The sequence below is a fragment of the Vagococcus silagei genome (assembly GCF_004795745.1).
In the GTDB taxonomy this organism is placed as follows: Bacteria; Bacillota; Bacilli; order Lactobacillales; family Vagococcaceae; genus Vagococcus; species Vagococcus silagei.
This window is the reverse complement of record NZ_SDGV01000010.1, coordinates 1-57,671: the sequence shown is the minus strand read 5'-3', so window position 1 is coordinate 57,671 and position 57,671 is coordinate 1. Positions and strand designations below refer to the sequence as shown.

Annotated in this window: 40 protein-coding genes, 3 pseudogenes and 1 riboswitch; of the genes and pseudogenes, 8 read left to right on the top strand and 35 right to left on the bottom strand. The window is 34.7% G+C overall.

Annotated features, from left to right (window positions below):
- Positions 1-328: 328 nt before the first annotated feature.
- The 5 genes from rpmG to ESZ54_RS03925 all read right to left on the bottom strand — a co-directional run bounded on the left by rpmG (position 329) and on the right by ESZ54_RS03925 (position 7,558).
- Entirely contained in the window at positions 329-478 is a 150-nt protein-coding gene (gene rpmG, locus ESZ54_RS03945; RefSeq protein WP_077275288.1) for a 50S ribosomal protein L33, read from the bottom strand.
- Between the two features lie 130 nt (positions 479-608).
- Positions 609-2,729 carry a peptidoglycan D,D-transpeptidase FtsI family protein gene (locus ESZ54_RS03940; RefSeq protein ID WP_136136383.1) on the bottom strand — a complete coding sequence of 707 codons (2,121 nt, stop codon included), beginning with the start codon at positions 2,727-2,729 and terminating at the stop codon, positions 609-611.
- Between the two features lie 239 nt (positions 2,730-2,968).
- On the bottom strand, positions 2,969-4,906 hold the full coding sequence (thrS, locus tag ESZ54_RS03935) for a threonine--tRNA ligase (RefSeq protein WP_136136476.1): 1,938 nt from the start codon (positions 4,904-4,906) through the stop codon (positions 2,969-2,971).
- Positions 4,907-5,232: 326 nt separating this feature from the next.
- Positions 5,233-6,846 (bottom strand): hypothetical protein, encoded by a 1,614-nt coding sequence (locus ESZ54_RS03930; protein ID WP_136136382.1) that lies wholly within the window; start codon positions 6,844-6,846, stop codon positions 5,233-5,235.
- Complete coding sequence (locus ESZ54_RS03925; protein WP_136136381.1) at positions 6,836-7,558, bottom strand: ABC transporter ATP-binding protein; 723 nt, start codon at positions 7,556-7,558, stop codon at positions 6,836-6,838. The genes ESZ54_RS03930 and ESZ54_RS03925 overlap by 11 nt, the downstream gene beginning before the upstream one ends.
- A 127-nt stretch (positions 7,559-7,685) precedes the next feature.
- Here ESZ54_RS03925 and proC point away from each other — a divergent pair, with 127 nt between their 5' ends.
- The gene (proC, locus tag ESZ54_RS03920) at positions 7,686-8,468 is read left to right on the top strand and encodes a pyrroline-5-carboxylate reductase (RefSeq protein WP_136136380.1); all 783 of its coding nucleotides are present in this window, start codon (positions 7,686-7,688) and stop codon (positions 8,466-8,468) included.
- A 28-nt stretch (positions 8,469-8,496) separates the two neighbouring features.
- Positions 8,497-10,569: a cation:proton antiporter gene (locus tag ESZ54_RS03915; RefSeq protein ID WP_136136379.1), complete on the top strand. Its 2,073-nt coding sequence runs from the start codon at positions 8,497-8,499 to the stop codon at positions 10,567-10,569.
- Between the two features lie 245 nt (positions 10,570-10,814).
- Here ESZ54_RS03915 and ESZ54_RS03910 read toward each other — a convergent pair whose 3' ends face one another.
- From ESZ54_RS03910 to ESZ54_RS03820, 20 genes and pseudogenes are all read right to left on the bottom strand, one after another.
- Positions 10,815-13,157, bottom strand: a complete 2,343-nt coding sequence (locus ESZ54_RS03910; protein ID WP_136136378.1) for a DNA translocase FtsK — start codon at positions 13,155-13,157, stop codon at positions 10,815-10,817.
- A gap of 59 nt (positions 13,158-13,216) precedes the next feature.
- On the bottom strand, positions 13,217-14,620 hold the full coding sequence (locus ESZ54_RS03905) for an aldehyde dehydrogenase family protein (protein ID WP_275426538.1): 1,404 nt from the start codon (positions 14,618-14,620) through the stop codon (positions 13,217-13,219).
- Positions 14,621-14,696: 76 nt separating this feature from the next.
- Positions 14,697-16,778 carry a DNA topoisomerase 3 gene (locus tag ESZ54_RS03900; protein WP_136136376.1) on the bottom strand — a complete coding sequence of 694 codons (2,082 nt, stop codon included), beginning with the start codon at positions 16,776-16,778 and terminating at the stop codon, positions 14,697-14,699.
- Entirely contained in the window at positions 16,699-17,085 is a 387-nt protein-coding gene (locus tag ESZ54_RS03895) for a DUF1033 family protein (protein ID WP_136136375.1), read from the bottom strand. Before ESZ54_RS03895 ends, ESZ54_RS03900 begins: the two co-directional genes overlap by 80 nt.
- 83 nt (positions 17,086-17,168) lie before the next feature.
- Positions 17,169-19,847 (bottom strand): annotated as a pseudogene (mgtA, locus tag ESZ54_RS03890) (magnesium-translocating P-type ATPase); the annotation flags it as partial.
- A gap of 177 nt (positions 19,848-20,024) precedes the next feature.
- A riboswitch (M-box (ykoK) riboswitch) is annotated at positions 20,025-20,196 on the bottom strand.
- 48 nt (positions 20,197-20,244) lie between these two features.
- Positions 20,245-21,375 (bottom strand): tRNA 2-thiouridine(34) synthase MnmA, encoded by a 1,131-nt coding sequence (mnmA, locus tag ESZ54_RS03885; RefSeq protein ID WP_136136373.1) that lies wholly within the window; start codon positions 21,373-21,375, stop codon positions 20,245-20,247.
- 491 nt (positions 21,376-21,866) lie between these two features.
- Positions 21,867-22,211 carry a cysteine desulfurase gene (locus ESZ54_RS03880; RefSeq protein ID WP_136136372.1) on the bottom strand — a complete coding sequence of 115 codons (345 nt, stop codon included), beginning with the start codon at positions 22,209-22,211 and terminating at the stop codon, positions 21,867-21,869.
- Positions 22,212-22,269: 58 nt separating this feature from the next.
- Positions 22,270-23,415, bottom strand: a complete 1,146-nt coding sequence (locus tag ESZ54_RS03875; RefSeq protein ID WP_136136371.1) for a cysteine desulfurase family protein — start codon at positions 23,413-23,415, stop codon at positions 22,270-22,272.
- 74 nt (positions 23,416-23,489) lie between these two features.
- Positions 23,490-24,887 (bottom strand): cardiolipin synthase, encoded by a 1,398-nt coding sequence (cls, locus tag ESZ54_RS03870; protein WP_239433741.1) that lies wholly within the window; start codon positions 24,885-24,887, stop codon positions 23,490-23,492.
- 298 nt (positions 24,888-25,185) lie between these two features.
- On the bottom strand, positions 25,186-26,604 hold the full coding sequence (locus tag ESZ54_RS03865) for a serine hydrolase (RefSeq protein ID WP_136136370.1): 1,419 nt from the start codon (positions 26,602-26,604) through the stop codon (positions 25,186-25,188).
- 88 nt (positions 26,605-26,692) lie between these two features.
- Entirely contained in the window at positions 26,693-27,757 is a 1,065-nt protein-coding gene (locus ESZ54_RS03860; protein ID WP_136136369.1) for a YdcF family protein, read from the bottom strand.
- A 35-nt stretch (positions 27,758-27,792) separates the two neighbouring features.
- Positions 27,793-29,214, bottom strand: coding sequence for an ABC transporter ATP-binding protein (locus ESZ54_RS03855; RefSeq protein ID WP_162615087.1), 1,422 nt, complete (start codon positions 29,212-29,214; stop codon positions 27,793-27,795).
- Positions 29,198-29,911 (bottom strand): energy-coupling factor transporter transmembrane component T family protein, encoded by a 714-nt coding sequence (locus tag ESZ54_RS03850; protein WP_136136367.1) that lies wholly within the window; start codon positions 29,909-29,911, stop codon positions 29,198-29,200. The genes ESZ54_RS03855 and ESZ54_RS03850 overlap by 17 nt, the downstream gene beginning before the upstream one ends.
- Positions 29,912-29,913: 2 nt before the next feature.
- Complete coding sequence (locus ESZ54_RS03845) at positions 29,914-30,516, bottom strand: MptD family putative ECF transporter S component (protein ID WP_136136366.1); 603 nt, start codon at positions 30,514-30,516, stop codon at positions 29,914-29,916.
- Between the two features lie 87 nt (positions 30,517-30,603).
- Positions 30,604-31,122 (bottom strand): GNAT family N-acetyltransferase, encoded by a 519-nt coding sequence (locus tag ESZ54_RS03840; protein WP_136136365.1) that lies wholly within the window; start codon positions 31,120-31,122, stop codon positions 30,604-30,606.
- A 24-nt stretch (positions 31,123-31,146) separates the two neighbouring features.
- The gene (locus ESZ54_RS03835) at positions 31,147-32,331 is read right to left on the bottom strand and encodes a glycoside hydrolase family 3 protein (RefSeq protein ID WP_136136364.1); all 1,185 of its coding nucleotides are present in this window, start codon (positions 32,329-32,331) and stop codon (positions 31,147-31,149) included.
- Positions 32,332-32,513: 182 nt separating this feature from the next.
- Positions 32,514-33,290 (bottom strand): acetoin reductase, encoded by a 777-nt coding sequence (locus ESZ54_RS03830; RefSeq protein ID WP_136136363.1) that lies wholly within the window; start codon positions 33,288-33,290, stop codon positions 32,514-32,516.
- A gap of 161 nt (positions 33,291-33,451) precedes the next feature.
- Entirely contained in the window at positions 33,452-35,041 is a 1,590-nt protein-coding gene (abc-f, locus tag ESZ54_RS03825; RefSeq protein WP_136136362.1) for a ribosomal protection-like ABC-F family protein, read from the bottom strand.
- A gap of 136 nt (positions 35,042-35,177) precedes the next feature.
- Entirely contained in the window at positions 35,178-35,306 is a 129-nt protein-coding gene (locus ESZ54_RS12825) for an RAxF-45 family protein (protein WP_420824351.1), read from the bottom strand.
- Positions 35,307-35,439: 133 nt separating this feature from the next.
- On the bottom strand, positions 35,440-35,976 hold the full coding sequence (locus ESZ54_RS03820) for a dihydrofolate reductase family protein (protein ID WP_136136361.1): 537 nt from the start codon (positions 35,974-35,976) through the stop codon (positions 35,440-35,442).
- Between the two features lie 99 nt (positions 35,977-36,075).
- Between ESZ54_RS03820 and ESZ54_RS03815 the strand changes: the two genes are divergently transcribed.
- The gene (locus ESZ54_RS03815; protein ID WP_136136360.1) at positions 36,076-36,606 is read left to right on the top strand and encodes a TetR/AcrR family transcriptional regulator; all 531 of its coding nucleotides are present in this window, start codon (positions 36,076-36,078) and stop codon (positions 36,604-36,606) included.
- Here the strand turns inward: ESZ54_RS03815 and ESZ54_RS03810 are convergent.
- The 4 genes and pseudogenes from ESZ54_RS03810 to ESZ54_RS12745 all read right to left on the bottom strand — a co-directional run bounded on the left by ESZ54_RS03810 (position 36,583) and on the right by ESZ54_RS12745 (position 45,009).
- Positions 36,583-37,503 (bottom strand): annotated as a pseudogene (locus ESZ54_RS03810) (prenyltransferase). The gene ESZ54_RS03815 and the pseudogene ESZ54_RS03810 overlap by 24 nt on opposite strands.
- A gap of 140 nt (positions 37,504-37,643) precedes the next feature.
- A complete protein-coding gene (gene pulA, locus ESZ54_RS03805; RefSeq protein ID WP_239433745.1) occupies positions 37,644-39,770 on the bottom strand; it encodes a type I pullulanase in 2,127 nt (708 codons plus the stop codon).
- A gap of 319 nt (positions 39,771-40,089) precedes the next feature.
- Complete coding sequence (locus ESZ54_RS03800; protein ID WP_136136358.1) at positions 40,090-44,523, bottom strand: 5'-nucleotidase C-terminal domain-containing protein; 4,434 nt, start codon at positions 44,521-44,523, stop codon at positions 40,090-40,092.
- A 351-nt stretch (positions 44,524-44,874) separates the two neighbouring features.
- On the bottom strand, positions 44,875-45,009 hold the full coding sequence (locus ESZ54_RS12745) for a hypothetical protein (RefSeq protein WP_275426537.1): 135 nt from the start codon (positions 45,007-45,009) through the stop codon (positions 44,875-44,877).
- 463 nt (positions 45,010-45,472) lie between these two features.
- Between ESZ54_RS12745 and ESZ54_RS03795 the strand changes: the two genes are divergently transcribed.
- Positions 45,473-45,790 carry a hypothetical protein gene (locus tag ESZ54_RS03795; protein ID WP_136136357.1) on the top strand — a complete coding sequence of 106 codons (318 nt, stop codon included), beginning with the start codon at positions 45,473-45,475 and terminating at the stop codon, positions 45,788-45,790.
- Positions 45,791-46,117: 327 nt separating this feature from the next.
- Positions 46,118-46,379: pseudogene (locus ESZ54_RS03790) on the top strand (transposase); the annotation flags it as partial.
- 162 nt (positions 46,380-46,541) lie between these two features.
- Here the strand turns inward: ESZ54_RS03790 and ESZ54_RS03785 are convergent.
- The 4 genes from ESZ54_RS03785 to ESZ54_RS12485 form a co-directional block, all read right to left on the bottom strand.
- Positions 46,542-51,743: a DUF1542 domain-containing protein gene (locus tag ESZ54_RS03785; RefSeq protein WP_136136356.1), complete on the bottom strand. Its 5,202-nt coding sequence runs from the start codon at positions 51,741-51,743 to the stop codon at positions 46,542-46,544.
- Between the two features lie 1,065 nt (positions 51,744-52,808).
- Complete coding sequence (locus ESZ54_RS03780; protein WP_275426540.1) at positions 52,809-53,168, bottom strand: transposase; 360 nt, start codon at positions 53,166-53,168, stop codon at positions 52,809-52,811.
- Between the two features lie 7 nt (positions 53,169-53,175).
- Positions 53,176-53,460 (bottom strand): transposase, encoded by a 285-nt coding sequence (locus tag ESZ54_RS03775; RefSeq protein WP_136136354.1) that lies wholly within the window; start codon positions 53,458-53,460, stop codon positions 53,176-53,178.
- Entirely contained in the window at positions 53,391-53,870 is a 480-nt protein-coding gene (locus ESZ54_RS12485) for a hypothetical protein (protein ID WP_162615084.1), read from the bottom strand. Before ESZ54_RS12485 ends, ESZ54_RS03775 begins: the two co-directional genes overlap by 70 nt.
- A gap of 217 nt (positions 53,871-54,087) precedes the next feature.
- On the opposite strand from ESZ54_RS12485, the gene tnpB reads away from it, so the two are divergent.
- Genes tnpB through ESZ54_RS12820 form a run of 3 tightly spaced genes read left to right on the top strand, consistent with a single transcriptional unit; the run spans position 54,088 to position 55,262 of the window.
- Positions 54,088-54,351, top strand: a complete 264-nt coding sequence (gene tnpB / locus ESZ54_RS03770; RefSeq protein WP_136136353.1) for an IS66 family insertion sequence element accessory protein TnpB — start codon at positions 54,088-54,090, stop codon at positions 54,349-54,351.
- On the top strand, positions 54,275-55,087 hold the full coding sequence (tnpC, locus tag ESZ54_RS03765) for an IS66 family transposase (protein ID WP_136136352.1): 813 nt from the start codon (positions 54,275-54,277) through the stop codon (positions 55,085-55,087). Before tnpB ends, tnpC begins: the two co-directional genes overlap by 77 nt.
- A gap of 10 nt (positions 55,088-55,097) precedes the next feature.
- Complete coding sequence (locus ESZ54_RS12820; RefSeq protein WP_162615085.1) at positions 55,098-55,262, top strand: transposase domain-containing protein; 165 nt, start codon at positions 55,098-55,100, stop codon at positions 55,260-55,262.
- Between the two features lie 357 nt (positions 55,263-55,619).
- On the opposite strand, the gene ESZ54_RS03755 is transcribed toward ESZ54_RS12820, so the two are convergent.
- Positions 55,620-55,913 (bottom strand): IS66 family transposase, encoded by a 294-nt coding sequence (locus tag ESZ54_RS03755; protein WP_136136350.1) that lies wholly within the window; start codon positions 55,911-55,913, stop codon positions 55,620-55,622.
- A 174-nt stretch (positions 55,914-56,087) separates the two neighbouring features.
- Positions 56,088-57,401, bottom strand: a complete 1,314-nt coding sequence (locus ESZ54_RS03750; RefSeq protein WP_136136349.1) for a hypothetical protein — start codon at positions 57,399-57,401, stop codon at positions 56,088-56,090.
- Between the last annotated feature and the right edge of the window lie 270 nt (positions 57,402-57,671).

The following is a 57,671-nucleotide window of genomic DNA, read 5'->3' as shown; positions in this document are numbered from 1 at the left end:
AGACCTCCCCCGGTAAGAGATATAACTTTCATTCCATGTAACTGTTAGATTTACTGTATAGGTTTCGAGCAATATTGGACTTTGTTTTGTTTAGCAAACTTATCCAACCTAATTCAGCCTTGTATCTAATTTCTGTTCGTCAGTTCGGAATTTTGCGTCGAGCTTCCTTCAGTCACTGCCTTACGGCAGACATCTTGCTTTTCGCTAACAGTTTCTATTGCCAAGCCTGTAGTGAACTTTCATCACCTAGTTATATCCCCATGCGGGACACACCAAAAAAAGCACTCAAACCCCGTCTGAAAAGGGATTGAGTGCTTAATACTAAAAATTATTTTGTTTCACGGTGTAAAGTAACTTTACGTTCACGTGGACAATATTTTTTAACTTCTAAACGATCCGGGTTGTTACGTTTATTTTTGTTTGAAAGATAGTTTCTTTCTTTACATTCAGTACATTCTAAAGTAATATTTACGCGCATTGTATATACCTCCAATTAAATATTCAAGTATCATCTTGACACTAGAATATCATATCATCTTTTAATCTGAATTTCTACCCTTTTTGGTAAATTTGTTAAGTAGTTTTACTTTACAACAAAATAACCACTCTTATTTTTTCTGTAATTCAGCATAAGCATTGACGATATCTCTTAATATCGCTGCATTGGCTCCTGAATCATCATCTGTAATATGAGGTAAAATGACACTGACCGCAATTTTAGGGTCATCAGCAGGAGCATAACCGACTATTGAACTGTTGATTAAATCAATGGTTCTATTTTTATTTTTCGGATCAGAAATCGGCGTTTCAGCTGTACCTGTTTTGGCTGCTACTTGATAAGCAGTACCTTGTAAAGCATGCCCTGTTCCCATTGGTCCTGTTACAACACGTTCCATACCATTTTTAATGGTTCTAAATTCTGAATCACGGTTTTTTATTTCATTCATTACTTTTGGCTCAAGTTCCTTTTTAACGCCACCTAACTCACCGTCGTCTTTTGTATCATAAATACCTTTCACGATGTGTGGTGCGACACGTTTGCCATCGTTAGCAACTGTTGAAACATATTGATTCAATTGCATAGCACTATATGTATCGTAGTTACCAAAAGATAAGTCAAGTGCGGCCCCCATGATACCTGGGATAAAGTTGCCATTTTTATCTTTATAAGTTTTATTCACGATACCTGTTGTTTCTTGTGGTAAATCTAAGCCTGTCGAAGTTCCAAGTCCGAACAATTCGTATGTGCCACGTAATTGATCAAATAAATCGACACGATATGGCAATGAAAGGTTTGGTGTGTACTCAACACCAATCATCTTCATCGCAATTTTCATCATATAAACGTTTGATGACACTTCTAAGGCTTGTTCTGTGTTCAATGGAATTGAACTGTAATGATTAAACAGTGATGATTTAGTTAAACCACCATCAAAGAGTAATGGCTCATCGGTCATTGTTTGATTGCCTTTGATAACACCTTTTTCATAGCCCGCCATGACAGTTGCTGCTTTTATTGAGGATCCTGGTACAAATGCTTTATTATAAGTTCCTAAAGCATCATCTGATAATTTTCCAGTTTCAGGGTCTTTACCTAAGCCGACCATTGCTAAAATGTTCCCTGTTTTCGGTTCTGTCACCACAACATAGGCACCTTCAGAATAATTAGCTTTGCCTGCACTGATCAGTGAGTTGTAATAAGATTTAGTAATATCTTCAACTTTCTTTTGGAATTCTAAATCAAGCGTTAAAACAAGGTTATCCCCTTTTTCACTTGGTTTGACTTCTTTTTTAGAAACTATTTTTTGGTTTTTATCAATAACAACTTCTGACTCACCTTTTTTACCGCGAAGGCTATCTTCATATGATTCTTCAAGATAGCTTAAACCGACACGGTCATTTAAAGCATAGCCTTTATCAAGATATTGTTCTAATTTATCTTCTGGTAATCCTTGTTTCTCAGATGAAACTTTACCTAAGATAGTTTTAATTTGTAAATCTTCTGGATAAGAACGATCCCAATCTAAACCAGTTGAAATACCAGGGATTGTCGCTGCATTTTCACCGACTTTGGCAATTTCTTCCATTGTCACGTCTTTATTTTTTACAATGACTGGTTGCAATGCTGCAGCGGCATTGATTTTTTTAAAGACAGTCGCACGTTTTTGATCTTCTTCATTTAATTGTATGTCATCTTTGGAAACTTTTTTAACAATTTTGCCATATAAAAGACTTTCCGAAAGACGTTCACCATGATTATCAACTTTATCATCATTCGTCAGTTGTTTCGCAGCCTTATCAAAATTATCTTTGTCTGATAACCAATAATCTTTCAAATCTCTTTCTGTGAGTTCATCTGCATCAATTTTGATTAAATCAACAATTTTAGCACTTGTTTCTCGAATATCTTCCGCAGTCATACCAGGGCTTCTTGTAAAAATAACCGCTTGTTTTGCTTCATTTGCTACAAGTAATTTGCCTTTTGAATCATATATCTCACCACGTGGTGCACCTTCTAAGACAGTGCTTTTTTGGCCACTTTGGATAATGCTTGTAAATTTGTCTTTTTGATTAATTTGTAAATCTGCAAGACGGACAATTAAAACAGAAAAAAGTAAAAATACAATAAAAAATAAAAAATCGAGTCGTTGTGGCACGTGAGATTTTTTACCTTGATTTTTTTTATTTCGTTTTAAAAATGGACGCCATTTATTTTCATTTCGTTTCATTCAATTATTAATCCTTTCAACATGAAAAATTAAATATAATTTCAAGATAATCTACAATATTGGAGTAGATTAGACCTTACGAGTATCTCATGTATTCCCAATATTTTCAATGAGAAAGGTTGGTTTTACATAGAATTTTAAAGACTTTTATTACAAACTTATAGTTCATAGACTTCTAAAATAAATACAACAAGAGACAGACCTCTGTTAAGATCTGTCTCTCACCGATATCATTTCTTTTAGCGACGGCTATAGTTAGCGACTTCAGCAATAACTGAGTCAACAAACATGTCGACACTCATTGTTGAAGTTTCTTTACTACCATAACGACGAACATTTACTTCGCCAGTTTCAAACTCTTTATCACCCACAACAATTTGATATGGGATTTTTTGAGTTTGTGATTCACGGATTTTATAACCCATTTTTTCATTTCTAGAATCAACTTCAAAACGTAAACCTTGTTTTTCTAGTTTTTCTTTAATTGAATAAGCGTAATCACTATGCATGTCTAAGTTTACTGGAATAATTGTTCCTTGAACTGGTGATAACCAAGTTGGGAAAGCACCTTTGTAAACTTCAGTTAAGTAAGCTACAAAACGTTCCATAGTTGACACAATACCACGGTGAATAACAACTGGACGGTGATTATTTTCGCCATCTTCACCAACGTAAGTTAATTCAAAACGTTCTGGTAATAAGAAGTCAATTTGAATTGTTGACAGTGTTTCTTCAATGCCCATTGCAGTCTTAACTTGAACGTCTAGTTTAGGACCATAGAATGCTGCTTCGCCGTCTGCTTCAAAGTAATTTAACTCCATCTCGTCACATGCTTCTTTAAGCATTTTTTGTGCATTTTCCCACATTTCATCGTCATCAAAATATTTATCTGTGTTATTTGGATCACGATAGCTTAAACGGAAACGATAATCTGTGATATCGAAGTCTTCATAAACGGCAGTCATTAATTCAAGAGTACGTTTAAATTCATCTTTAATTTGGTCAGGTCTCACAAAAGTATGGCCATCATTTAAAGTCATTTCACGCACACGTTGTAAACCTGATAACGCGCCACTCTTTTCATAACGGTGCATCATTCCAAGTTCCGCAATACGAATTGGTAATTCACGATAAGAGTGAATATCATTTTTATAAACTAACATATGGTGCGGACAGTTCATTGGACGTAGTACTAACATTTCGCCGTCACCCATGTCCATTGGTGGGAACATATCATCATGGTAATGATCCCAGTGACCTGAAGTTTTATACAGTTCAACATCACCCATAATTGGAGTGTAAACGTGTTGGTAACCTAAACTGATTTCTTTATCAACAATGTAGCGTTCGATTGTACGACGGATTGTCGCACCTTTTGGTAACCAGAATGGTAAACCAGAACCAGCTTCTTGGCTAGTCATAAATAAATCTAATTCTTTACCTAATTTACGGTGGTCACGTTCTTTCATTTCTTCACGCATTTTTAAGTATGCTTTTAAATCTTTTTTATCGAAGAATGCTGTTCCGTAAACACGTTGCATCATTTGATTGTTTGAATTACCTCTCCAGTATGCACCGGCAACAGATAATAATTTAAAGACTTGAATACGACCAGTTGAAGGGACATGAACGCCACGGCAAAGGTCAACGAAATCGCCTTGGTCATAGACTGTAATCACTTCATCGGCTGGTAATTCATTAATTAATTCCACTTTATATGGGTCTTCTTTAAATAATTCCAATGCTTCTTCTTTTGATACTTCTTTACGAACGATTGGATTGTTTTCTTTAACAATTTTCATCATTTCAGCTTCAATTTTTTCTAAATCTTCTTCTGAAATTGGGTGTTCACCATTATCAGTATCGTAGTAAAAACCATTTTCAATTGCTGGTCCAACGCCAAAATGAATTGATGGATATAAACGACGAACAGCATTTGCCATTAAATGAGCTGCTGAGTGACGTAAAATTTCTAAAGCATTTTCATGGTCAGGAGTCACAATTTCAATTGTACCGTCTTCAGTTAATTCACGGTTTAAATCAACTAATTCACCGTTGAATTTTCCTGCTAGGGCTTTTTTACTTAAACTTTTGCTAATACTTTGGGCAATCTCTAAAGTTGTTGAGTTGGCCTCAAACTCTTTTACTGCGCCGTCTGGAAATGTTACTTTAATCATTGACATATCTATTCCTCCTTGATTTTATAAACAAAAAAAGCCTAGTAAGTCAATATGACCTACTAGGACGTTAATTATCGTGGTTCCACCTAATGTTCAGAATAATCCCGTAGAATTACTCCCTTAAAGCATTAACGCTGCGAACGGTTTGATTTCAATCAAACTTTATAAAAGTGGTAAGTCAATACGCCTATATCTGGAAACTTCCAGTCAATGGTTTCCTTCTCTGGTAGATTGGTTAGTATTGCTATTGTCTTTCATCTCAATCAATATATTTGTTTATGAACACTATTTAAGCACTTTTATTTTAAGATTGCAAGCCCTATTTAACTTTTTAGTTTAAAAGTTTTCGGCGCAATCTTCGAAATGACTAACATACCAATAATAAAATAAAGAATTGAGCAGGCCGAAACAAAGAGCGCATATCTTAGATCAGCATGTTTGATTTGAATATTCATATAGGCAATAAAATAAAAGACGCCGTCGACCACTTTATAGACAGGATTGACTACTTTCATGTCACTCGTAAAGGGTTGTAATAAATAATAAATAAACAACTCATGAAACGAAAATAAAACGGACAAACTAAGCAAAAGGACTGTTAAAACTAAGAAAAAGTAGCGTGATAACAGAAATCCATTGACCGCATTAAAAGCACCAAACCAGAACAAGACTGTTAAAAGAATGACTGAATTGTATGCTAAAAGTTGTTTGAAACGATACATAAACCCACGAACGATTGCCTTTGGTTCACGATAAAACGGATAATTTAACATCGATGAATCACAGTTGATAAACAGCGATTGCACTACCGGCTTACCAAAAGACAAAAGATACATGATAAAGAAAAGCGGTGGTAAAATTTTGTACATTCTGGTTTCAGTCACCACCGAGTTAATTTGTGGCACGAAAATGTTGAGTAAACAAATCGCGAGTCCAAAAATTGAAATTCCAGCCACACGATAGAGGAGCCCCTTTTTTAAGACGTCTGAAAAACGAATGAAGAATAATCCGTTTAAATATGCACTACCACTGACATTTTTAAGTTTCTCAGTATTACCAAGTGTCATTTTTTTACTGAAAGATCGACCTTGCGAGAGATATTTATCTTTCGAATTTTTATTCACATCGGATGACCATTTTGATAATGTCTCAACGGACGCAATCGAAGCTAGTACATAGTCGTCAAATCGGCGATAGTTTAAAAATAAATAACCAAAGACAAACGCCCCTATCAAACAAACAACGATGCCAACTGGATTAAAGATAAGATAGTGGAACATATCCATTGGTGGTTCATCTGATAGTATTAACACCGCAAAAAATGCCACGACAAGATAAATCCACAGTAAACTATTTTTGACTAAACGAGGGAGACGACTAACACTCAATCTCTGGGCAATTAGTAACCACAGACAATTAAAGAATAAAAAGCCACTGATTCCCACAACAAGTGATAAAAGAACCGCTTTGGTAAATAGCCCCATAATAATCAGCGATGGAATAATACTGATTAAACGCATGATTTGATTCAGTAATAGTTTATTTCGAACATACTCTTTTTTTGACTGATGAAAGTATTGCAAAAACTTCAAATCTTGGTCACTAAGCAACGGATACATCGTATTGAGTGGTGCAAAAAAGATAAACGAAATAATTGCCCAAGAAAAGATAAATGAATAGTCGAAATGGTCGAAAAGAGTGCTCACAAAAAATGATAAAATTAGTGCCACGCTTCCCTTTAGGAACAACCATAAGAATTGGAAAACCCATCTAAAATAACTAATTATTTTCTTTAGTGCATAGTCACCATAAAGCATGCCCGTTGGAACATATTTTCCTAAAAAAGGAATCCGACCTAAGAAATAGATGAATCCATTCGCAAATGTGGACGCCCGAAATTGTTCATATTTGATCAGCGAGGAATTTTTAATGGTCATCTGTATCCACTTCCTTTTCATCACTTAACAAAGCGATCACTTCATTTTCAAATGATTCGTCATGAATTTGATCCGCTGGAATTCCTGTTAATTTACCATTATGCAACAGTACAATTTCATCACAAAGATCTTGGGCCAATTGTAAAATATGCGTTGAAAAAATAACAACAGAATCTTCTTTGAGTGATAAAATCAACTCTTTCATTTGATGGGCTGCCACGACATCGAATGATGTTAAAGGTTCATCTAATAAAAGAATTGGGGGCTGAATCATCATTGTCGCAATCATTTGGACTTTATTCTTCATTCCATGAGAATAATCTTTTAACAAACGATGACGATCTTCTTTTTCAATTCCAACTTTTGCAAGATAACTATCAGGTGTTCGGATATTTTTCATTTGATGTTGATTCATATCAATAAAGAATTTAATAAATTCATAACCCGTCATAAAATCTGGTACGACTGGTGTTGCTTGAACTAAGCCAATTTCCGTTTCAAGATAGACACGGCTGACGCCTTCTTCTTCGATTGTAATACTTCCAGCATCAATACTTTGGTCTTTTGAAATACAATTAAATAACGTTGTTTTACCAGCGCCATTGCGTCCTAGCAAACCGTAAATCTTGCCTCTTTCAAAAGAAAAACTTGCCTCTTTAATAATCTCTTTTGTATCAAAAGACTTTGACACATTTTCAACCACTAATTTCATTTTGACACCTCCAATTTTTTTAATTATAGCAAAACTAAAAGATAAAAAACAGACTGGATTAATCGCTAGCATTACACTTTATGGTAGTTTATAATGAATTTAAACAATTATTTTATGAGGTGAAGGAATGAAAATAGGTATTTTAGGCGCTGGACATATGGGTGGCGCAATGATTAAAGGTTGGCTTCGTTCAAAACAAGTACAACCAAAAAATATATTAGTAAAAGGTGGCAAATCAGGAACTGCTGAAGCTTTACAAGCAGAATTAGGCTTTGAACTCACACAAGATATTAATGATTTTGCTAAGGTTGATGTAATTTTCTTAGCCGTCAGTACTCCGTTAATCATGCCGATGATTGAACAACTTAAAGAGATCTTAATTAAAACCAATATTCCCTTAGTTTCAGTTTCAGCTGGTGTTCCAATTCAAGAAATGCAAGAAGTATTAGGTGAGGAATATCCGATTGCCCATGCTATTCCAAATACGCCTGCGCAAATTAATCAAGGAATCACAGGAATTTCTTTTGCAAAAAAAATCAATTCAGACGAAAAAAAATTAATTACAACAGCTTTTGAATACTTAGGCACTATAATGGAAATTTCAGAATCAAAAATCGGTGTTTTTGGCACATTAGCTGGCTGCGGCCCTGCGTTTGTTGATATTTTCTTAGATGCTTTAGCTGATGGAGCTGTGCTACATGGCCTTGACCGGGAAACTGCTCAAACTGTTGCGGCACATATGGTGAGTAGTGCCGCAAATCTCATGCTTGAAACAGGGAAACATCCTGGCGTTTTAAAAGACGAAGTCGCGTCTCCTGGTGGTACAACAATTAAAGGTATCACAGCTCTTGAAAAAGAGGGCTTCCGTTATGCCACAATCAATGCGCTAGATACAATTATGAAAAGTTAAAACTTAAATTTCAGAAAGGAGGTCTGTGATGGAAGTCTTAGTTTCCATTCTCATTCTGATTTTACTTGTTGGTGTCTCAAATATTGTGAGCCACTATGTCGTGGTTATTCCAACTGCTCTGATTCAAATTGGTCTCGGTTTTACAGCGGCAATGCTCTTTGATTTTCACGTTGACTTAAAATCAGACTGGTTTATGCTACTCTTTGTTTCGCCAATTCTTTATATTGATGCCAAAAATTTCCCTAAAAAAGAACTTTGGGAAATGAAAGCTCCGATATTCGGAAATGCTGTTTTATTAGTTTTATTGACAACTGTTTTTGGCGGACTTTTTATCTACAAAATAGTTCCTGAAATAAGTATACCGTTAGCCTTTGTTTTAGCTGCAGTCCTTTCACCAACTGATCTTGTTGCCGTTCAAGGGATTGCGGAACAAACAAAATTACCAACAAAACTACTACATCTCGTCAACGGAGAAAGTCTCATTAACGATGCCAGTGGTTTAATTGCCTTTAAATATGCTTTGGCTGCTTTCTTTACCGGATACTTTTCCCTACAAGAAGCTGCCGTAAGTTTTGCTAGCTTGATATTTATTAGTATTATCGTTGGCTTTATTTTCGCTAAAATATTTTATGCGATTGAATTTGTTCTATTGCGTCAAGGGATTCAAGATGTGATTCCACACACGATTTTACAAATTTTAACACCATTTGCAATTTACTTAATGGGTGAGATGTTTCATGGTTCTGGTATTATTACTGTGTTTGTAGCTGGTGTTGTTGCTGTCGAACAAAAACCGCTCTATCGTAGTCAATTAGCCGAAATTAAGACAGTCACATCAAATCTTTGGGATATTATTATTTACTTATTAAACGGCGTGATTTTTATTATTTTAGGGGTGACCTTACCAAATGCAATGCATGCGGCCATTGTTAACCCTGAAATTAACAATTTTAACCTAATTCTTTATGTTCTGTTAATTTGGTTTATTTTATTCTTGATTCGTTCAATTTGGTCCTATCTTTATTTATGGTTCAACTATATTCGAACCAAAAATATTCACCGCGAAAAACCACAAATTACGGCTGCAATCTTAACTGGTTTAACGGGGGTCAGAGGCGCATTAACCATGGTCATGGTCCTTTCTCTTCCATACTTTTTACCAGATGGAAATCCATTTGAGGAACGATTTTTGGTTATTTTCTTAGCGGGCGGCGTGATTGTTTCAAGTTTATTGATTGCTGTTGTTTCGATTCCTCTTCTGATGAATTATCGCAATAAAATGAATAATCTTCTGCCACTTGGAAGTGAGGAACAGGAATGTGATTGTTTATCTGATATAGAAGCACGAACCTTAATGACCAAACAAGCCATTCATGCTTTAAAAGAAGAGTTAACACCAGAAAATCATAATGTCATCACTGAATTGCTCGATGACTTGGATAAACACTTACGCTATCTTTATCTAAACAACGACAAAACTGAAAACGAGGCTTACCACCAAATTGAATTGCATTATCGTAAACTTGCAATTGATACGGAGTGTCGAGCGGTTCACGAATTAACTCAAAATAATAGTTTTGATAAACGCCTCATTAAAAATTATTTGACAATGCTGAATTACAAACGTCGAACGCATACTTCTAATTTTAATATTGTCATTAGACAATCTTTCTTCAAATCAAAACGCATCATGCGTAAAATTTTGGTTAAATCGATTCTAAAAAAAGAAGCGCAAGAAGAAGAATATCAAAGCGAACTGACTTTATTAGAAAAAACAAGTGCAAAACTTACTGTTCAAGTCTTAGCGGAAGCTAAAAATAAGCTTGATCCTGAAAAAGTAAACTACCAATTAGAGAAAAATATTATTAATCAAATTAGTTTAGAATATCAAAGTAAGCTAGCCCATATCTCGCGACAAGAAGAGGACCGAATTCATCATGATTTATTGTATCGTGAACTCTATCTTAAAACGCTTGATGAAGAACGTGCTGTCATTCAAAATTTAATTGAAAAAGGTAAAATCTCACAAGCAATGGCCAGTCAATTACGACAATCGGTCAATTATAACGAAGCCACTTTCCTACAAGGTGATTTTAATTAAAATAAAAGATTCCAATTCGTATTGTTTGTCAAAACGAATTGGAATCTTTTTAGTTTTGTTTGAAACTAGCATGCATGTCTTAATGTAGACGGGATTTTTGGAGCAAAGGTTCGGTCACAAAACAATCTTTCGATTAAATTAAAGACCAATTTATTCGTAAGCTCGTCTTGCGACTCACCTCTAAACACTCCAAAAAACACCTTGATTTGACTTAAACCGTCAAATTATCGCGATTGCCTTATTGCTCAGTCCAAACCGCTTTCAGAATCACCTTGGGTTTCCATGGCGTCTAAATCGGCTTGGGTCAGGAGGACTTTTCTGGGTTTGCTTCCTTCTGATGGGCCTACGACTTGATTGGCTTCTAATTCGTCGATTAAACGGGCTGCGCGATTGTAGCCAATTCTAAAACGACGTTGTAAAAGAGAAATACTTGCTGTCTCCATCTCAATAACAAGAGCTTTAGCATCACCGTATAATTCATCTTGTGACTCGGTTTCTGGATTACTTTCGACTTCTTCAGTTGGCATCATGTGTTCTTGATAATCTGCTTCCTGTTGGTCGCGAACAAAGTCCACAATATTTTCAACTTCACCATCTGAAATAAAAGCCCCTTGTACACGAATAGGTTTATTTTCACCCATTGGCACGAACAACATATCACCACGCCCTAAAAGTTTCTCAGCACCATGACTGTCAATAATTGTTCGTGAATCAATCCCACTCGATACTGCAAAGGCAATTCGAGACGGTACGTTGGCTTTGATAATACCCGTGATAACATCCACGCTTGGTCGTTGTGTCGCAAGAATCATATGAATCCCAGCTGCACGCGCCATTTGCGCAAGGCGAATGATTGCGTCTTCGACTTCGTTACTCGCAACCATCATCAAATCTGCTAACTCATCTACAATCACAACAACAAAAGGTAATAAGGCTTGTTTTTCGCCTGTTTCTTGATTATGACGTTCAACGAGTTCGTTGTATCCGGTAATATTCCGCACGCCGAAACTTGCAAATTTTTCATAACGACCTTCCATTTCTTCGACAACTTTATGTAATGCTTGTGCCGCTTTTCTTGGATTTGTGACCACTGGTGTTAAGAGATGTGGGACACCATTATAAACATTAAGCTCCACCATTTTAGGGTCAATCATCATTAACTTCACTTCATTTGGTTTAGCTTTCATTAAAATACTTGCAATAATACCATTAATACATACCGATTTACCACTACCTGTCGAACCAGCAATCAGTAAGTGAGGCATTTTTGTTAAATCTGCCGAAATAACTTCTCCCGATATACTTCTGCCTAAAGGCACCTCAAGTAATTCAGTTGGATTTTCTTCTTGTGCTTCCATCACATCTCGGAATGAAACCATACTTGTTGTTTGGTTTGGCACTTCGATTCCAATTAAAGATTTACCAGGAATTGGTGCTTCCATTCGAATATCTTTTGCCGCTAAGGCTAAAGCCAAATCATCAGATAAATTAACAATTTTACTGACCTTTACACCAACAGCAGGTTGAATTTCAAATTTGGTTACTGATGGCCCTAGACTTGCACGAACAACTTTCGCTTCAACGCCAAAACTAGCAAAAGTTTTTTCTAAAACACCAACATTTTTTTCCACTATTTTATACTCTTTACTTTGATCGGTTAAAGGCAACTCATTTAATAATGTAATCGTCGGTAATTGATAATCTAAGTTTTCAACATCACCGGAAATTTCAAACTGTAAAGGCGATTCATCTGCTGCCGGTTCTTCGACTTCCGAACCTACTTCAGGCGTTAAGCGTTGTGAATTATCTTGATAATTTGATATTTCAAGTGTCGTCTGTACTGGTTCTTGTTCACTAGGTTCCTTTTGTGAATTTGCTAATTTTTCACCTTCAGTTAAATCACGCACTTTATTTTTTTCTGCAGCTTCTTTTTCTTTTTGCTTCTCAGCCCGTCGTGCTTGATGCGCCTTTTGTCGTTCTGCCTGTTTTTCAGACCAGCTGGAAAATCGCAGTTTTATTTTCTCCGAAACTTCTTGTAGATTGACATTTAACATGAGCACAATTCCAGTAATACCTGTAATCACAGCAAAAATCATTGAACCAATTTTAGCAACTAAAAAGTAAAGTCCACTGTAAATTAACCCGCCAGTTAATCCACCTCCAACAGATTGCGTAATCTGATTGGCTTTAAAATCGACCGCTAATTTTTTCCAAGTATGCAATAAAATGGGTGTGTCTGAACTGATTGTTTTAAACATCCTGATTTCAGCAAAAATAATAATACTGATGTAGAGGATCACACTACCCCAAAGTAGTGATTTTCGCTCCCATTTATGTTCATTTTTCTTAACCATTAAGAGACCACCATAACCAATACTTGCTAAAGCTAAAACGGGATATGTATCGCCTACAATTAAACGAAAAACATTTGCCATTAAATGACCTAAAAAGCCAAGTTTTGAAAGTCCTAATAAACCAAAGACAACAAAACAAACGCCAAAAATAAAATAAGTTTGACGTTCCTTTCTAAGTTTCTGTTTTTTGGTTAATTTCTTCTGTTGTTTCTTTTTTGTTTTCTTTTTCGCCATTCTAAATCTCCTTACATTCATTCTGTTCTATTATACTAAAAAATTTAGGGTTTTGGCGGTTAAATTTTTAATATCCATTTAATCATTTTTAATTTTGATAAATCATACGGCGGATAGTATAACGGCAAATTGATTTTCGTTGTACGCTTTAGAATTGACTTATGATAAGTAAAAGTTCGCAAGCTTTCTTCCCCGTGATAAACGCCCAAACCTGAAGCTCCCGTTCCACCAAATGGCAAATTTTCATTTGACAGATGAAGTAATGTATCATTAATTACCATGCCACCATAATGAAGTTCTTTTTCCAATCGCTCACACTCTTTTTTATCTTCACTAAAAAGATAAAAAGCTAGAGGACGAGCTCTTTTAGCTAAAAAATTTAGTGCTTCTTCTTGCGTTTGATAAGTTAATACAGGTAAAATCGGACCAAATAACTCCTCTCGCATACTAGTCAATGGCGTATCACATGTCGCAGAAAGAATCGTCGGTGCGATATATAGTGTTTTAGGATTCGTCTGACCACCCAAAACGACTAACTCTTGGTCAGCTTCAATTAAATTCTTTAAACGATCATAATGACGTTGATTTATGATTCTTCCAAAATCATTTGATTGCTCTGGATTTTGACCAAATTGTTTTTCAAGTGCTTGCTGTAATTCAGCCAAGAATTCTTGGTTATATTTTTCAGGGATTAAACAAAAGTCTGGTGCTACACATGTTTGCCCAGCATTGATCATTTTCCCCCAAACAATGCGTTCAGCTGCTCGTTTGAGTTGGACAGAATCAGTGATAAGCACTGGACTCTTACCACCTAACTCTAAGGTCACTGAACTAAAATGAGGAATCGCTGCTTGCTGGACGATTTGTCCCACACGAGAGCTTCCTGTAAAGAAAATCTTCTCAAACGGGTAAGATAAAACTTCGGTATTACTTTCTTTATTTGCAATATAGGTTGTTATGTAGCAAGGTCGGAAAGTCTCTGCTATCAATTTTTCAATCACGCGATTTGTGTATGGTGTTTCTTCTGACAAGCCAATCAATGTTGTATTTCCACCCGCAATTGAACCTATTAAAGGATCTAGTGATAACAGCACAGGATAGTTAAAGGGTGAGATAATTAACGCCTTACCAAAGGGGGCACGCATTGTGTAACTCTTTGCAGGTTGTAAAAAGATTGGTGTTTTAACACGATCTTTCTTACTCCAAGTTGGTAATTTTTTAATCATTTCATCTAAATGACGATATAATAAGCCAATTTCCGTCATATAAGCTTCAAGTTCTGCCTTCTTTAGATCGTGTGCCAATCCATACAGTAACTGTGCTTCATATTTTTCAATTGCTTGTTTTAATTTTTTTAGTTGTTCAATCCGAAAATTGATGGGTAAAGTTCGATTTGACTCAAAATAATCAGTTTGTTTTTGAATTATAGTTGCAATAGTCATATTATTACTCCTTTGTGCCACAAAAAAGTGAGGCTTCTCGATTTGCACATCGCAACTCGATTATACCTCACTTTAACACATATTATTCAGAAAAGTTTTATTGTTCTTCCATCGCTACTTTTAGAGCCAGTGCTAATGGACTTTCAATTGCTTCATCAGCTTCTTTTTGATATTGTTTCATCAATTTCTTTTCTTCATGTTTGGTCATTTTTTTCGAACGTTTGCCTTTTTGTTCCATTTTTTCAGTCAAATTACATGACTTACATTTGAAATAAGCACCATTCTTATTCTCCAAGATTTCCATTTTCTTCTTACATTGCGGACAACGTTTATTGGAAACTTTGGGATCTTTACGGCGACGATAACGACAATCCGCACTACTACAAACGTAGAATTTACCATCTCGGGTATTTTTTTCACGTAGTAATTCGCCACAATCAGGACAAGTTTTTTGCGTTAACGTATGATCGACATATTTTGTCTCACTTATTTTAACTTCTGAAACTAGTTTTTTCGTTTCTTCTTCAATTTCTTTAAGGAATTTTTGCGATGATAATTTTCCATTCGCAATTTTTTCCAAAGATTGTTCCCAATTGGCTGTTAATTCTGGTGTCACCAATGATGGATTGACTAACTTAAGTAATTGTTTACCCTTTGGTGTCACCATTAACGCTGCTGTTTTACGTTCCATTAAGCCTGATGAAATTAATTTTTCAATCATTTCAGCTCTTGTTGCAGGTGTTCCTAAGCCAAATTTTTCCATCTGACCTAATAAACCAGCTTCCGAAATTGGGCTTGGTGGTGAAGTCACTTCTTGCAAAATACTATACTCTGCAGGTAACTTTTGACCGACTTTGAAATCAATTCTTTTTTCAACCGGTGTATCTTGTTGTTTCCAACCAGCCTGTTTGACTTGATTTTGTTTAAAGATAAACTCTGCCTGGTCAGCTGAGACCTGAATTGTTTGTTTCATGACAATATGAGGTTCTTCGAATAACATTAAAAAACGTGCCACAATCATGCGATAAATTTTTAATTCATCATTTTCCAATTTTTCCAATCTTGGGCTTTGTTCAGTCGGCAAAAGGCCATGATGATCGGTCACTTTTTGATCTTGGAAAACACGTGTTTGAATCACACGACCATTATTTTTCAAGGCTGTCTTAGCACGTTCAGGTTCAATTGCAACTACAGCGTGCAAACGATCCTTCATTGTACTCTTCATATCATTGGTTAAGTATTTTGAATCCGTTCTTGGATAAGTCACTATTTTATGACGTTCGTACAGATTTTGAATAATAGATAAAGTTTTTTTAGCTGAAAATTGGTAACGTTGATTGGCTTCACGTTGAATTTCAGTTAAATCATAAGGTAAAGGAGCGTGTTCTTTTTGCTCCTTTTCATTAATCGCTTTAACAATTAATGGCGCTTGCTTCAACTCTTCAACACGATTTTCTACTTGTTCTCGTTCCTTAAATTGACGTGGATTTTTAAGATTTAATTTAGCTTTCAAACCACGTGCATTTAATTCAATACTGTAATACTTTTCCGGTCTAAATTTCTCGATTTTTTCTTCTTGCTTTCTAACAATTGCAAGTGTTGGTGTCTGCACCCGTCCTGCTGATAAATTGTCTTGGTATTTGACTGTTAGCGCACGTGAGACATTTAGGCCAACTAACCAATCAGCTTTTGAACGCGCCAAAGCCGAAGCATACAAATTATCGTATGCTTCGCTTGGTTTCAATTGACGAAAACCGTCTTTAATTGCTTTTTCAGTTTGGGAAGAAATCCATAGTCGTTTGACGGGTTTCTTAAATTTAACATATTCCAAAATCCAACGTGCGACTAATTCACCTTCACGTCCTGCGTCAGTCGCAATCACCGCTTCACTGACATCTTTACGATTTGCTAAAAAACTAATCGCTTTTAGCTGATGACGTGTTTTAGGTAATGGTTTAATCCCAATGTGTTTTGGAATCATTGGTAACGTTGACTCTTGCCAAGTCACCCAATCTTTATTAATATCTTCTGGCATTTTTAAAGTTAATAAATGTCCTAATGCCCAAGTAATAATCACATTTTTACCTTCAATATGTGTTTTACTCGTTTGTGTCGCGCCGAGCACTTTTGCTAAGTCTCTGGCAACACTTGGCTTTTCCGCTATAATGAGTTGTTTCATGGTTGTTGTTATCTCCATCATCTAATTTTTTATGATTGTAAAGTAACATCAAGCCGGTAAATGCTTGTAATTCATCATCACAATCCTCACAATATATTGTATCGCCTTCGTTCCAAAATGCAACTAAATATGGGTCTTTACAACGAAGTTCATCATGTTTTTCTTGATAATCACGATATTTTTCTAGAAAATAATGTTCTGCATCTGAGAAAGCTTCAAATGACATTGTCTCTGTGACATCTTGTTGCCAGTCATCAAAAAACCACCACGGTTCATTTTCACTGTACATCGTCACTACTTGATACATTAATAAATCATCCCTTTTTCTATTCTTTCCCACATATTAGACGATTATAAATAAAATGACAATCATTTCGCTTGTGAAATATTTTATAGCAATTCACCAAAGCGTTTCACATAGATTTTTTTCACAACCATCACTAGAATCAAGTAAGCAACAATCGTAATTGCTAGGAAACCCCAATATTGCCCAGGTAAGTCGATTAGGCCTAAGCGTTCACCGAATTCCGTAAATGGTAACAATGAACCTACCAAAATACCAATACTTGTCACTGTTGTTAAAATAAATGACGCATTACTTTGTAAGAATGGTACTTTTGGTGTCCGTAATGTATGAATAACCAAAGTTTGAGACCATAATGATTCGACAAACCAACCAGCATGGAAAACCGCGATAAAGATTGCTTGTTGTTCCGCTCCAAGGGAATGGAATGATCCACCTGCAACGGCTGGACAAATAATAAAGTATAAGAACATATAAGTTGTCACATCAAAAACAGAACTTGTTGGCCCCATCCATTTCATAAAGGAACCAATCGTTGAAGCATCCCATTTTTTAGGTTCTTTCAAATATTCCTCGTCCATATTGTCCCATGGAATAGACATACAAGAAATATCATAAATTAAATTTAAGAATAGTAATTGTAGTGGCAACATTGGTAAGAATGGTAAGAAAATACTCGCAATCACAACTGAGAACATATTACCGAAGTTTGAACTTGCTGTCATCTTGACATATTTCATAATATTGCCAAATGTTGTTCGACCTGCTAACAGCCCTCTTTCAAGAACCATTAAATCTTTTTCTAAAAGAATGACATCCGCAGACTCTTTCGCAATATCCACGGCTGTATCAACTGAGATACCAACATCTGCTTCTTTCATTGCAGGTGCATCATTGATACCATCACCCATAAAACCGACAGTATGACCTGTCGCGCGTAAGACACGAACTAAGCGTGTTTTTTGAGCTGGTGTCAATTTCACAAAAATGTTATTGTCTTTTGCAACTGTTGCTAATTCTTCATCGGAATACTTACTTAATTCAGCACCGTTGACCAGGCGTTTGTTATCTAAACCAACTTGACGACACACTGAACGCGTAACCAATTCATTGTCACCTGTTAAGACTTTAACATCGACACCATGCTCTTTAAGGGCTGCTAAAGCCGCTTTAGTTGTTTCTTTTGGTGGATCTAAGAATGCAAGATAGCCAATCAAGACCATATCGGCTTCATCATTAATTGAAAATTCACCTACCACACTTGGATTCGTTTTTTGAGACACGCCAATGACACGTAAACCATCTTCGTTCAAATCATCAACTGTTTTTAATATTTTTGTACGTAGCGTTTCATCAAGTGGAATCACTTGTCCTTGATAATCAACGTGAGAAGAAATTTCTAACATCTCTTCAATAGCACCTTTGGTAATCATTTGACGTTTGCCTTGTTGATCTTCGATTACAACACTCATGCGGCGTCGTGTAAAATCAAAGGGAATTTCATCAACTTTTTGATAATTATTAACATCAATATTTAACTCTTCCTCAGCCGATTCAATAATTGCTTTATCCATTAAATTTTTCAAGCCTGTTTGGAAGTAACTGTTAAAGAATGCATGATGTAATACGCGGTTGTCTTCGTTTCCATCTATATCTAAATGATATTCTAAAATAATTTTATCTTGGGTTAATGTTCCTGTTTTATCAGTACAAAGCACATCAATTGCGCCGAAGTTTTGAATGGCATTTAAGTTTTTTATGATTGTTCCTTTTTTCGCCATTGATGACGCACCTTTTACAAGGTTTGTTGTCACAATCATTGGCAGCATTTCAGGTGTTAAACCAACTGCTACAGATAAACCAAATAGAAATGCTTCTAACCAGTCACCCTTAGTTAAACCGTTAATTAAAAATACAGCTGGTGCCATAACCATCATAAAACGGATGAGTAACCAAGACGTTTTACTAATGCCTAAGTCAAAACTAGTTAATGTTTTCTTACCTGAGACATCTTTTGCAATTTGACCAAATAGAGTGTCATTTCCGACAGAAATAATCATGCCTATTGCACTACCACTAATGACGTTACTCCCCATAAATGCAATGTTTTCTAAATCTGTTACGCTAATATTTTCATGTTCAATACCTGAAATAAATTCAGCTCGTTTTTCAACAGGATAGCTCTCTCCTGTCATGGCTGCTTGCGAAATAAATAAATCTTTGGTGCGAATTAAACGCAAATCAGCGGGTAACATATCACCAGCAGATAGATTAATCACGTCTCCACAGACTAAATCTTCAATCGCAATTTCGTATTCTTTATCTTCACGAATGACTGTCGCTGTCACTTGAACCAAATTACTAAGTTTTTCAGCTGATTTATTTGATTTTACTGATTGAATCAGTGACATTGTTCCACTTAAGAAAACCATTGTCGCAATAATCAGTACCCCAGTTAAATCACGTTCATCTTTTGCAACCATCACGTAGTCTGTTACGTAAGATATAACCGCTAAAATTAATAGGACAATTGTAAAAGGTGTAAAATATGCTTTTAACACTTCTACAATAAATGGTGTTTGTTTAGCATGGGAAATTTTATTTTCACCATATTTTTCTCTTAAATCTTCAACTTGATCCTCTTTAACCCCTGAAAGAGTACTATTGAATTTTTTGAATAGATCGTTGATTGATTGTTTTGAAAAATCAAGATAACGACGATCTTTTTGTGCTTGTTGAGTCATTTTATTTCCTTCTCTCTTTTTTGTATTAGTGAAAGAAGTACTTTAGAGTCGAAACTTAATCACTAATACTTATTTTCTTCCTCTGACTTTCGAGCGCATGATCTGACATGAATACCATCTCCCCTTATTTTACCGACACACTAAAAAACCTTCCATCAATTACTCGACGAAAGGTTTTAGCTATAGTTTTAATGCATGGCTAATATTTATCCGTTGAGTTTTAGCACTATACGACGTAAAGGTTAAATTAACCTTAGCTACATTATGGAAAGCCTTCATCCGACAATCCCTGTTATACCCATTGGCGTCTCTCGACGTTTTTGGGCAGTAGCCTATGTTCATATAGGAGCCTCACCTAACTAATATTTGTTTGTACACACAATATACAAAATGAAAGTCACTTTGTCAAATCAAAATATTAGACATATTGCAATTCTTGGCCATTTTTAAATGCTTGATCAATCAAACCGCCACCCAAACATTCATCTTCACGGTAGAACACAACGGCTTGTCCTGGCGTAATTGCACGGACTGGTTCATCAAAGATGACAGTCGCTTTTGTCGCATCTGTTGGATCAATTTTTACCGTCACACCAGTATCTTTTTGGCGATATCTAAATTTTGCTGTACATTTAAATTCTTTTTCTGCAAAATCATCTGTTGTAAAATGAATGTCACTTGCTTTTAAATCTGTAGCATACAAATTATCATGATGGAAACCTTGACCAACGTACAACGTGTTAGTTTTAAGATCTTTACCAATTGCAAACCATGGTAATTGTGCTTCACCATGTCCACCGCCAATGCCAAGTCCTTGGCGTTGACCAATTGTATAATACATTAAACCGGCATGATCACCTTTTTCTACACCATCTAAAGTCATCATTTTCCCAGGTTGAGCTGGTAAATATTTACCTAAAAACTCTTTAAAATTCTTTTCACCAATAAAGCAGACACCAGTTGAATCTTTTTTCTTTGCCGTTGCAAGCCCAGCTTTTTCAGCAATGGCGCGCACTTCTGGTTTTTCGAGATGCCCTAAGGGGAACATTGTTTTTGATAACTGTTCTTGTGACAATTGACTTAAAAAGTAAGTTTGATCTTTATTATTATCAACACCGCGTAGCATATGTGATACACCAGCTTCATCACGAATGACACGTGCATAATGACCAGTTGCTACATAATCGGCACCTAACTGCATCGCATAGTCTAGAAACGCTTTAAATTTAATTTCTTTATTACACATCACATCTGGATTTGGTGTACGGCCTTTAGTATATTCATCTAAAAAGTATTGGAAGACACGATCCCAATATTCTTTTTCAAAGTTTACTGAGTAATAGGGAATACCAATTTGGTTGGCTACTTTGGCGACATCTTTATAATCCTCTGTAGCTGTACAAACACCATTTTCATCAGTATCATCCCAGTTCTTCATAAAAACACCAACAACATCATAACCTTGTTCCTTAAGCATCAAAGCAGTTACTGATGAGTCAACACCGCCACTCATTCCAACTACTACTCTAATTTGACTATTATCAGTCATTTTTCCACCATCATTTCTTATTATTAGATTCTGAAATATCTAACGATTTGAAGGTCGTTCTTTTCAGTTTACTCATTATAGACTGTTTTAAGCAAAAATGCATCCATCTCGCGCAAATTTCTCTTTATGATGATTGAATGATAAAACAACAACTCTAATCTAATAATAATAACAATTGGCTATAGTACGTTTAATCGAATTTTAACCATTAAAAATAGATTTACGTTTTTTTTAAAACACAATCAAAAAAACAGTTGATTATAAACTATAGTATGTTATAATTTATTTAGACGAACGCTTCATTAATTGGTCATCCCCTTCCCCAAAAGCGACCTTTTAATTGTACGTTCGTTCTTTTTTTATCTAATTTTCTCAATTAAAAACCGAGTCTATCTTTTTACTAAAAAGACAAACTCGGTTTTTTTGTATATTTCACCTAAACTCTTAATACTATTCACTTTTGAACTTAAATATTTCTAAAAAAATGCCTTTTACTCAGCTTTCTCTAAACAGTTTTCTTTAATTAAATCGTCCATTAAAAAATAAAACTGCTCTTGTTTTTCTGTTTGATTGTCCCCTTTAAAAATATTTAAAGCTTTCATTCCGTTAGCAGTTGTAATTGACATTTTTAAAGTCTTCAAATCTTTTGCGATTGTTATTTTTAATTTAGGACTTTGCTTCATTTGCGGATTCAAGTCTAAGGGTCTTGCTAACTGGAAATTTCCTGAAGCAGTTTCTTTAAATCCATAATCCTTAAAACTATATCCTCTAGCATTTGAACCAACCTTATATTTCACCGGACAGCCCTCAACGGTTGTTGTATCGAAAAATGACATGTTAATTCCTCCTTTAATAACCTTATTATATACAATTCACTCTAAAATATCTATCTCGCTATTTTTTTAATTTGTTAATTAATTCGATTAAAGTTGCAGTGAAAGCAACAATATCATTCATTTCATTACCATAACCAAAACTTACACGAATTGATTCGCTCGCAGCTGCCAACTCATTAGGACGAATTTTCTTCAATATTTCAGAAGGTTTAACATTACCAGCATTGCAGGCAGAACCAGTTGAAATTGCATAACCCTTTAGATCTAAATTAGATAAAAGTAAATTATTAGGCACACCTTTTAGCCAAATATTCAAAATCGTTGTCAGACTATCTTCCAAGCTACCATTAATTTCAAATGCAATATTTTCAACTTCTAATTGTTGAATAATATATTCTTTAAATGATTGATATTTCTCGCGTTGTTGTTCTTTCTTTTCATCAGTTAATAATGAAATAGCTTTACTCATGCCAACAATTCCAGCTACATTTTCTGTACCAGCACGTTTCTTTTCCTCTTGATCGCCACCATGAATTAACACGGGAGCCTTCGTACCCTGTTTTTCAAAGACAAAGCCGACACCTTTTGGTCCATTAATTTTATGACTAGACACACTTAAAAAATCAACTTGTAGATCACGAACATCTATTATTTCAGAACCGAAAGCTTGCACTGCATCAGTGTGGAACAACGCTTGATGTTCGGCTAGAATTGCCCCAATTTCACGGATTGGGTTAATTATGCCGACTTCATTATTGCCGTACATAATTGACACAAGAATCGTATCATCGCGCAATGCTTTTTCAAAAGATTCAATTGAAATCCGACCTTCATGGTTCACTGGTAAATAAGTCACTTCAAATCCCTGTGTTTCTAAATATTTCAATGAATTTAAGACAGCACTATGCTCAATCTCTGTTGAGATGATATGACGTCCCAATTCTTTTTGATTCAACGCTGTCTGGATAATCGCAGTATTATCCCCTTCTGTTCCGCCACTATTAAAAACAATTTCTTGTGGTGTTGCTTGAATACTTTTAGCAATTAATTCTCGGGCATTTTCTAACTCAAATTCTGCTTGGCGACCAAATTGATGGATACTTGATGGATTACCATAAATATTAGTCATAATTCGCATCATCTCACCGACTACTTCCGGTTTCATAGGTGTTGTAGCTGCATGGTCTAAATATATTGCTTGCATTTTTGTCACTCCAGTTCTGTCAAATTCAATATGAGTATCATATCATATTTTTTGCAAATAAGTACATCTCATGTTTATAGTAACGGTGAAAAAATGCGCATAATACTTCTAAAGATTAACCGATACCAGACAACGTTTTTAGCCTGTTCTAGTGTTACTCTTTGGCTTAGTTCTTCTGTTTCTAAATGATCTTTTAGAACATCTTGAACGCCATTCGTTTGATACATCCAAACCCCACATTCAAAATGTAAAAACAAACTACGGAAATCTAAGTTGACTGTTCCAACAGTTGCGTATATTTCATCCACTACAAAAGTTTTCGAATGGATAAAGCCTGGTGTATATTCGTATATTTTAACACCTGCTTCAATCAACTGAACATAATTAGAACAGGTCACTTCGTGTACATACCACTTATCAGGAATATGTGGTGTTATAATCCGAATATCTACACCACTTTTTGCCGACGTACACAGGGCTTCCATCAAGGTATTATCGATAATTAAATAAGGAGTTGTGATATATATCGATTTTTTCGCGCGATTAATCAAATTTAAATAGACATTTATCCCAACTGTCTCATCATCAAATGGTGAGTCTACATAGGGTTGATAATATCCTTCAGAAACAGGTAATTCCGCTCTTTTAAAAGTTGGTTGAAATTTCATTGGATCTTCAATACGTTTATTAACAAACTGCCATAACGAAAGAAAAATCAATGTTACGCCCCAAGCGGCTTCGCCTTCTAATTTGATTGAGTTGTCTTTCCAATGGCCGAAACGTTCATATTCATTAATATATTCATCTGCAAGATTGATGCCACCTGTAAAAGCAACTTTTCCATCAATAATTGTTAACTTCCGGTGATTTCGGTTGTTAAAAATTGGCGAAAGGACGGGTAGAAACGGATTGAAAACACGACATTTAATGCCTTTTTTCTCTAATTCTTTATAATAATCATTAGGTAAAGTAAATAGACAACCAAAATCGTCATAAATAAATCGAACTTCAACTCCTTGGCGGACTTTTCGTTCTAATACTTCTAGAATTTGATTCCACATTTGTCCTTCTTCAACGATAAAATATTCCATGAAAATATATTTTTGTGCTTTTTCAAGCTCAACCAGCATCGCAGCAAACGCATCTTCGCCTAGAGGATAATATTCGCTCGTTGTATTCTGAAAGAGTGAGCCCTCACCGTACTTCGACAAGTAATTCGACTGTAGTTCGGCATCTAAATTCCCATCCTCAATTACAATTCGATTTACGGTTTTATCCTTAAAGTAACTTTCATTCTCCTGAATTTGGGACATTTGATGTTTCTCGTGCTTGCTAAAACGAACACGTCCAAAGACTAAATAAATTAACGTTCCAAAAATGGGAATGAGCATAATTGGAACAATCCAAGCAATTTTGTATGCTGGATTACTTCGATTGTTTAAAATTTTTATAATGACAATTGCTGATATCACAATATAGAAAAAATAAAAATAAACAAAAAATTCTCGAAACCTATAGATAATGTCGGATAAAATAGCTAGTTGAATGAGTATTAGAACTAGCACAATCACGACGCGATTAGAAATAAGTTTCATAACCTTATTCATCATTATATGACTTCACCTTTTTCATTTTGTTTTTGTTAGTATAACAGATTTTCATACTGATAATAAAGCGATTCGAATGGTTAAATTTACAAATGCTTAAGATAAGTACAAAAACGTTTAAAAACAGGCACTACTCCCATTTTTAAACGTTATGATTTATCTATTATCTTGACCGGCGATTTCTTTGTCTGATTCTTTTACGCTTACGCGCAGAACGAATACTCAAAATAACAAAGAGTAGCAATGACAATACTAAAACAATCAGACAAGCAATAATACCCAAAATTACCGGATCTTTAATTCCTAAACGATTTAGTCCTGGTATTTTGTTTAAAAACGACAAGACACCACCTTCTTGTGCTTTCTTTGCTGTTACTTCTTGCTCCTTCATTTCCGCTTCTTTAGCAGCCGTAGTGTAATCGATCGACTGAGGCTTGATTAAATCTGATACTTGTGGCAAATCTTGTTTCACTTGAACAACTTGATTAGAAGTATCAAAATCAACTTTATCACCTTTACGAACTGTATCTTTTAGAGATTCCTTAAGTACTAGTTCTTTACCACCCACCTCTTGCTTACCTTTAGCTAAAACTTCTTGATAAGCAAAATTTTCAAAACCATACTTCATAATAGCATTTGAAAAAGGATGGCGTTTATATTCGCCTGACTGATCTGACCAATCACCCACACCTAGGACAACAGCAATTAAACGTAAATCACCTTGTTTTGCTGTCATATCAATATTAAAACCACCAGTTTGACTCGATCCTGTTTTAAGGCCATCAACGCCTTCAAAAGGATACTCAGTGTTTGGTAAAGAGTAATTGTAGCTATCAAAAGATTCGGTATACGGTGTATTTTCCATCACTGTAATTTTTTTATCTTTAGTAAAGTCTAAAACTTCCGGGAACTTATTCAAAAAGTAATACGTCAAGATTCCAATATCTCTTGCTGTTGTTTCATTATCCATACTTAATTGGAGGTCTGATTGATCAACACCTGCTTCAGCATAAAAGCCGTTAAACGCTGAAATTTGAGCTCCTGTGGCATTATAGATATGCGTATTGGTCATACCAAGCTCTTTTGCCTTCTCATTCATTAATTCAATAAAACGAACAGGATTCTCGTCAACTAACTCTGATAACATAATTGTTGCAACATTCGAAGATGGTACTAAAACCATTGGAATTAATTCTTTTACAGGATATGCAACGCCTGCTTTAATCTTATTATTACTTAACGCATAAATGTTAGCAATCGATTCATGTCGTGGTGTTGCCGTAATTTCAGTATCCATTGAAAATTTATTATTATGCATCGCATCATAGAAAAGATACAACGTCATTAATTTCATAATACTAGCTGGATTTCTAGGTGCATCTGCATTTTCCGACCACAATAACTTGCCAGTATTTGCATCAATTAAAACAGCTCCTTTAGGTTGGTCTGCTGGATTAACAGTATATTCTGTCTTACCAACTAACTCCATCATTGAAGGTTGTGTACTTTCCGCATTAACTGTTGAACCTGCGAATAGTAACCCGAATAATACAATTAAAACATTAAGTTGTTTTTTTAACATCTAAAACTTCCTTTCGCTTTTCTTCACATTTATCTAATATAGCAAATTCTACTTCATTTTTAAATGACTAATCCAAATTTTCAGATAATTATACATGTTCTGTTACAAAATAAAGTAAAGCATACATTAGAAATGTAAGAGCGGCGACTACCAGATGTTTTCTTTTCGACATCTCCAAATAGCCAATAAACTCACGAATAAAGGCTGTTGGTAAATAGTAGCCCTTAGTTTTAGACCCAATACCTCTCGCTTTGATTCCCATTTTCTGAGCTAATTTACCCGCTCTTAAAATATGGTAATTATTTGACGCGATAACAATTTTCAAACCTGATGTCGACTCAATCTGACGTTCTTCTTTCATAATTTGCGTTGAGAACTCGAGATTTTGAGCAGTATTCATTGATTTGGTCTCGAGTAAAACATTTTCAAGTTCATAGTCTTGTTCGACCATGTAGTTTCGCATTGCTTCAGCTTCTGGAAGTTTTTCATCGCCACCCTGACCGCCGGATAGAATAATTTTTGGTGAATGTTGTTTTTGGAATTGTTGTTTTTGATAAAGTTGATAGGCAACATTGATTCTTGATGCAAGTAATGGAGTCACCCGCTCACCATCAATCAGTCCTGCACCCAAAACAATGATATAGTCAACTTTCCCAAATAATGGATAGTGATTGTAAAGGAACGAAGTTGCAAAATAAAGAATAAAAATACCGATACTATAAGTAAAGATAAAAGTTAGAAAACCAGCAATCATCGTTACTAATGCCGATTCAGAAGTAATCGTCAAAATAAACATACCAATTTCAAAGACAATAATTGCAATCGATGTCAACAATGGCAACAGATTGGTAAATGAAAAGCCTTCCTTTTTTAAGATAGTTCTTTCATTTAAGAAAAGATAAAAAACTGTTGCAAAAATACCAAAAACTGCAACAAAAAGGAATAAGATAAGTCCTGGTAAAGCAAGAATGAATCCAGCACCTTGATTAATTTCTTCAACTATTAAGACAAGGGTTAAATAAGTCCCTCCAAAGAAAAATATTCCAAAAAATCCATTTAAGAGGCTTGTTGGACGATCATAATTCCAATATAGAAAACAAAGCAATGGAATAATAAACATAATAACAAATACCGTAAACTTTATACCAAGCATTTTTTCACTTCCTTTTTATTTTTTATACAACTATTTTAGCATATTCGAATAATCTGTTCATCATACCTAAGACTGCCTTTTTCAAAAGTTAATTGACGATTCGCACATGCTGCTAAAAATTCAGTATCATGGCTAATGACCAAGATGTATAGGTCCATTGTTTTTAACCAGTTAAACAATTCAGTCACTTGCTTCATACTCTCGAAGTCCAGACCACTTGTCGGCTCGTCAAAAATTAAAACTTTTTTATTTGATAATAGTGCTGTTGCAATTGCTAAACGTTGCTTTTCACCACCAGACAGGGTTTGAGGGTGGCGTTTTAATAAATGAGTTAAATTCAACTTAGTTAAAATATTTTGATATTCCGCTTCGGTTTTTGAATGTATCATTAATTCTTTTTCAACTGTTTCAAAAAATAGTTGCAGATGAACGTCTTGTCTCACTAGAAATGATTGTCGCAACAAATCTTTAAGTTTCAATGAACGTTTATCGAGCGTGAAGGTTCCTGTTTTTGATTTCAATAGCCCACAGATCAAATGACTGAATGTCGTCTTTCCCGACCCGTTTGCACCGATAATACCAACAATTTCACCTGGAAAAAATTCACATGACAAAATGTCTAGATGAAAATCATGTTTTTTATCATAGTCGTATGTCAAGTCTTCAATCACAAATGAGCTAGTCGATATTGTTTTTTTCGAATAAGGTTGTACTGTCTGAACATTTGAAACGAGACTTCTCAAACCTAATTCATTCATCTCTTCAGTTGTGCATTTTGTCAAACGCTCAAGCGAAAGGCATTCTTTTAATTTACCATCTTCTAAGATGATGATTTCATCAGCAACATTTTTCAGATACAATAAACGGTGATCGACAATCACAACCGTTTTACCTGCCTGCTTTAATTCACAAATAAAAGTCTGTAAATCAAGTAAGGCTGCTTCATCTAAATTACTTGACGGTTCATCAAATAAATAGAGCGGCCGGTCTAGCATACTAATGGCAGCAAAAGTAACACGTTGTTTCTCGCCACCTGATAAAGTTTCAATCTTTTTGTCCAACAAATCTTTTAATTTAAACTTTTGCGACACTTTCTGAATCTCTAATTCAATCTGCGTAGGATCAACACCTAAATTCTCGAGAGTAAAAGCCAACTCGGAAAAAACAGTCGATGTAAAATATTGTGTGTTAGGATTTTGAAAAACAACTGCTACACCTAAAAGGTAGTTATTAAAATCAGTCAACGGTAGTTTTTGATTCATCACATTGATTTCGCCATTAAGTGCGCCCGGATAAAGTTCTGGAATTAAACCATTCAATAAATGTAAGATTGTCGATTTACCTGAACCACTTTTTCCTGCAAGTACGACACATTTTCCTTCAGCAACGGTCAAATTCAAATGATTTAAAATATCATCTTGGGTATATTTAAATTGAACATCAGAAAACTGAATCAAAAAGACCACCTCCTACTAAAAGATAACACACTAAAATAATGATAATTAACCAATCAAACCATTGAAAATTCAACCTTTGAACTGATGTCCTCTGATAAGTATCATTATTTAAACCTCGAATATAAGCGACCTGTGAAAGATTTTGAGACACTCTTTCAACAGACACAATGATAGGGACTAATAAAAATTCAAAAATCAATGATGGGGATTTCAAAAAATCCCAATTAGATGAAATTAAACCTCTTAATTTTAATGTTCCCAATATGGTTTTTGTATCATGAACCAAGATTGGAAAAAAGCGAAACACTACCATTACAGGAATCACAACATATTTGGGCAAGTGAAAAAAATGGAGCGTAACAATCCATTCACTAGCTGTGGTTTTATTTGTTGCTAATAGAATCGCTGCAATATTTGGTACAAATAAAAGGTTACCTGTTACCCAGAAGGAAACAAAATGTAAGACCGGATGGGTAAAATCATAATCTAAAACTTGGTTTAACACGATCAATATAAGATAATAAACGATGAGAATCACTGCTTTTTTAACGGCACCCTCTAATAACAATAGTAAGCAAACAAAAATTAAAAATGCTAAAAATATTTCAGTTGATGGCTGAAACATTAAAAGCAAACTGGCTGTTAAAATAACTGCCAGTTTGCTCCTAGGATCGATTTTAATTGTGGTATTCAACATTGTTACACCTGTTTTTCTTGCGAACTAAGCGCAGATAGATGTTTTTGATAATTCTTCATTCCAATCGAAAGACCTATCACACTCAAAATTAAAATCAAACCAAGACAAATCCAAAAACTTGTCATTGAGATTGCTGAAAATGCTGATTCAATATACTCACTTGATTTTCCTTTAGCAATTAAGCGCTCCACATAAGCTTCTTTCATAAACCACATTGGAATTAATGGGCCAGTTAACCCTAAGCTAAAGATAAAATAGCCTAAATATAGTTTTAACTTTTCTTGAATTTTTGTACGATGTTGAATCACATCTGCAATAAAAGGAAAGACAATACTTGGTAAAAAAGAAAGTGGAAAATAACTAAAGACAAGAAAGAATAAGGTCATCAATGATCCTAAAATTGTAATTGATCCAAATTTTGGTACCTTTCTAATGACCGTTAAGTAAAGCAATCCCGAAAAGAGCGCACACATACTTGGTATCAGTAACGTATTTACAGTCGGGACTGTGAATCTCAAAACCATTGTCACCACAAAAACAATTAAAAAATAAATTGTGGCATATATTCCCATTGAAACTAAATCATGTAACTTCATTTGTTTCATTAAATATCCTCCTAAAAAATCACTCTTGTGAAACACTAATCAATTTTCACTATGATAGTATAACACAACTCCCTAAAAAATTAATCATTATAATAGCAATTGATAAACCAAACGTTCTCCATCTCGAATAGGAATCGTCATTGTCCCACATTCTGAAAAATCGAATTTTGCAATAATATGTTGCATTACGATATTTTTTTGATGTGTGTCAATCCGAATATCTCGGCCACCCGTTCGGTATGCTTCTGAAATCAGATGACTCATGAATAATTTAGCCAACCCTTTTTCTTTCGTATTTGGAGAAATGGTGAACCGATGAATCGTATGGTAATTCTGACTATCATGCAACCACTTTCCAGAATCCAGTGTCTTATAATTATCTTCTGGTTCTTTCTGTAAAACGGCCACGCCAACAATTTGAGTTTGTTCCACCAAAACAAAACAATCTTCATTCAGAATATCTTGTCGCAATACTTCTCTCGGCGGAATGTTCTCATCTTGCCATTGTGGAATTTGAGCACTCTTTAGAATTTCGACACCTTCATAAATAACTTCCATCACACGATTTAAATCTTCTATCGATGCTTTTTTCACATAATACAACATGTTTTCAACCCCCTATATTATTTATTAAAAATCTTGATATAAACCAATTTTCGCTTTTAACTTAAGCACCCTAAAAACAGATTGATTCAATTGATTTTCATCATATTTGTCTTCTTTCACAGCTTTTATAACAACTGGAATTTGCGTTGCATAAGTTGAAGAGAGAATCAAATCATTGCCATTTTTTAAGGCCAGCAATGCGGCTTCTTCTTGAGAAGTAAATTTACTTAATCCTTGCATATCCATATCATCCGTCATAATAATCCCGTCAAAATTCATTTGATTGCGAATATATTGATGCGTTTTTGCTGAAATTGACGCTGGCATCTCATCATCCATGGCTTCAACAATATTGTGTGACACCATAATACTATCCGCTCCTGCAGCAATACCTGCTTTAAAAGGAATTAAGTCATGTCTCTCCAGCTCTTGCAAGGAACGTTGATCCTTCACAATGTCCAAATGAGAATCTTCATTTTCACCGTAACCTGGAAAATGCTTCAAAGTTGAAACCATTTGTTCTTCATTTAGGGTTTTTACCGATTGAGTCACGTATTCACTGACTTCTTGCACATTATTTCCCAACGAACGATCATAAATAAAAGCCTTACTATTTTCTGCCATATCGGCGACTGGATACAAGCCTGCGCGAATGCCCAATTGCTGCATCACTGCTGATTTTGCCTTAATATCTTCCGCAATAGCGCTCAACTTACCTTGTTTATATACTTCACGTGGTGATTGAAAAGGTTTGTCAACAAGAGTCGTATTGCGACTTAAGCGAGTGACTGTACCTCCTTCTTCGTCCGATGCAGTTAATAATGGTATCTTAGCAACGTGCTGAAAAGACTGAATTTTTTCTTGTAATTGATTGGCCGAAACGTCTTCAATATCGCGCCCAAAAAGCAAGTAACCACCCAAATGAAATTGTTCAAGATCCGCAATGGCATTTTCTTCAGGAACACGAGCTAGGAAAAGTTGCCCCACTTTTTCTTCAAGTGACATTTTTTCAATCGCCAATTTCAATTTTTCATCTTGCGATAATTCTTTTGATTCACTCGTTCGTTGAGAAGAATTCAACTCTGACGGGGTTGTTGATGTAGTTGATTTCATTTTTTGTTGCGGCTCTTTCGTTAATAATTTCGGAATAAAAATAATAGCAAAAGCTAACAAAATTAAACCAATCAAACCTATTTTTGATTTTTTCACTACGTCTGTTCCCTCCCTTATAAATAAGTTTAATCCTATCAAAATCCAACTTCAAAAGCAAAAAATGTGACTATTGAATGCGTCGGAGACATAAAAAATCACTTACAAAAAAAATTTCTTATTTTTGTAAGTGACTGTTGTCATTATTAGAATATTTTTTACATAATTAGATAAATATTTTTTTAACGGTAAACTAAGCCGCCATCAGTCAGAATTGCTTGACCTGTAATGTAATCTGACTCATCAGAAGCTAAGAATGAGACTAAATTCGCAACATCTGATGGTTGTTGGTAACGTTGTAACGCAATACCAGCAGTATAATTAGCAAATGGTTCACCCGGTTGCAATTTACCATCACTATGTTTAACCATTGCTGCATCAATACGATCCCACATTTCAGTTTTAGCAATTCCAGGACAGTATGCATTAACTGTAATTTGGTGTTTAGCTAATTCTTTTGCTGCAGTATGAGTAAATGAACGGACAGCATGTTTAGAAGCGCAATATGTTCCTAAGATTTCAAAAGATTCATGACCAGCTATACTACATGCATTAATAATTTTACCTTTTGATCCTTGTTTGATAAATTGTTTAGCTGCAACTTGTGTACCAAATACAGTACCATTTACGTTAATTTTAAAGACGCGTTCTAATTCACTTGCTTCAATTTTTAAAAATGGTGTTACTGCGTCAATACCAGCATTATTTACAAAAACATCGATTTGACCAAATTCGCTAACAGCGCGTTTCACAAGATTTTCTTGATCGTCATAACTTGATACATCACCGACAACACCAATAACATCAGCGCCTTGAGCTTTCAGTTCTTCTGTTGTTTTATTTAAAACCGCTTCGTTAATATCATGTAAGACAACTTTGAAACCATCTTTGATTAAACGTTCGGCGATTCCTTTTCCTAAACCTGCTGCTGATCCTGTGACAATTGCTACTTTACTCATTCTTCATTCTCCTAACTGATATTTATTACTAAAGAATTTCTTCTTCAATAATACATAAGCAAGTTGCGTGCCAAAAAAGAACGTGAACAAATCAACAAACTTTAAACTAGCGAACAGGACAATCGGACATTTTTGTAGCGACATTGTTTATAATGAAACATTTATTGTTCTCCAAATGTCAGGCTTTCACATAATTGATAATCTTTAATTTTCCAATACTTAGAAGCTAGTTTCGTCACAAAGTAGCGATCATGACTAATCATCAACAGACTGCCATCAAATTGCATTAATAAATTCTCTAACCACTCTCGCGTCTCAATATCTAAATGGTTTGTCGGTTCATCCAAAATTAAGAGGTTAATATCCTGCTGCAAAAGAACTGCTAATTTCAAGCGAACTTTCTCACCACCACTCAACGAGGTTACATTTTTAAATACATCATCTTGCTTAAATAAATAATAGGATAATAAGCGACGACTTGTTTCCTCATCAAGTTGACATTCTCGTTTAAAATAGGAAAGAATCGTATCATCGCCTTTGTCAAAAGTAATAATTTGAGGTAGATAGCCTAGCTTGATATTACTTCCAAGTTTAATTTCACCTGCATCGATACTTTCAGTGCCCAAGATCATTTTAATTAACGTTGATTTTCCTGATCCATTATTTCCAAGTATTGCAATCCGGTCTTTAACGTAGACATTGGCCGTAGCCTCTTCAAATAATGTTAACTCATCAAAAGATTTCCATAAAGCTTGAATTTTCAAAACATCCTTACCAGAACGATTTGTCTCTTTAAAAGTTTGAGAATCATGTAATAATTCCTGATGAGGTCGTTTGACCTCTGTCATTTTTTCTTTCTTTTTCTCTAACTGTTTCGCTTTTTTAAACATTTTTTCATTATCCGCAATCGCACCCCAATGACGAAAACGACGAATCGCGTCATCAATCTTACGTTGTTCTTTCTGATATAATAGAAAATCTTTTTCTTTTTGTGCAAATTCTAATTTGCGTAATTCAAGAAATTTTGTATAATTTCCCGGGTAACTTTGCGCTTTCAACTCATCAATTAAGACGACACGCTGAACGACACGATCTAAAAAGTAACGGTCATGTGACACAATAATTACTGTTTGTGGCACATATGATAAATAATTTTCTAACCACTTCAAGCCGGCTTGATCCAAATGATTCGTTGGTTCATCTAACAGAATAATGTCGCCTTTTTCAATTAATATTTTGGTCAATTTAACTAAAGTCTGTTGACCACCACTTAAATTGGCAATTTTTTCTGATAACAGTTGCGAAATACCCAACCCCGTCGCAATACTGCTCACCTCTTCTTGTAAAGTATAGCCACCAAGTTCAATAAATTCATCTTGTAAACGACCATAATACGTTAACTTCTTAGTGAGTTCTTTCTCTGACACTTGTGTTAATTCATGTTCGAGTCGTTTTAATTTTTTTTCTAAATCAAATAAATCTTTTTTGCCAGAGCAGATAAACTCATATGCTGTTTGATTTGTATCAATCACACTGGCTTGTTCTAGCAAACTCACTGTTTCATTTTTAGAAATTGATAATTCACCTTTTTCAAGTTTTTCTTCTCCTGTTAAAACTCTCAATAATGTTGTTTTACCAGCGCCATTACCACCAATTAAAGCTACTTTTTCACCAGTCTTCACTTCTAAATTTAAATCTTCAAATAATACCGTCCCGTAGACTGTTTTATACCCATTATTTATTTGTAACATATTCGTTCCTCATTTCTCATTTATCATTTAGAGGATACAAAAAAGAGACCCACCTTAATAAAGTGTCAGCCTCTTTACGTTTTTTGATCAATACAAAATTTAAAATTGTTATGTATTAATTTACTTTGCTGTATCACTAAATGGTTATTTTTACGTTCTTTTTATTAAAAATAGACAGACTCATCCAATTTAGCGCAAAAACGGAAATAATTGCACGGCAAAGATAAAGGAATTTTAATTCTCTTTTGTTATATAAATTGCTCATGCTAACCATAAAGTGATCACCTCTTTCTCGTCAATATTTCTTACAGTATATCAAAAAAATTACAAAACACAAAATAAAAGAGTATGCTCTAAAAAAGGCTAACCTTTCGGCTAGCCTTTTTTCCCATTTATATTTACTTTTTAACAAATGTGAGATAACTTAAATTATTTTTAGTATACACTTTTTCTTTTTTTAGAAAAATTGTTTTTTCCTGTGCCTTGAAAAGTGGAATTCCCTCTCCTAAGATGACCGGAACAATTGCAAGTTGATATTCATCAATTAAATTTGCTGCAACAAGTGGGGCAACTATTGAACTTCCTCCTACGATCCAGATATTTTTTCCTGATTTTTCCTTCAGATCATCAACAAGGTCAACGATATCTTGATTTACAAAATGAATATTTTCTTTATCTGTCCGTTTCTTCGAAGTCAGGACGTATGACGTTGCATTTTCATACGGATAAATATCTGGCGATAATTCATTCACAACTTGATCATAAGTTGTACTACCCATGATGACTGTATCCACAGTCTCATAAAAAGTTTCATAAGAATTATCTTCTTCTAGAATTGGTTCATCACTTTCAAGCCAATCAATTGAACCATCCTTTGTCGCGATATATCCATCTAAACTCATTGCAATATACAAAATTATTTTTCTTTCGTTCATATTATCCCTCCTAATTGATTTAAATTATACCTTAAAGTATAATCCATAAAAAGAGACATTTTAGCAATTTGTCTCATACCAAATTAGGAGGTTCTTTAAATGTTAAAAAGTTCAGCAAGTACCATTTGGCAAGCTACATTACCTCTCATGCTTGACGAGAAAAAAAGTTTTCGTCAACTATCTGTTGCAGAAATTTGTCAAAACGCATCTATTCATCGTTCTACATTTTATCGTACATTTACAGATAAGTTTGCCCTACTCGAATTTGGAATTGAAGAACTTTGGAAAAATTATTATCAAGAGCTTGATAATAATTTGAGTACACCATTTCAAACAGCCGACGCTTTCTTCGAAAATTCAGAAAGTAACCTTTTCTTAAAATCACAACAAACAGATGAGCAGATGCTTGAAGACATAAAAAATTTAACTCTAAAACAACTTGAAAGATATTATGCTAAACAATTAGATGAAAAATACGCCGTTTTAATCGCTGGATTTATCATCAATGCGATTAAATATATCGATCAATACGGCAACAAACAAAAAGTAAAGCTCACACCAATTGAAAAAGATCAACTCTTTAAAAATATGGTCATGCCTTTGTTTTTAGAACACCAAAAAAGTACCTAATCCATACAAAAATGGATAGCCCACCATCACACCACTCATTACTTTCAAAACAAGTGGGAAAGTCGTCTTTTTATCTTGTTCTCTTGTATATTTTGTTAACGGTTTAACAGTGAACGGCAGGAATATTAATAGTAAAAGAACAGTTAATGGAGCTAAACCAAGCCAAACTAAAACTGCTAACCAAATCGCGATAAAAGCAAATATCAAGACTAACAAATGAACCGCACTTTCTTTTCCTAAGTAGTAAACTAAAGTAAAACGGTGATTATTGATATCTTCTTCTAGATCACAAGTATTATTAGCTAACAAATTACAAAACATCGTCAAAACTAACGGTAAGGTAATCATAAAAATAGTGAGAACATCATGCCCTCTAAACTGAGGCGTTTGATTTTGAATCAAATAAGCTGCAATGAAAGGAATCAAAAATCCACTCGCTAATGCAGTGACACTTTAAGCAATCGGTAAACTATTAATTGGGTATTTTCCATATGAGTAAAACAAGCCTAAGTAAAAACCAAAGACGCCAATTAATGCAATCCACCAGCTTGTGACCCAAACCAAATAAGCCCCTAATACAAAAGATAAAACCATCCAGATCCAAAACAGACGTTTGACACTCTGTATTTGCAACTGATCACGACCTATAATATTTACCTCAGATTTATAGTAAGCATCTTGTGCATTGCGAAAATCCATCCAATTATTAAAAATATTTGTTGCAATATGAAAAGTAATCATAATAAAACTAAATAGAACAAGCGTCCAATTTAATTCTCCCAGTTTCAAATAAACCGCTGCGGAACTCCCTAGTAAAATAATAAAGAGATTTAACGGTGCGGTATAAACTTCCGATAACTCCCAAAATTGTCGAAAAGTGACACGATTCTTTCTCATTCAAATTCCCCCTAAAAATTCATTCTGCTACATTCTAGCGAACCCCAATTTGCGAAACAACTAATTATACTTATTCAACTTACTTTTAAAACAAAAAATCAAAAACAATCTAATAACTCCGATTGTTTTTGATTTTAGTTTTATTTTTTATAGACAGAAAGACTTAATGGTAAAAATGTAAAATGCTCTGTTTCAGTCGCATGATTACTTAAGATAAGTTGATAATCTGACAAATCAAATGGACTTTGACGGCTCTCTTCATTGGTATTAATACTGATTAAGTAATGTTGTTCATCGTTAAATAATTCAAAAATGATTTGACCTTCCTCAGCAAATTTTACAGTAGAATGTTGCTTGATGTCCTCATAAGAAGTCATCCTAAATAGTGGTTCGGATTTTCTTAATGAAACTAATTCTTTAAAGAATGTAACTGCTTCGTGTTCTGCTTCAACTCGTGACCAGTCAAACTGATTGATTGCATCCGTTGAACGATAACTATTTTCATCACCACTTTTAGTCCGTAAAAATTCTTGCCCAGCATGGATAAAGCTAATCCCTTGAGACAACATTGCAATTCCTGTACTTAAGGTATGACGCTTACGACGAATGTCTTCCGTATCATTCGGATTAGTTAAAACTAACTTATCATAAAGTGTATAATTATCATGTGCTTCAACGTACTGCACAACCTGATTTGGATTTTGATAACCTTCTAAGCCATTAGCACCCAACATATTTTGAATCACTAATTTTTCTAATCCTTTACCACCATTAACCATACCCGGTTCGGTTGCATAGAAAACATGCCCTTTTACACTATCGCGTAAAGAATCATTAAAATGAGCAATACTTGGCATCTGATTGGCATTTTTCTGAATGGCTTTTTTATCCGCTGCAAGAGGCGTATCTAAATTCCAACCCTCGCCTAAAATAATAATTGATGGATCAATTTTATCTACGACTCGACGAACTTCATTCATGGTCTCAACATCAAGAATACCCATTAAATCGAAGCGAAAACCATCTAGGTTATAGTTCTTAGTCCAGTATTCGATACTATCTACAATATATTTACGTACCATTTTACGTTCAGAAGCAACATCATTATTCACTCCCGTTCCGTCAGCAAGGTAGCCATCTGGTAAGTATCTAAAGAAATAACCTGGAACCGTTAAATGAAATGGGTGATTCGGTACTTCAAAAACATGATTGTAAACAACATCCATAATGACACGCAATCCCTTGTCATGATAGTCTTCAATCATTTGCTTCATCTCTAAAATACGAGTTTTAGGATTTGTTGCATCAGTGCTATAAGAGCCTTCGGGAACATTATAATTCTGCGGATCATAACCCCAATTATATTGTGGAACATCTGGTTTTGCTTCATCGACAGTACCATAATCATACATAGGTAAGAATTGAACATGGGTCACACCTAAATCACAAATATAATCAAACCCTGTTTTTTGCCCAGTTGGTGTCTGAGTCCCTTCTTCAATTGCACCTAAAAATTTTCCTTTTAAGGCCACACCACTGTTTTTAGCAATCGTTAAATCACGAATATGTGTTTCATAAATAATCGCATCGGTTGCACTTGAAAAAGCAGGCAATCTTTTTTGCCCAGGTAAAGCAACCGTCTCTGGATTCACAACAACTGACCGCATACCATTGACAATGGCAGCTGTCGCATATGGATCTGGTGATTCAGTTGTAGAGCCGTCAGCAAAAGTTAATTGAAACGTATAAACCAATTGATCCTGATCACCACTCAAAACCGTCGTGTAAGTACCACGCTCCGTTTGTTTCATTTGAATTTTTTGTTTGACGGGACTATCTTCATTAAAACCATCATAAATCTTAAGCACAACTGACTGGGCTGTCGGTGCCCATAGCTTAATTTCAGTCTCATCTTTGCTATAAGAGGCTCCTAATTGACCATCATAAAAAAAAGTTTCGTCAAATTCTGGTGTTCGGACAACTGCACCAAACATTACCGGTGCTTGAATATCATCAGTTAAACTGAATTCATAGCTTTCTGTTAGAGTTAACGGTGTATCAGTTTTAAAAACAACTGATAATTCTGACTCTTGGTGAGACATTTCGCTCATCTTTAATGACGTTTTTTGTCCCTCTTTTGAGATTAAGACTGTTTCTTCAGTATTAAATTCAATTTCAGGATCTTTCAATACGACCTTAATCGATCGAATCGATTCGATCGCGCACTCTCTAATTGCTTCTTTTCTTGAATAGTAACTCGGTTTCATATTTTCCAAGTTCTCCCCTCCATCTTCATAGTATTTGTTTTTCAAATTACAAAAAACAAAGCCAACATTGGATAAAACAAATTAATTTCTCACTTTCCCCGTAATCTGAACTCACAATGTCGTTCTTTCAACATACAATAAAAATGCTCAGTAATGAAAAAATCTGTTTTATTTTAATAAATTCTTTAAATCTGTCACACGAGTATAGCATGGAAAAACATACCAGATAATGTGTTATCGGTAACAAGATACGACAAAAAAACTCCTATAGTAAAGCAAAGATATGCTTTACTATAGGAGCCGAAGCTTTTAATTAAAATTATGCTGCTTCATCTTTTCGTTTGTAAACATAGAAACCTGATGAACCTAGTAAAATTAAGCCAACCACAACAAGGAAGTTTTCTTTTTCACCAGTTTGTGGTAATTTGCCACCTGTTGGTTTAGTTGTTGTTGGTTTAACTGTCGTAGGCGTTGTTGTTGTTACTTTAGCTAATGATTTTTTAGCTTTTTCTAAACTTGTCACTTGACGCGCTACTTCTTCTTTAGAAATCTCTTTATCTTTATTTGTCGCGTCTTTCAACATTGCTTTTGCCTTAGCAAGTTCTTTAGAAAAACCGGTCCAAGATTCTTTTGTATAATCTTTTTCATTTAATTTTTCTGATTCAGACACAAGATTTTTAAGTTCTTCTATAGAAACTAAATCTTTTTTAGCTTGGGCAAGTTTATTACGTTGCGCTACATATTCAGCATCAGTTGCATCCTCTTTCAATAATGCTTCTGAAACTTTTAATTCTTTATCAAATGCAATCCAACTATGCGCAGTAAAGTTTGTTGCTGTTAATTTCTTGCTTTCAGTCACAAGATTTTGAAGTTCTTTTTCACCAGTTCCTTCTGGTTTCACTTGTGCTTTAGAAGGAATTAAACGAGAATATGGTGTTGCTTCGCCATAATCTTCAATATTGTATTCTTTAGCCTTCATTGAAACCACTTTGCCGTCAGTATCGCCAGCAATCTCTTTAAGGAAGTCGGTAAAGATGACATCCATTGAAGGACCTTCTTCACGTTTACCACCTAACATTGTATAGCCGTCTCCACCAGCAGCAAGGAAGTCATTGGTTGCTAGTTTATAAACTTTCTTATCGTCCACTTCTTCAAATTTACCAGTTTTACGGTTTTTAATTTGAACAGAGTGTACACGTTGACCTTTTTTACCTTCTTCTGGCACTTCACCAGGTTTATTAGTATCATACAAGACTTTCACCGAATGTGATACTTGTAAGAAACCACCGTTACGTCCTAATGCTGGCATGCCATTTTCATCTAAGACAACTTCATTTGTACCGTCTTGAGTTTGAACTGGAGAACGTAATGAGAATTCAAACATTTCTTTCAATTGTTTACCTGTCACATCAATTTGAGCAATTGTGTTACCAAATGGTAAAACTGCTAAAATATCTGCTTTCGTTACTTTACCTTGATTAATACTAGTACGAATACCGCCACCGTTAATCATCGCTAGGTCAGTTTGACCACCAGTAAAGCCTGTTTGTCCATAATCATAAAGTGAATCTGCAATAATATTACCTAAGTTAGTTTCACGAGTACGTCCAAATTTAGCATCACCTTCAAGATGAACTGGATTGTTCTCAATGACAACTTTATCCATTTCTTCTTTGAATTTAGCTGCTGTTTCATCAATAATTCCTTTGACTTCAGGGTTTTCAACAACTTCTTTAAACTCAGCTGCTGGAACTAATCTTGCTTTAAATGTTGGTTTGTCACCTTTATAGCTAACATCAATCATCCCAACATTATTTAAATAATTACCAGTTTGAGCTAATAATACGTTACCATATTGTTTTCCTTCTCTTAATTCCGAATGAGAGTGTCCATCAATAATGATGATTTTTTCTTTAGGGAATTTTTTAGAAAGTTCTTCAGCTAACGTATCACCACGCCACGGAGCTGGAGTTGTTTTATCAATTCCTAAGTGAGTTACAAAAATAAATGCATCAGTTTTTTTATCTAGGCTCTTAATCATTTTTTCTGCAACAGGAATCGGATCTAAGAACTCAACGCCTTTCACATTGTTTGGATGTGTTTTGAACGCTGTTTCAGGAGTTGTTAAACCAATAATCGCAAATTTCTTGCCTTCTTTTTCAACGATTTCATGTGTTTTGAATGAATTTTTACCATCTTTCATTGTATTCGCAGAAACCATTGGTAACATTTCTTTTAATTTCATTGCTTGGTCATAACCAAAGTCAAACTCATGGTTACCAGCAGCAACACCATCATAAGGAATCATACCCATTGCTGTTGCCATTGTTAACCCTTTAGTAAAGTTTGAAATTGCTAAACCTTGAACTGAGTCGCCACCGTCTAACATTAAAGTCGGTTTCTTCTCGTCTTTAAATGTTTTTAATTTAGCCATACCAATTGCTTTACCTTTTTCGTCATATTGAAGACGACCATGCATGTCATTTGTATGCATAATAGTAAAGTCGAAATCGCCTTTTTCTTTCAGATATTCATCCGGAATCAAGCCTTGTTTAGCTAACTCATCAACATTTAGCTTACGAACATTTGGTGTACGCCCGTCTTTAGAAGCCATAATTTCAAAACCTTTAGTACCTTTTTTAACTTGTTCGATAATGTAATCGCGAGCAGGATGTTTAAGATCGGCACCAATGATTTCAAAACTATTTTCGATTTCTTCTTCAGGTTTGATTGTACCTTTTTCTTTAATATATTTAACAATCTCGCCTCTTAAAGTCGCAGGATCTGATTCCCATAGTGGTGTAGCATCAACTAAACCATCTTTTACCATACCTTCAAAACGATAATTGTTCATTGCCATCGTGAATTTTTGACCATCAGTTACTGGTTTATCTTTAAATGTTAAATCAACAATTCTTTCGCCTACTGGTTTAGAAATATCAATTTTATATTTAACGCCAGAAACGATATCATAATTGTAAACACGAATTTTTTCGTTAAATGCAATTGTTACATCGTTTTTCTTGTATTGTTGGTAATATTTAGCTTGGTTTTCTAAATATTGTTTTAATTGTTTACCATTCATACCAGCTTTAACTAGTGTGTTTGGATATTTGTAAATATTGAAAACGTCAGAATATTTAATATCGCCAGCATCTAATTTACTATCAGCTTTAAAAAGAGCTGATGCAGCTAAATCAGATTTTGTTACGTCTCTTTGAACATTGTTGATTAAAGAAATCATCGCTGTTGGACGTAATTGTGCTTCTGGAATTCCAGGTACTTCTTCTTTTGGTAAGAAGTTTGCACTTGCTTGACCTACTACACCAGACACATATTCTTGTGTTTTTTCGTGAGCTTCAAGTGTTGCAGCTTTTACGTCTTCATCACCTGCAAAGCCTTTAGATGAAATAATTGAAGGTGTTGCTTCCTTAATTTTCCACTCTTTATCATCTTTATCTGCTGCTTTATCAGTCGCTTTTTCGTCAGCTTTAGCTGATTCTTTTTCTTTAGTTGTTTCAGTTTTAGCATCTGTTGTTTCAGCTGATTTTTCTGCTATTTCTTCAGTTGCTTTTTTAACATCTTTTGCGACTTCTCTTTCTAGTTCAAGATCAATACGAACAACACCAGAACCAGTATCTTTAACGGCACCAGCTGGTTTTGCTTTACCTGTATTATCCGGAATCATTTCAGTAAATTCACGGTGATCATGTCCTAAAACAAAGGCATCAATTTCTGGAACTTCTTTGATGACATTTCTTGCAGCAGCCCCCGGATCGCTATTGTCTAAGCCAGCATGAATCGCGGCAACAATCACGTCAGGTTTTTCTTTTTCATTAATAATCTTAACTTGTTTTTTCGCTTCAGTGTTTAATGGTTTAAAATCTAAAGACTTAACTTTATCACCATCCCACATTGGAACGTGAGGGATTGTCAAACCTAAAACAGCGATTTTAACACCATCCACTGTTTTAACAGTATAAGGTTGTACAAAGTTTTCGCCAGTAGCTTTCACATAAGTATTGGCAGAAAGTAATGGGAATTTAGCATCAACTTCAACTTTTTTTATCAAGTCTAAACCAAAGTTAAATTCATGATTACCTAATGACATTGACGTATAACCAATAGTATTCATTGCGGCAATCACAGGATGTGTGACTCCCTGATATTCAGGATCAGAACTGTAAATGTCATCTGTTAATAATGTGCCTTGTAAGTTGTCCCCTGCATCAACAATGATTGTATTTGGATTTTCAGCTTTGACTGATTTTACGATTGAGCCAATTCTAGCAAAACCAACATCAGCGACTGCATTATCTTCATAAGAGTAATCCCATACGTTTCCGTGAACGTCAGAAGAACCTAAAATTGTAATTTTTTTTGTTTCTTTTTTTGTATCTGCTTCTTTTTCAGGTGAAGCCGCTTTCAATACTTTTTTAGCTTCTTCTTTAGTTTCAGTTGTTGCTGTCGCTTCTGAAGTTTTAGTTTCAGCAACTTCTTTCTCAGTTGTTTCAACTGTTTTTTCTTTAGTTGACTCAGCACCAGATTCTTTTGTGATTGTTGGATCTTTTTCTACCTTTTCACTTTTCTTATCAGTTGTTGATTGAACCGTTTTTTGATTTTCCTCAACAATCGTATTAACCTTTTTACTATCTACAGTTTCAGCAAACGTAATCATTGATGGGCCTACTGATCCAGTTAATAAAGCAAAAGTTGATAAAAGAGTAATCATACTTTTTTTATAGTTACGCAACAAATTCTCCTCCTTTAATAATCGATACCTATTATTACAAACTTAGTCTCCTTTCTTTCAAGAATATCTATATTCTAACAAAAACAGCCAAAAAAATCATCATCATTATGAACATTGGCGATTTTTTTTATCATTATATCCGTATAATCATTGGTTTTTATCTCCAGTTTAGAAATGAAAACGAAACCAGAAAACGTAATAACTCTCAAACACGAACTTAATCGAAGCGCGCTTATTTAAATAACGCTAATTTCTTAAATATCCAATTGATTTTTATGTTGTTGTTCATATTATGGTAATTTTTACTTAAATCAAAATAATGATATATACCAATATAAATTTCGTTCCCATTTATTTATTTTTTTTCTTATGACGCGGTTTTTTAGGGTTCAACCGGCGGAAACGATTTTTTTCTTTTCTTTCAATTTCTTTTTTTTCGTTGGCTTTATCTTCAAAATAAGTACCAACCTTAATGTAAATCCACATTGCTAATGCAGGAGACGCTAAAAAAAACGATAAGATTGACCCAATTTGCTTGTTCTGTCATCGCAACTCCAGTCACTTTTGAAACAAGCCAAAACAAGATAAGAATGAATGGAAACGAAAGTAACATTAAAAAACCTCTTGCTTTATGCATTCTTCACACCAGCCTTTAAAAAGTTTCTTTATTTACTCTACCATAAAGAAACAATGACGAACAGAAAGTTTTTATCTGACCTTGTGTCAATTCTCTTTTCTAACGTTTCTTAATTTCAGACAGGCCTCAATAATTACGTTGTATTTCACTAAAATCAAGCACATAATAGATAAAAAAAAGGGAGTAATATTATGGGAAAATTTTCGTTTTATAGTATCTTTACGATCTTGATTGTTGCTAGTCCTATAGTGTCATTCTTTTTTGTTTCGCTCTTTATGCATAAAAAACAAAAGGAACGCTCAGATAAAGCACATGGCAAAGCCAATTATTTCCGAAGTTTTCAAGTTCGGTAACAAACAATATGAGGGAGACGTTGACTTCTCCAAGAAAACCTCAAACGTTACCGTCTATAAAGATTTCGCTTATTACTTGGCTGAAGTAGTGTTTCATACAGAAGATAAAAAAGTTAATAATGGCGTCATTCACCACATTTACATGATACATAAACATGAACCTTTTACCATCACTCAAGATGACATTCAAGTTTATGGAAACGACAAGATTCTCGAGGATAAAGAACTTGTTTATGAAATAAAAAATATCACCATCTCAACAATAAATGATAATTGATGCATTATTTAGCTAGTAAGATACTATGACACAAATTCTAGCAAGTGTAATCCCCACATGATTCAAACCATCTCTACACTTTTAAGAGTATTTCATCAATAATTAAAGTAGCGAAAGTAGATGTTTTAAATGAACTTCGCTGAACAAATTAGAGCACACCCCAAAAAAGAATTAGACACGAAAAAATTAGCGTCTCAATTACCGGTATCAAGATTCACCATTTCTAGTTGGAAAATCGAAAAAACTTAACCTGATTTAGAAACTTTTGTTTTGATTAGCGATTTGTTTGGAATTTCTCTTGACGAATTATTGATAAGAAACCAAAATGCTTTTAGAAACAAAGTTTCACATTTACTTTTCTATCATTTAAATCATCTTCCAGAAAATACTTAGGAAGAGTTTAACGCCAAAGTTCAAAACCTCTTAAATTATGAAAAAGTAATCACTAATGCTCTGGATTAACCTTACTCAAACGGAAAATTAGAAACTAAAAATACTCACATTAAAGTAAGTCTCTTATGAATTCAAGTCATTTTGTAACATGAGAATCAGATTTTTTTTGATTAATCATTTAATACAACTAAAGTAACCAAAAAGGAACTGATTAAGAGTTTCCACTCCCAATCAGTTCCTAATCAATTATTTGCTCATCAGTTTAGTTTAACAAAGTGCCCAAATTTTGAGTATTCTTTAAATGTTGGTTTATACTAATCCTTTTCGTAAGTTAAATACTTATTACTAGAACTTGTTCTTAATATTTTTTTCTAAATCCTAATACAGCTAATCCTGTGATCCCTAAACCTAACAATGATGTAAAAAATCCTGTTTTTACATCAGACCCTGTTTGAGGTAACGTTTTTCCACTTACTACTGGCGTAATCTTAGAGCCAACACCACCAGATACTGATCCAGTTCCTGGCTTAATTGTTGGTTTAACACCAGTATCTGCATTTCCTCCTATATTTGCTCCACCATTATGACCACCTGTATCTGGTTTGGGTTTTACAACTGGAGGTGTCACCTTTCCTGGTTTATGCTGTGCTTTAATCACTTTTGTTCCAGATTCGATTGCTTCCTTAATTTCCGCTTCTGTTTTTGCATTGTCAATAGCTATTTTCACTTTCTTAGCTTCTGCATCGACTGCTTCGATTTGATTTTCTTTTTCTTTTGTTGATAACGTCTTATCTTGTCCAATTTCATTTTTCGTTGCTTTTGCTATTTCATCGATTTCTGCTTTCGCTTTATCTTTCTTCGTTGCTAATGTATCACCAGGTGTTGTTGTTCCTGGTTGATATTGATCTTTAATTGATGTCGTACCTGTCGTAAGTGCTTTGTCAACCTCTGACTCATTCTTCGCACCATCAATCGCTGCTTTCGCTTTCGTTGCTTCTGCTTCGACTGCCTTTGTTTGTGTTGCTTTTTCAGTGTCACTCAACTTATCATCTTTCGAAATTTTCGCTTTCGTTGCTTTCGCTACTTCATCAATTTCTGCTTTTGCTTTGGCTTTCTTCGTTTCTAATGTATCACCAGGTGTTGTTGTTCCTGGTTGATATTGATCTTTAATTGATGTCGTACCTGTCGTAAGTGCTTTGTCAACCTCTGACTCATTCTTCGCACCATCAATCGCTGCTTTCGCTTTCGTTGCTTCTGCTTCGACTGCCTTTGTTTGTGTTGCTTTTTCAGCGTCACTCAACTTATCATCTTTCGAAATTTTCGCTTTCGTTGCTTTCGCTACTTCATCAATTTCTGCTTTTGCTTTGTCTTTCTTCGTTTCTAATGTATCACCAGGTGTTGTTGTTCCTGGTTGGTATTGATTATCAATATTTTCAATCCCTTTTCCTTTTGCAGCATCTACTTCAGATGCATTGGTTGCCGATTTGATTGCTTTCTTTGCTTCTTCCGTTTCTTTTACAACTGCTTCTATCTGTTCTGCTTTATCTTTTTCTGTTAATGTTGGATCATTCGTAATTTTTTCTTTTGTCGCCTTTGCTGCTTTATCAACGTCTGATAGAGCTTGTTCTTTACGTATTTCCAATCTAGAACCTGGTTGATATGCATTATCAATATTGGTCACCCCTTGACCTTTGGCCTGATCGACTTCTTTAAGATTTTCTGCAGCATCGATCACTGATTTTGCATTTATTGCTGATTGACTAACATCAGCTATTTGCTTCTCTTTTTCTTCTTCTGTCAGTGATTGATCTTTCGTAATTTTTTCTTTAACTGCTGTTGCAGCTTCATCAATATCAGCTTTAGCTTGTTCTTTTCTTGTTTCTATTGACAAACCTGGTTGATAATTCCCGTCAATATCTGTCACCCCTTGACCTTTAGCAGTATCAATACCATTTGCATCTATTGCAGCATCAATATTCGCTTTAGCTTCAATTGCTGACTGATCAACACCAGCTGTTTGTGCCACTTTTTCTTCCGAAGTAAGAGTTGGGTCTTTCGCAATTCTTTCTTTAGTCGCTGAAGAAGCATCGTCAATTCCTGCTTTGGCTTGTTCTTTTCTTATTTCTAATGATGTTCCTGGTTGGTAAGCACCATCAATATTTACAATTCCCTGTCCTTTGGCACTATCGATACCTGTAATATCAGTTGCTACTGTAATTTCATTAATCGCATTTGTAGCCGATTGATCAACAAGTGTTATTTGAGCAGATTTTTCTTCCACAGTTAAGGTTGGATCATTGTTAATTTTACTTTTAACCGCATCTCTTTCCGCTTCAATTGCTGCAATAGCATCAGCTTTGCGATCTTCAATCGGTTGTCCAGATTGATACTGATAATCGATATTGACAATTCCTTGTCCTTTCGCTATATCAATAGAACTAGCATCTTGCGCACTATTTATTGCTGCTACCGCTTCGGATGCAGCTTGATCTGCCGCAGCTGTTTGAATATCTTTGTCTTCATCACTCAACGTTGGATCATTCGCTATTTTTTCATTAATAAAAATTCTTTCAGCCTCGATTGCTGCTAGAGCGTCCGAACGACGATCTTCAATCGATGTTCCTGGCTGATATTGATTGTTGATTGCTGTAATTCCTGTACCTTTTGCCACATCAACACCATTTGCATCAATTGCTGTGTCAATCGCTGCTTTTGCATTCGCAGTTTCAGCATCAACCGCTGCTATTTGAGTAGCTTTTTCGCTAGGAGTTAATGTTGGATCATTCGTAATTCGATCTTTGATTAAATCTGCTTCAACTTGAATAGAGCTTTTTGCTTCCTCTTTACGGAGTTCCAATCCAGTACCTGGTTGATATTGTTGATTAATATTCGCAATTCCCTGTCCTTTAGCACTATCGACATCATTCGCAGTCGTTGCTTGTTCAATGGCAACTTTAGCTTCTTCTGCCTTTATATCAACTCCTGCTGATTGCGTTGCTTTTTCTTCATCAGATAACGTTGGATCATTGGCAATTCGTTCCTTTATTTTCGTTACCTCTGTGTCAATGACAGTCTTAGCATCCTTTTTACGAGCGTCTAATGGAGATCCTGTTTTATATTGACCGTTAATTTCAGTAATACCTGCTCCTTTTGCCGCATCGACCCCGTTTGCATCATTTGACAACTCAATTGATTTTTTAGCTTGATCCGCCACAGCATCTACGCCAGCTGCTTGTGCTTCTTTTTCTTCTACTGTTAATGTTGGATCGTCTGTAATACGCTTTTTAATTCTTGTTACTTCCGCATCAATTGCTGCTTTTGCATCTTCTTTACGAGCTTCTAAGCCTGTTCCTGATTGATGTGTTTTACCAATATCTCCAACACCTATATCCCGAACTTCCTGAACTGTTTTCCAATCAATCGCTGCTAAAACTGCTTCCTTGGCAACATTTGCTTTTTCATCAACTTCTTGATTTTGCAACACTTTTTCATCATCTGTTAATGTTGGATCATTGGCAATTTTCTCTTTTTCAGTTTTCACTGCATTATCAATTGAGATATTAGCCTCAGACTTATGTTCGTCTAAAGTTTTTCCAACCTTATGTTCAGCTTCAATCGCGTGTTTTCCGGATTCTAAGCTTGTTACCAACTCCTCAGCAGTTGTTACTTTAGACAGCTGGTCACTTTCATCTTTTAGTACTTTTTCTACTTCAGCTTTTTGTTTTTCTTTTTCAGAATCAGTCAAAGTTTCATCAGTATCAATTGCTGCTACCGTTGCTTTTGCTACTTTTTCTAATTCCGAGATGGCATCTTCAATTTGTTTTGACAATTTCTCTCCAGGTACATACTTCGTGATGATAGTTTCTTTTCCTTTTTCTAATGCGTTACTTAATTCTTCAGCTGTTGTTGTTGCATTCATAGCTTGTTCGGCTTGTGCTTTTGTTTCATTTACAGCATTTATTTGATCTTTTTTAGTTTGATTTGTTAAATTTTCATCATCATTAATCTTCTTAATTGTATCTTGGGCTACTTTATCTAAGTCTGCTAGAGCGTCGATTTTTAATTCGTCTAATGATTTACCAGAAACATATTCTTTTTTTATTTTTTCAGAACCTGTTTCTAAAGCTTTTGCGATTTCTTCAACATTATTTGCTAATCCAATATCTTTTTTAGCATTTTCAAAAGATTTTTTTACATTTTCTTTTTGTAAAGCTTTTTCTTCTGGTGATAAATTAGTATCACCTTCTATTTTTTCATTAGTACTAGTCACAACTTCTTCTAAAACTTTGATTGCCACATCTTTTTGATCAGTTAGCGGTGTTCCTTTAACATGTTGTGCCTTAATATCAATATTACCTTTATCAGCTATCGTTTTAATATCAGCTTCAGTTTCTTTTTGATCAATATCAGCTTTAGCCTTCTTTAAAACATCGTCGACATTCTTTATTTGAGCATTCTTTTCTGCTTCATTTAATGTTGGATCCTCTGAAATGGCTTTTTTAGTATCATCTGCTGTGTCATCGAGTATTTTTTTATATTTAACATCATCAATGATAGTAACACTGTACTTAGCTTGTGTTGATTTACCCCACTTTGTGGCTGTTAGACTACCTGAAAAAACACCTTTTTTACTTGCAACAGATGCAGATGTGATTATAGTTTCTCCCGCAGAATCAAATTTAGGTTCAACTCGTGTTTTATTATTTGCATTATCATAAAATTCCATTTGATTGTCAGCCAAAACTGATGCAACTGTTTTATCCATAACCTCTGATAATTTTTTTGTTTGTGTATATTCATTTCCTGCTAACGCAACAATAGAAGGAGTTTTTGCTGTGAAGAAAAAATCTCCACTAATGCCTTGATTATTCATAACGCCAAGGACTTTAACTGTTATTGGAACTGGTCCCGTGCCTTCTGGAGTCTTAAATGTATATAATGTTATACTACTATTTGCACGAATCTTTCCACTAGTTAATACATTTTCATCTCCATCAGCAATTGTCACAGTCGTATTTGGCATTTTCGAGAAATTCTCATCTCTATTTTCAAACTGGAAAGTATAGTTTGTATTTGGCATTAAATCTAAACTCCACATAACACCATCATTTTCAGATTTACTATTTAAATACATACCCTTCCCACTATTAGGACCTGTTTTATTCCCCCAAGTTACAGTACCGTTACCAACAACAGAAAAGACACGATCATCTCCCCATGTTCTGAAAGCTTGCCAGCCACCAAAATTTCCATAAATATATCGGTTAACCTTAGCCTTGCTTGCTGCATCGAAAGTAGTTCCGATAGACGAACTCAGACTATTTAATTCTTGTGGAAAATCAGCAATTCCATTTTCTGACACTGCTAATGTACTTAATACAAATGCCTCGCCTTCAGAAATCGTTGATCCTGCTTCAGCATTTACACCAATGGTTGGTATTAAGAACATAGAAGTTGTCAGAACACTAACCAATACTTTATTTTTTTTAATTAGTTTCCCTCTCCCCAGAGTCTTCGTTTCATAGCTCAGTTCTTGAATGTTTTTCTTATTTAATTTCATAAAAATAATCCCCTTAATTTTTATTTTTTTAACATTACAAATTCTTACGTAAGCAATTTGAATAGTGTTTCATATGCAATAAAGTATTTTAATAGATAAAAATGTCTTTTTTAGATGACAGAGCCTCATCACATTTAAAAATAATAATCATTTTTCTACTTCTACTGTTTGACTTTCATATTCAATTAATTAATACGCATTCGTTATTATTCAATATTATTTCCCCCCTCTAAAATTTAATATTTTATTTTTTTATGTTTTGCTTAATTAGAAGAATCCGTAACCTGTTGAAGCTAAATTCATCATATGAGATATTCCAGACAAAAACAACACTTTTGCTCAAAAATAACATATATATGTGTGTATATTTATCATAACAATTAACAATAAAACATATTTTCACAACCTTATCCAAGCTATAAATACCTTTTATTTAAATGTTAATTATATTCCAAATAACAATACACACTAATGTTTAATTTGTTTAAAAATTCATTAAAATAACAAAAAAATAATTACTAATTCAATTTTGTATTAATATTTTATAAATAAATGTCTAGTAATCGGACACAAGTTAATTATTCGTTAGTATTCATATGTGCGTTTCTTAATTATCTAATGAATATGTTTATTCTTCGAAAACAGATAAATTTTATTGTTGTTTAATTAATACACTATCCCAAGATAGCGCTTGCTAATCACTTCGTTTTCACCCTTTTTATCCATATAAAACTTTTATGTATTTTAAATAAGCGTAACCTTCTTTAAAATGTAAAAAAATTCTAAGTCCAAGATCACCACTTACAAAGTAGAATTACGTTATTTAAAGTTTCTAAAATATATTTTTTCAATTTATCATTGAATTTACGGACAGAAGGGCTTTTGTCTCATTTCGCGATTTGAATGTTAAGGTAAAATAGTCACGATGTCATGCTACGCGATGCTCGCTCTTTAAGAACAGATGTCGCAAATATAATATCGTGTAGCACAACTGATTCAATTTCATAATTTACGTATCAAAAAAGTAAACACTCGTCCAATTTCAATAATCTGATTTTTTTGAAATTATACGGCTATTTCTTTTGATTTTCGGTAATTTAATCGTTGGTTAGTAAATTTTTTTGCATTATATGCTAACTGGATCATTAGATGTTCCACAACAACATGATGAGATTGATGAAATCGTGTTCGGTTTAATTGATAATTTTCTTTGAGATAGGTATTCATGCGCTCAACGGCACTTCTTTTAGCGTACAATTGTTTCCACGATTGACTTCCTCTTGCTGGATAATTGTAACGTAGATAATCACGGGATTGTTTGATTTTTATAACTTTTTGACACAATCCTTCATGCTGCAATGGGCAATCCCGACAACGGGGCTCTGGCCTTACAAATTTTAATGCATTATATCGCTCGCTTATCAAAGCTATCTTATCGATAACTTTCTTCAATTAAACATGTCGGAGTGACATACTTATCTGTTTCTCCATCATTGGCGGATAACTTTTTCAGATCAATAAAGGGTTCAAATCCCAGTCGATGTGCTTCCTCATAAACAGCACTCGCGTCATAACTCTTATCTATTAATATATGGACTGGTTTTGACATTAGTTGCACTAACTCACGCATCATTGGAATTGCCATACTCACATCGGCGATAGAAGCAGATGTAGTGATGACAGATAATAGATATTGGGAGGTGCTTGATACGGCCATGTGGCCTTTGTAGCCAAACCAAAAATTACTCTTTCCCTGACTTTTTTCTTGACACCCCAAGTAGGATGATGGGTTAACTCGTCTAGGATATCATCTGTCGCCATTTGTTGTTGGATATTTCTTTTTGATAAAATTGTTTTCTTTGTTTTGTGAGGCTTGGAATGCCCATTGATAGCTGTTACGTCAAGCGCAATATCTTCTTCAAAGATACCAAATTCTTGATGAATAACTTGTAACAATTCGTAATTTAGTTCGTCCAGATAATCTTGATGTTGAACAAGAGTTTGATAGATTCTAGAAAAAGTCGCTTCTGATAGAATGAATTCAGAGTAAAGAAACCCTAGGCTTAATTTGAACCGAAAATCGTAAGCGAGTAATAAGTGACCGCCTTTAAAAATACCGACCTCCATTTATACTTGAATTATCAAGTTAAATAGGAGGTCATTTTATTGTCGAAAGAAAATCAAATTGTCCCGGTAATCCTCACGGATAACGTCAACTCACAACCATCGCCTAGCATTCAAAAGCCGAAACTGGCTTGTCAATTGAAAATAGGTAATGCAGACTTACGTGTCTACAACGGTGCGAGTCAATATATTTTAACGACGATCCTAAAGGAGTTAGTCCATGTTAATTAATTACAGTCAGGTTAAGCACATCTTTATCGTATGTGGTAAAACTGATATGCGTCGTGGAATCGACGGACTTGCGACCATTATTGTTGATACGTATAACTTGGATTTATTTGACGATGCTATTTTTCTATTTTGCGGTGGTCGTACTGATCGTTTTAAGGCTTTGTATTGGGATAAAAATGGCTTTATTCTACTGTATAAACGACTTGAATCGGGCAAGCTTCAGTGGCCAAGAAAAGGAATGGCAACAATATGAGATTAATGTCTCTCGTAAGACGATGGCAAACTGGATTATTTGCTCGTCTCAATCTTGGCTTGAGCCAATCTATGAACGTTTCCGACTAGAACTGAATAAACAAGACGCCATCAATGCGGATGAAACACCTTATCAAACTTTAAACCGCCCAGATGGGCGGCCAGCCTCATCAGATGCGAGGATATGGCTATTTCAGACAAATAAAAATTCGCCACGCCCAATAAGCTATTATCACTCATCTTTAACACGTGCAAGGAGTAATATCGATGAAGTCCTTTCAGTTTACGACTGCTACCTTCATTGTGATGGGTATTCGGCTTATCAAAATATGCCTAACTTAAAAGTAGTTGCTTGTTGGGCGCATGTGCGCCGGAAGTTTTTTGAAGCTGGGGATGAACGAGGAATGGCTGCGATAGGGAAAAACTATTGCGATCAACTTTTTGCTTTGGAGCAACAGTTTAAGAAACTCTCCGCTGATGCGAGAAAAGCCTATCGACAACTTAAGTCAAAACCGTTATTAGATGAGTTTTGGGAGTGGATTGGTTCTTTTCCTGTGATAGCTAAGAGTAAACTTGGTCGAGCAATCGCATATGCCCAGAATCTAAAGGATGAATTAATGACTTTTCTAGATGATGGCAATCTTGTCATTTCAAACAATTTAGCCGAAAGACAAATTAGGCCGCTCACAATTGGTAGAAAAAACTTTATGTTTTCTACCAAGTATAGCTGGAGCTAAAGCCAATTGTGTGGCTTACACCCTTATTGAAACGGCTAAAGCCAATGGCTTAAATGCTTTTAAGTATTTAACGCACTTGTTTGAAAAGTTACCCAATCTAGATTTTATTAGATGTCCTGAATTATTGGAAGACTATCTTCCTAGGTCAGATCAAATTCAATTAGAGTGTAAATAAAATAGCGACTCAGCGCCAATAGTTGGACCTATATCCAAATTATGAACGTTGTGACGCTATTTGTGTACCCATGTTTATATTATCCGCTTACCGAAAATCTTCACATAATCTTTTAATCAATAATTTTGTAGTCGGGATTCCTTCTAAATAGAGAGTAACAACGGCCCGCAAACAAGATTCGTAGTTTATTTTAATTGGTGGGCCACACGGCTTTCTTTTTCGAATAGTTTAAAAAAGGGTGTAAAATCGGTTGGGGAGAAGACTGTCTGATATCTCACTTGAATGGTAAGCGCCGAATATAAAGGTGTCTGTACACCAAATAACCTCGTAAGGTATAATTCTTACGAGGTTATTGCTTTATTTTGAACAGTGAGACTGAACTGTGTTAGACCATGGAAGGTATTCAGATAGGACCTCATCACTCAAAACATCTAGATTAGGTGTTTCATCAAATAAATAAATCAGATATTTTCTAACATCAAGTCCGTTGGCCTCTGCAGTTTTCATGATTGATAGGATGACGCCACTCGCAGTAGCACCTTCAGTGCTTTGGCTAAAAAGCCAATTCTTTCTTCCCATGACAATCTCTTTAATCTGTCTTTCTGATCGATTGTTGGATAATTCCAAACTACCATCTTCAAGAACCCTCATGAAACTCTCTTTTTATAAACTGATTTCATGAGGTTTTTCTATTTTAAGACTTTTGGGTCAGCCTCACAAATCTAACTTTTAGGCAACACAATACACTATTAGTGTTTTCACTTTTTATTTTTTATATTACTTCCCACTTATAAAATTTACTCAAAATTTACTCAAAAATAAAAGTTAAGGGGTATTTTCTAAGTTCCAAGTAATGATGCCATCGTACTTGGAACTTAGATTTCCACTCCCGAAAACATTCAATTTTAATTTATCTTTCAATAAAATTTCCGTTTTAGGTATCTCTCGTTGCGTCTTGGTTTCAATAGCTGTTCCACTTGTAATTTCATTATTCTGATATTTTAATTGTCCATTCAGTTTCTTTTTCTTCTCTTTACCAGAAAAACCAGAAAACTCACTTGTAATTTTCCAAGGCGTTAATATTCCACTTGACGACTCAACAGTGCTAATAACGATTAAGTTGCTTTCTTTTGTCATCTCTTTTTCATCATCATTTTTTAAGATGGTATGCGAACCAAAATTAATAACCTCTGGACGCTCCAGAGATAAAACAGGTGTAAAATAGATGGTCACAATAAAATCTGAATCTGGAACTTTTCCATCAGTAACAAATTGATTATTATGCTTAACTTCAATTCGATCAAACTGATAACCCTCGGCTACTTTATCACTCGCTTTGATAATATCAGGTTCGAGAGCAGTTCCAATTGTAACTGCCCCAGTTTCTCTAATCTCCTTACGTTCTTTACTTGTTGTACTAGAAAAAATTCTTTTTAAACTAACAGCATTAAGATATTCTATTTTTCCTGTCACACTATTCAAACTATAATAAACATCAATGTCATTATTTTGTTCTGTTACCAAATGCTTAATTGTTTGCTCATCATTTTCAGTCATTCCCGTTCTAATCGGATTATATTTAAACTTCGATTCTCCAAGTAATTCAGGTACTTCAAAACTAATTTCTTCGCCAACTGTTCCATATATCACTTTTTTTACAGTCGTCAAAATATCATCAGGTAACGGATTTCTCTGATTATTCGGCTTGGCTTCAAAGTACCGGATGGCTAATTCCTTTTGAATATTTACAAAAATTGAAACAGGATCTGTCATGTAATCAGAATATTTACTTTTAATTTCTGCTTTTAATTCATTTTTACCTGAACTTATGTCTTCTTTTTTCAGTGTAAACTTCCATTCTGTATTTCTTGCAGTGCCCGAGTAATTAAAAGTATAGAGGACTGTCGAACCTTTTTTAATACTTACTGTACCTCCAGATCCAGTCTCATCAGTAAATGTTCCTTTGATTTCTTTTACGGACTCATTAGGCGCAAAAGTGTATTGATCTGGGTCAGGTTTAATCTGTGGGATTGGATAATAATCAATTATCTTATTTTTGCTATTTGCTTCTTGTACTGTCCATTTCCTGCTTAATTTCTGTGTTTGTTGATTATACCCAGGAGTATTCTTAAAAATCAAACGAAAATTTCAAGTACAAGTTAGCCACCTGTAAAATGTCTAACGTTATTTAAAATTCCTAGTAAATATATCGTGCGATTTGACATTGAGTTAGCGTGTGATAGGCTCTTCTGCCTCACCTGAACATCTTGATGGTCAGGTGGCTCAGGTAAGGCGTCACATGCTAAGAGGCTCAATGTCAAATCGCGTTAAGTCCAGTTTCAATTTGCTGATTTCATTAATGAATGATTCATAAGGTGTTGCGTAGCCCATGATTTTTCTTGGTAAACT

What these genes read in the sequence shown, in the direction of transcription:
- rpmG (WP_077275288.1), bottom strand. Translation starts at nt 478, where the DNA reads ATGCGCGTAAATATTACTTTAGAATGTACTGAATGTAAAGAAAGAAAC.
- ESZ54_RS03940 (WP_136136383.1), bottom strand. Translation starts at nt 2,729, where the DNA reads ATGAAACGAAATGAAAATAAATGGCGTCCATTTTTAAAACGAAATAAA.
- thrS (WP_136136476.1), bottom strand. Translation starts at nt 4,906, where the DNA reads ATGATTAAAGTAACATTTCCAGACGGCGCAGTAAAAGAGTTTGAGGCC.
- ESZ54_RS03930 (WP_136136382.1), bottom strand. Translation starts at nt 6,846, where the DNA reads ATGACCATTAAAAATTCCTCGCTGATCAAATATGAACAATTTCGGGCG.
- ESZ54_RS03925 (WP_136136381.1), bottom strand. Translation starts at nt 7,558, where the DNA reads ATGAAATTAGTGGTTGAAAATGTGTCAAAGTCTTTTGATACAAAAGAG.
- proC (WP_136136380.1), top strand. Translation starts at nt 7,686, where the DNA reads ATGAAAATAGGTATTTTAGGCGCTGGACATATGGGTGGCGCAATGATT.
- ESZ54_RS03915 (WP_136136379.1), top strand. Translation starts at nt 8,497, where the DNA reads ATGGAAGTCTTAGTTTCCATTCTCATTCTGATTTTACTTGTTGGTGTC.
- ESZ54_RS03910 (WP_136136378.1), bottom strand. Translation starts at nt 13,157, where the DNA reads ATGGCGAAAAAGAAAACAAAAAAGAAACAACAGAAGAAATTAACCAAA.
- ESZ54_RS03900 (WP_136136376.1), bottom strand. Translation starts at nt 16,778, where the DNA reads ATGAAACAACTCATTATAGCGGAAAAGCCAAGTGTTGCCAGAGACTTA.
- ESZ54_RS03895 (WP_136136375.1), bottom strand. Translation starts at nt 17,085, where the DNA reads ATGTATCAAGTAGTGACGATGTACAGTGAAAATGAACCGTGGTGGTTT.
- mnmA (WP_136136373.1), bottom strand. Translation starts at nt 21,375, where the DNA reads ATGACTGATAATAGTCAAATTAGAGTAGTAGTTGGAATGAGTGGCGGT.
- ESZ54_RS03880 (WP_136136372.1), bottom strand. Translation starts at nt 22,211, where the DNA reads ATGTCATTTTTCGATACAACAACCGTTGAGGGCTGTCCGGTGAAATAT.
- ESZ54_RS03875 (WP_136136371.1), bottom strand. Translation starts at nt 23,415, where the DNA reads ATGCAAGCAATATATTTAGACCATGCAGCTACAACACCTATGAAACCG.
- ESZ54_RS03865 (WP_136136370.1), bottom strand. Translation starts at nt 26,604, where the DNA reads ATGTTAAAAAAACAACTTAATGTTTTAATTGTATTATTCGGGTTACTA.
- ESZ54_RS03860 (WP_136136369.1), bottom strand. Translation starts at nt 27,757, where the DNA reads ATGCTTGGTATAAAGTTTACGGTATTTGTTATTATGTTTATTATTCCA.
- ESZ54_RS03850 (WP_136136367.1), bottom strand. Translation starts at nt 29,911, where the DNA reads ATGTTGAATACCACAATTAAAATCGATCCTAGGAGCAAACTGGCAGTT.
- ESZ54_RS03845 (WP_136136366.1), bottom strand. Translation starts at nt 30,516, where the DNA reads ATGAAACAAATGAAGTTACATGATTTAGTTTCAATGGGAATATATGCC.
- ESZ54_RS03840 (WP_136136365.1), bottom strand. Translation starts at nt 31,122, where the DNA reads ATGTTGTATTATGTGAAAAAAGCATCGATAGAAGATTTAAATCGTGTG.
- ESZ54_RS03830 (WP_136136363.1), bottom strand. Translation starts at nt 33,290, where the DNA reads ATGAGTAAAGTAGCAATTGTCACAGGATCAGCAGCAGGTTTAGGAAAA.
- abc-f (WP_136136362.1), bottom strand. Translation starts at nt 35,041, where the DNA reads ATGTTACAAATAAATAATGGGTATAAAACAGTCTACGGGACGGTATTA.
- ESZ54_RS12825 (WP_420824351.1), bottom strand. Translation starts at nt 35,306, where the DNA reads ATGAGCAATTTATATAACAAAAGAGAATTAAAATTCCTTTATCTTTGC.
- ESZ54_RS03820 (WP_136136361.1), bottom strand. Translation starts at nt 35,976, where the DNA reads ATGAACGAAAGAAAAATAATTTTGTATATTGCAATGAGTTTAGATGGA.
- ESZ54_RS03815 (WP_136136360.1), top strand. Translation starts at nt 36,076, where the DNA reads ATGTTAAAAAGTTCAGCAAGTACCATTTGGCAAGCTACATTACCTCTC.
- pulA (WP_239433745.1), bottom strand. Translation starts at nt 39,770, where the DNA reads ATGAAACCGAGTTACTATTCAAGAAAAGAAGCAATTAGAGAGTGCGCG.
- ESZ54_RS12745 (WP_275426537.1), bottom strand. Translation starts at nt 45,009, where the DNA reads ATGTGGATTTACATTAAGGTTGGTACTTATTTTGAAGATAAAGCCAAC.
- ESZ54_RS03795 (WP_136136357.1), top strand. Translation starts at nt 45,473, where the DNA reads ATGGCAAAGCCAATTATTTCCGAAGTTTTCAAGTTCGGTAACAAACAA.
- ESZ54_RS03785 (WP_136136356.1), bottom strand. Translation starts at nt 51,743, where the DNA reads ATGAAATTAAATAAGAAAAACATTCAAGAACTGAGCTATGAAACGAAG.
- ESZ54_RS03775 (WP_136136354.1), bottom strand. Translation starts at nt 53,460, where the DNA reads ATGGCCGTATCAAGCACCTCCCAATATCTATTATCTGTCATCACTACA.
- ESZ54_RS12485 (WP_162615084.1), bottom strand. Translation starts at nt 53,870, where the DNA reads ATGGAGGTCGGTATTTTTAAAGGCGGTCACTTATTACTCGCTTACGAT.
- tnpB (WP_136136353.1), top strand. Translation starts at nt 54,088, where the DNA reads ATGTTAATTAATTACAGTCAGGTTAAGCACATCTTTATCGTATGTGGT.
- tnpC (WP_136136352.1), top strand. Translation starts at nt 54,275, where the DNA reads ATGGCTTTATTCTACTGTATAAACGACTTGAATCGGGCAAGCTTCAGT.
- ESZ54_RS03755 (WP_136136350.1), bottom strand. Translation starts at nt 55,913, where the DNA reads ATGAGGGTTCTTGAAGATGGTAGTTTGGAATTATCCAACAATCGATCA.